The sequence below is a fragment of the Mycobacterium sp. DBP42 genome, from assembly GCF_005924235.1.
In the GTDB taxonomy this organism is placed as follows: Bacteria; Actinomycetota; Actinomycetes; order Mycobacteriales; family Mycobacteriaceae; genus Mycobacterium; species Mycobacterium syngnathidarum.
In genome coordinates, this window is the sequence record NZ_VCMY01000034.1 from 1 (window position 1) to 57,671 (window position 57,671).

General features: G+C 65.3%; 53 protein-coding genes and 3 pseudogenes (1 of these 56 running past the window's edge). 16 read left to right on the plus strand and 40 right to left on the minus strand.

Going from position 1 to position 57,671, the window contains the following annotated elements:
• Positions 1 to 36 precede the first annotated feature (36 nt).
• Entirely contained in the window at positions 37 to 1,197 is a 1,161-nt protein-coding gene (locus E0T84_RS23845; protein ID WP_371726292.1) for a MinD/ParA family protein, read from the plus strand.
• A gap of 12 nt (positions 1,198 to 1,209) precedes the next feature.
• Here E0T84_RS23845 and E0T84_RS23850 read toward each other — a convergent pair whose 3' ends face one another.
• Entirely contained in the window at positions 1,210 to 1,992 is a 783-nt protein-coding gene (locus E0T84_RS23850; RefSeq protein ID WP_138745732.1) for a helix-turn-helix transcriptional regulator, read from the minus strand.
• A 384-nt stretch (positions 1,993 to 2,376) separates the two neighbouring features.
• Between E0T84_RS23850 and E0T84_RS23855 the strand changes: the two genes are divergently transcribed.
• On the plus strand, positions 2,377 to 2,670 hold the full coding sequence (locus tag E0T84_RS23855) for a WhiB family transcriptional regulator (RefSeq protein WP_138745733.1): 294 nt from the start codon (positions 2,377 to 2,379) through the stop codon (positions 2,668 to 2,670).
• A gap of 233 nt (positions 2,671 to 2,903) precedes the next feature.
• Here E0T84_RS23855 and E0T84_RS23860 read toward each other — a convergent pair whose 3' ends face one another.
• Positions 2,904 to 3,170: a DivIVA domain-containing protein gene (locus E0T84_RS23860; protein ID WP_070185340.1), complete on the minus strand. Its 267-nt coding sequence runs from the start codon at positions 3,168 to 3,170 to the stop codon at positions 2,904 to 2,906.
• A gap of 51 nt (positions 3,171 to 3,221) precedes the next feature.
• Between E0T84_RS23860 and E0T84_RS23865 the strand changes: the two genes are divergently transcribed.
• Positions 3,222 to 4,190, plus strand: a complete 969-nt coding sequence (locus E0T84_RS23865) for a pirin family protein (protein WP_070185341.1) — start codon at positions 3,222 to 3,224, stop codon at positions 4,188 to 4,190.
• Here E0T84_RS23865 and E0T84_RS23870 read toward each other — a convergent pair.
• Genes E0T84_RS23870 through E0T84_RS23885 form a run of 4 tightly spaced genes read right to left on the minus strand, consistent with a single transcriptional unit; the run spans position 4,187 to position 10,279 of the window.
• Entirely contained in the window at positions 4,187 to 4,690 is a 504-nt protein-coding gene (locus E0T84_RS23870; RefSeq protein ID WP_070185342.1) for a pyridoxamine 5'-phosphate oxidase family protein, read from the minus strand. The two genes, E0T84_RS23865 and E0T84_RS23870, sit on opposite strands and share 4 nt — an antisense overlap.
• Before the next feature lie 42 nt (positions 4,691 to 4,732).
• The gene (locus E0T84_RS23875) at positions 4,733 to 5,890 is read right to left on the minus strand and encodes a hypothetical protein (RefSeq protein WP_138745734.1); all 1,158 of its coding nucleotides are present in this window, start codon (positions 5,888 to 5,890) and stop codon (positions 4,733 to 4,735) included.
• Between the two features lies 1 nt (position 5,891).
• On the minus strand, positions 5,892 to 8,351 hold the full coding sequence (locus E0T84_RS23880; protein ID WP_138745735.1) for a hypothetical protein: 2,460 nt from the start codon (positions 8,349 to 8,351) through the stop codon (positions 5,892 to 5,894).
• Positions 8,348 to 10,279 carry a hypothetical protein gene (locus E0T84_RS23885; protein ID WP_138745742.1) on the minus strand — a complete coding sequence of 644 codons (1,932 nt, stop codon included), beginning with the start codon at positions 10,277 to 10,279 and terminating at the stop codon, positions 8,348 to 8,350. Before E0T84_RS23885 ends, E0T84_RS23880 begins: the two co-directional genes overlap by 4 nt.
• Before the next feature lie 228 nt (positions 10,280 to 10,507).
• Between E0T84_RS23885 and E0T84_RS23890 the strand changes: the two genes are divergently transcribed.
• Genes E0T84_RS23890 through E0T84_RS23905 form a run of 4 tightly spaced genes read left to right on the plus strand, consistent with a single transcriptional unit; the run spans position 10,508 to position 13,635 of the window.
• A complete protein-coding gene (locus E0T84_RS23890) occupies positions 10,508 to 11,149 on the plus strand; it encodes a nitroreductase family protein (protein ID WP_138745736.1) in 642 nt (213 codons plus the stop codon).
• Positions 11,150 to 11,179: 30 nt separating this feature from the next.
• Positions 11,180 to 11,944 carry a 4,5-DOPA dioxygenase extradiol gene (ygiD, locus tag E0T84_RS23895; protein ID WP_138745743.1) on the plus strand — a complete coding sequence of 255 codons (765 nt, stop codon included), beginning with the start codon at positions 11,180 to 11,182 and terminating at the stop codon, positions 11,942 to 11,944.
• 50 nt (positions 11,945 to 11,994) lie between these two features.
• Positions 11,995 to 12,861, plus strand: coding sequence for a glucose-1-phosphate thymidylyltransferase RfbA (gene rfbA, locus E0T84_RS23900; protein WP_070185347.1), 867 nt, complete (start codon positions 11,995 to 11,997; stop codon positions 12,859 to 12,861).
• A 27-nt stretch (positions 12,862 to 12,888) separates the two neighbouring features.
• Positions 12,889 to 13,635 (plus strand): hypothetical protein, encoded by a 747-nt coding sequence (locus E0T84_RS23905; RefSeq protein WP_138745737.1) that lies wholly within the window; start codon positions 12,889 to 12,891, stop codon positions 13,633 to 13,635.
• A gap of 3 nt (positions 13,636 to 13,638) precedes the next feature.
• On the opposite strand, the gene E0T84_RS23910 is transcribed toward E0T84_RS23905, so the two are convergent.
• The 4 genes from E0T84_RS23910 to E0T84_RS23925 form a co-directional block, all read right to left on the minus strand.
• Complete coding sequence (locus tag E0T84_RS23910) at positions 13,639 to 14,442, minus strand: alpha/beta fold hydrolase (RefSeq protein WP_138745738.1); 804 nt, start codon at positions 14,440 to 14,442, stop codon at positions 13,639 to 13,641.
• A gap of 401 nt (positions 14,443 to 14,843) precedes the next feature.
• On the minus strand, positions 14,844 to 16,628 hold the full coding sequence (locus E0T84_RS23915; RefSeq protein WP_070185350.1) for a hypothetical protein: 1,785 nt from the start codon (positions 16,626 to 16,628) through the stop codon (positions 14,844 to 14,846).
• Entirely contained in the window at positions 16,625 to 17,449 is an 825-nt protein-coding gene (locus E0T84_RS23920) for a hypothetical protein (protein ID WP_131823090.1), read from the minus strand. The genes E0T84_RS23915 and E0T84_RS23920 overlap by 4 nt, the downstream gene beginning before the upstream one ends.
• Before the next feature lie 445 nt (positions 17,450 to 17,894).
• Positions 17,895 to 18,131 (minus strand): hypothetical protein, encoded by a 237-nt coding sequence (locus E0T84_RS23925; RefSeq protein ID WP_138745739.1) that lies wholly within the window; start codon positions 18,129 to 18,131, stop codon positions 17,895 to 17,897.
• Positions 18,132 to 18,740: 609 nt separating this feature from the next.
• Between E0T84_RS23925 and E0T84_RS23930 the strand changes: the two are divergent.
• The 4 genes and pseudogenes from E0T84_RS23930 to E0T84_RS23945 all read left to right on the plus strand — a co-directional run bounded on the left by E0T84_RS23930 (position 18,741) and on the right by E0T84_RS23945 (position 22,611).
• Positions 18,741 to 19,014 (plus strand): annotated as a pseudogene (locus E0T84_RS23930) (helix-turn-helix domain-containing protein).
• Positions 19,015 to 19,541: 527 nt separating this feature from the next.
• Positions 19,542 to 19,889: a helix-turn-helix domain-containing protein gene (locus tag E0T84_RS32770; RefSeq protein ID WP_110764916.1), complete on the plus strand. Its 348-nt coding sequence runs from the start codon at positions 19,542 to 19,544 to the stop codon at positions 19,887 to 19,889.
• 567 nt (positions 19,890 to 20,456) lie between these two features.
• Positions 20,457 to 22,097, plus strand: a complete 1,641-nt coding sequence (locus E0T84_RS23940; protein ID WP_070185353.1) for a Shedu anti-phage system protein SduA domain-containing protein — start codon at positions 20,457 to 20,459, stop codon at positions 22,095 to 22,097.
• Between the two features lie 184 nt (positions 22,098 to 22,281).
• Positions 22,282 to 22,611, plus strand: coding sequence for a hypothetical protein (locus E0T84_RS23945; RefSeq protein ID WP_234998185.1), 330 nt, complete (start codon positions 22,282 to 22,284; stop codon positions 22,609 to 22,611).
• Positions 22,612 to 23,019: 408 nt separating this feature from the next.
• Here the strand turns inward: E0T84_RS23945 and E0T84_RS23950 are convergent, their stop codons facing one another.
• Positions 23,020 to 24,753, minus strand: coding sequence for a hypothetical protein (locus tag E0T84_RS23950; RefSeq protein ID WP_234998186.1), 1,734 nt, complete (start codon positions 24,751 to 24,753; stop codon positions 23,020 to 23,022).
• A 146-nt stretch (positions 24,754 to 24,899) separates the two neighbouring features.
• Between E0T84_RS23950 and E0T84_RS23955 the strand changes: the two are divergent.
• Positions 24,900 to 25,241: pseudogene (locus E0T84_RS23955) on the plus strand (alpha/beta hydrolase); the annotation flags it as partial.
• A 2,062-nt stretch (positions 25,242 to 27,303) separates the two neighbouring features.
• On the opposite strand, the gene E0T84_RS23960 reads toward E0T84_RS23955, so the two are convergent.
• The 11 genes and pseudogenes from E0T84_RS23960 to E0T84_RS24010 all read right to left on the minus strand — a co-directional run bounded on the left by E0T84_RS23960 (position 27,304) and on the right by E0T84_RS24010 (position 41,158).
• Entirely contained in the window at positions 27,304 to 27,537 is a 234-nt protein-coding gene (locus E0T84_RS23960) for a cold shock domain-containing protein (RefSeq protein ID WP_200806082.1), read from the minus strand.
• A gap of 286 nt (positions 27,538 to 27,823) precedes the next feature.
• Positions 27,824 to 28,093: pseudogene (locus tag E0T84_RS32420) on the minus strand (ATP-binding protein); the annotation flags it as partial.
• Positions 28,094 to 28,183: 90 nt separating this feature from the next.
• Positions 28,184 to 28,519 carry a PASTA domain-containing protein gene (locus E0T84_RS23970; RefSeq protein WP_159437512.1) on the minus strand — a complete coding sequence of 112 codons (336 nt, stop codon included), beginning with the start codon at positions 28,517 to 28,519 and terminating at the stop codon, positions 28,184 to 28,186.
• A 104-nt stretch (positions 28,520 to 28,623) separates the two neighbouring features.
• Positions 28,624 to 30,093, minus strand: coding sequence for an NAD(P)/FAD-dependent oxidoreductase (locus E0T84_RS23975; RefSeq protein WP_070185356.1), 1,470 nt, complete (start codon positions 30,091 to 30,093; stop codon positions 28,624 to 28,626).
• Between the two features lie 69 nt (positions 30,094 to 30,162).
• Positions 30,163 to 31,467 carry a cytochrome P450 gene (locus E0T84_RS23980; protein ID WP_138745744.1) on the minus strand — a complete coding sequence of 435 codons (1,305 nt, stop codon included), beginning with the start codon at positions 31,465 to 31,467 and terminating at the stop codon, positions 30,163 to 30,165.
• A gap of 245 nt (positions 31,468 to 31,712) precedes the next feature.
• Complete coding sequence (locus tag E0T84_RS23985) at positions 31,713 to 34,586, minus strand: RND family transporter (RefSeq protein ID WP_070185357.1); 2,874 nt, start codon at positions 34,584 to 34,586, stop codon at positions 31,713 to 31,715.
• A 145-nt stretch (positions 34,587 to 34,731) separates the two neighbouring features.
• Complete coding sequence (locus tag E0T84_RS23990) at positions 34,732 to 35,805, minus strand: cytochrome P450 (protein ID WP_159437513.1); 1,074 nt, start codon at positions 35,803 to 35,805, stop codon at positions 34,732 to 34,734.
• Entirely contained in the window at positions 35,802 to 37,190 is a 1,389-nt protein-coding gene (locus E0T84_RS23995; RefSeq protein WP_070185359.1) for an AarF/ABC1/UbiB kinase family protein, read from the minus strand. The genes E0T84_RS23990 and E0T84_RS23995 overlap by 4 nt, the downstream gene beginning before the upstream one ends.
• 77 nt (positions 37,191 to 37,267) lie before the next feature.
• Complete coding sequence (locus E0T84_RS24000; protein ID WP_070185360.1) at positions 37,268 to 38,161, minus strand: SDR family NAD(P)-dependent oxidoreductase; 894 nt, start codon at positions 38,159 to 38,161, stop codon at positions 37,268 to 37,270.
• Entirely contained in the window at positions 38,158 to 40,320 is a 2,163-nt protein-coding gene (locus tag E0T84_RS24005; protein ID WP_070185361.1) for a molybdopterin-dependent oxidoreductase, read from the minus strand. Before E0T84_RS24005 ends, E0T84_RS24000 begins: the two co-directional genes overlap by 4 nt.
• Position 40,321: 1 nt before the next feature.
• On the minus strand, positions 40,322 to 41,158 hold the full coding sequence (locus tag E0T84_RS24010) for a methyltransferase (protein ID WP_070185362.1): 837 nt from the start codon (positions 41,156 to 41,158) through the stop codon (positions 40,322 to 40,324).
• Positions 41,159 to 41,415: 257 nt separating this feature from the next.
• Here E0T84_RS24010 and E0T84_RS24015 point away from each other — a divergent pair, with 257 nt between their 5' ends.
• Entirely contained in the window at positions 41,416 to 41,658 is a 243-nt protein-coding gene (locus E0T84_RS24015; protein WP_131823093.1) for a hypothetical protein, read from the plus strand.
• Positions 41,659 to 42,359: 701 nt separating this feature from the next.
• Here E0T84_RS24015 and E0T84_RS32425 read toward each other — a convergent pair.
• Both E0T84_RS32425 and E0T84_RS32430 read right to left on the minus strand, forming a co-directional pair.
• A complete protein-coding gene (locus E0T84_RS32425; RefSeq protein WP_234998189.1) occupies positions 42,360 to 42,704 on the minus strand; it encodes an amidase family protein in 345 nt (114 codons plus the stop codon).
• A 58-nt stretch (positions 42,705 to 42,762) separates the two neighbouring features.
• Positions 42,763 to 43,680: an amidase gene (locus E0T84_RS32430; RefSeq protein ID WP_234998190.1), complete on the minus strand. Its 918-nt coding sequence runs from the start codon at positions 43,678 to 43,680 to the stop codon at positions 42,763 to 42,765.
• A 974-nt stretch (positions 43,681 to 44,654) separates the two neighbouring features.
• Here E0T84_RS32430 and E0T84_RS24025 point away from each other — a divergent pair.
• The 3 genes from E0T84_RS24025 to E0T84_RS24035 all read left to right on the plus strand — a co-directional run bounded on the left by E0T84_RS24025 (position 44,655) and on the right by E0T84_RS24035 (position 46,622).
• Positions 44,655 to 44,972, plus strand: coding sequence for a hypothetical protein (locus E0T84_RS24025; protein ID WP_070185364.1), 318 nt, complete (start codon positions 44,655 to 44,657; stop codon positions 44,970 to 44,972).
• A gap of 75 nt (positions 44,973 to 45,047) precedes the next feature.
• The gene (locus tag E0T84_RS24030; protein WP_070185365.1) at positions 45,048 to 45,746 is read left to right on the plus strand and encodes a DNA-binding protein; all 699 of its coding nucleotides are present in this window, start codon (positions 45,048 to 45,050) and stop codon (positions 45,744 to 45,746) included.
• 387 nt (positions 45,747 to 46,133) lie between these two features.
• Positions 46,134 to 46,622 carry a hypothetical protein gene (locus E0T84_RS24035; RefSeq protein ID WP_234998191.1) on the plus strand — a complete coding sequence of 163 codons (489 nt, stop codon included), beginning with the start codon at positions 46,134 to 46,136 and terminating at the stop codon, positions 46,620 to 46,622.
• Between the two features lie 561 nt (positions 46,623 to 47,183).
• On the opposite strand, the gene E0T84_RS24040 is transcribed toward E0T84_RS24035, so the two are convergent.
• The 16 genes from E0T84_RS24040 to E0T84_RS24105 all read right to left on the minus strand — a co-directional run.
• A complete protein-coding gene (locus E0T84_RS24040) occupies positions 47,184 to 47,585 on the minus strand; it encodes a hypothetical protein (protein ID WP_070185366.1) in 402 nt (133 codons plus the stop codon).
• 197 nt (positions 47,586 to 47,782) lie between these two features.
• Positions 47,783 to 48,388, minus strand: coding sequence for a hypothetical protein (locus E0T84_RS24045; RefSeq protein WP_070185368.1), 606 nt, complete (start codon positions 48,386 to 48,388; stop codon positions 47,783 to 47,785).
• A 191-nt stretch (positions 48,389 to 48,579) separates the two neighbouring features.
• A complete protein-coding gene (locus tag E0T84_RS24050; protein ID WP_131823094.1) occupies positions 48,580 to 49,545 on the minus strand; it encodes a hypothetical protein in 966 nt (321 codons plus the stop codon).
• Positions 49,546 to 50,271: 726 nt separating this feature from the next.
• Positions 50,272 to 50,553 (minus strand): hypothetical protein, encoded by a 282-nt coding sequence (locus tag E0T84_RS24055; RefSeq protein ID WP_131823095.1) that lies wholly within the window; start codon positions 50,551 to 50,553, stop codon positions 50,272 to 50,274.
• A 98-nt stretch (positions 50,554 to 50,651) separates the two neighbouring features.
• Positions 50,652 to 51,059 (minus strand): DUF2510 domain-containing protein, encoded by a 408-nt coding sequence (locus E0T84_RS24060; protein WP_070185370.1) that lies wholly within the window; start codon positions 51,057 to 51,059, stop codon positions 50,652 to 50,654.
• Positions 51,056 to 51,307, minus strand: a complete 252-nt coding sequence (locus tag E0T84_RS32775; protein WP_371726287.1) for a zeta toxin family protein — start codon at positions 51,305 to 51,307, stop codon at positions 51,056 to 51,058. The genes E0T84_RS24060 and E0T84_RS32775 overlap by 4 nt, the downstream gene beginning before the upstream one ends.
• On the minus strand, positions 51,295 to 51,471 hold the full coding sequence (locus tag E0T84_RS31925; protein WP_212757730.1) for a hypothetical protein: 177 nt from the start codon (positions 51,469 to 51,471) through the stop codon (positions 51,295 to 51,297). The genes E0T84_RS32775 and E0T84_RS31925 overlap by 13 nt, the downstream gene beginning before the upstream one ends.
• A gap of 29 nt (positions 51,472 to 51,500) precedes the next feature.
• Positions 51,501 to 51,989 carry a helix-turn-helix domain-containing protein gene (locus E0T84_RS24065; RefSeq protein WP_110764917.1) on the minus strand — a complete coding sequence of 163 codons (489 nt, stop codon included), beginning with the start codon at positions 51,987 to 51,989 and terminating at the stop codon, positions 51,501 to 51,503.
• 764 nt (positions 51,990 to 52,753) lie between these two features.
• Positions 52,754 to 53,047 carry a hypothetical protein gene (locus E0T84_RS24070; protein WP_083283972.1) on the minus strand — a complete coding sequence of 98 codons (294 nt, stop codon included), beginning with the start codon at positions 53,045 to 53,047 and terminating at the stop codon, positions 52,754 to 52,756.
• A gap of 54 nt (positions 53,048 to 53,101) precedes the next feature.
• Positions 53,102 to 53,347 carry a hypothetical protein gene (locus E0T84_RS24075; RefSeq protein WP_070185371.1) on the minus strand — a complete coding sequence of 82 codons (246 nt, stop codon included), beginning with the start codon at positions 53,345 to 53,347 and terminating at the stop codon, positions 53,102 to 53,104.
• Between the two features lie 71 nt (positions 53,348 to 53,418).
• Entirely contained in the window at positions 53,419 to 53,643 is a 225-nt protein-coding gene (locus E0T84_RS24080; RefSeq protein WP_070185372.1) for a DUF2188 domain-containing protein, read from the minus strand.
• 461 nt (positions 53,644 to 54,104) lie between these two features.
• Positions 54,105 to 54,308: a hypothetical protein gene (locus E0T84_RS24085; RefSeq protein ID WP_070185373.1), complete on the minus strand. Its 204-nt coding sequence runs from the start codon at positions 54,306 to 54,308 to the stop codon at positions 54,105 to 54,107.
• A gap of 226 nt (positions 54,309 to 54,534) precedes the next feature.
• Positions 54,535 to 55,344: an RNA polymerase sigma factor gene (locus E0T84_RS24090; RefSeq protein ID WP_070185374.1), complete on the minus strand. Its 810-nt coding sequence runs from the start codon at positions 55,342 to 55,344 to the stop codon at positions 54,535 to 54,537.
• 290 nt (positions 55,345 to 55,634) lie between these two features.
• Positions 55,635 to 56,354, minus strand: coding sequence for a DUF3800 domain-containing protein (locus tag E0T84_RS24095; protein ID WP_110764918.1), 720 nt, complete (start codon positions 56,352 to 56,354; stop codon positions 55,635 to 55,637).
• Between the two features lie 526 nt (positions 56,355 to 56,880).
• On the minus strand, positions 56,881 to 57,093 hold the full coding sequence (locus E0T84_RS24100; RefSeq protein WP_234998192.1) for a hypothetical protein: 213 nt from the start codon (positions 57,091 to 57,093) through the stop codon (positions 56,881 to 56,883).
• Positions 57,093 to 57,671, minus strand: the 3' portion of a protein-coding gene (locus tag E0T84_RS24105; RefSeq protein ID WP_070185375.1) for a winged helix-turn-helix domain-containing protein. 9 nt of this gene lie beyond the right edge of the window; the window shows 579 of its 588 coding nt (coding positions 10-588); its start codon lies beyond the right edge, outside the window; its stop codon occupies positions 57,093 to 57,095. The genes E0T84_RS24100 and E0T84_RS24105 overlap by 1 nt, the downstream gene beginning before the upstream one ends.

The window sequence follows — 57,671 nt, forward strand, 5'->3', positions numbered from 1 at the left end:
CCTCCGGCGCAGGCGCCTCCGCACGATGCCCACCCGATGCCGCCGCACCAGCCACCGCCTACCCAGGGCCATCCGGAACGCCGGCCCGATCCGTGGGAGCAGCATCCCCCGGGCTGGCAGCTTCCGTCTCAGCGACCACCGGGATCCGGTGGCCCGCCGCCGCAGCCCTACGGCCCGCCGCCCGGCCAACCCTGGCCTGCCGAAGGCGGGTTCGCGCCGGATCCAAATATCTCGCCGGGTGTACCGCCACTGCCCACCGGTTCCTATGCCGACCGCATCCGGGTCAATGAGCTGCTGCCGCCGAAGCGTCAGCCACCGGGCAGTGGTTGGCGACTGTTCGTGTACCGCGCCACGTTCGGCCTGATCAACCCCGGCCCTTCGCCCGAGGACCTTCGTCAGGCCGAGTTGGAGAGCACGATCAAGGGTGTCCTGCGCGGCCACTACAAGGTCGGGGTGATGGGCAAGGGCGGCGTCGGCAAGACCACGGTCTCGGCCAGCGTCGGCTCGATCTTCGCCCAGCTGCGTCAGGACGATCGCGTGGTGGCCATCGACGCCGATACGTCCTTCGGCAAGCTCGGCAGCCGCGTCGATCCGCACGCACAGAGCTCGTACTGGGAACTGGCCAACGACAAGCACCTGGACTCGTTCGCCGATGTGCGCAGTCGCGTCGGCAACAACGCTGCCGGCCTGTTCGTCCTGGCCGGCGAGGGCACCCCGGCCCGTCGCCGGGTGCTCGACGCGGCCATCTACCGCGAGGCCACCACGCGGCTCGACAAACACTTCTCGATCTCGGTGGTGGACTGCAGTTCCACCATGGACTCGCCCGTCACCCAGGAGGTGCTGCGCGATCTCGACGGCTTGATCGTGGTCTCCTCACCGTGGGTCGACGGCGCCGCCACCGCCGGTCAGACGCTGGACTGGTTGGCCGCGCACGAGATGACGGGCCTGTTGCAGCGGACGGTCGTGGTGCTCAACGATTCCGACGGCCACGCCGACAAACGCATGCGCTCCGTCTTGGCCGGACAGTTCTCGGGTCAGGGTCAGCGCGTCATCGAGGTGCCCTACGACGGGCATCTGCGGCCCGGCGGGGTCGTGGATCCGCGGGAGATGTCGACCGCGACCCGGCGCAAGTTCCTGGAGATCGCCGCGGCGCTGGCCGAGCATTTCCCGGCCCAGGACGAGCGCCGGGACAACTAGCGGGGCAACCGATCAGCGCATCGCGCCGATCAGGGCCTCCAAGGCGTGCACGGCCGGGGCGTCTACCGGGTATTCGGCCTCGGCGCGGGCCACGGTGTCCTCGGAAACTCCTGCCGCCGTTGCGGTTTCACTGAGCGTCAGGTTGGCCTGGCGACGCGCGGCATACAGGCGCTGTCCGAGGGTGGCTCCGGGCGCGGTGGCGGCGCGGGTGGTCAGTTCATCGATTTGGCGCCGGACCGCGCTGAGCGCCTTGATCAGGGCGGGCGTCACCATGCTCAGCCGCGCGGCGCGGGCGGCCACCGCCTCGAGCTGTCGCAGGTCGGCGAGCACGGACGTGACCCGCGGCGTGAACTCGGGTTCTCCGACTGCCGGCAGCGTGGCGATCGTCGACTCCAGCGTGTTCACCGCCGTCAGGACCGCCTGTGCGATCAGCGGTACCTCGTCATTGGCAGGCGGTGTGGTGGCCAAGGCCGGCTGCGCGGTGACGACGGTGGGAGGTTCAACGGCCGCCGGTGCAGGCGTCGCCGGATCCGGTGCCGGCCCGCCCTGGCGCAGCCGGGCGATGGTGCCAGGCGGCCAGCGCAACACCTCTTCGAGCTTGAGCCGGGTGCGCTCGCGGGGCCAGCTGCGGCCCTTCTCGAACGCGATGAGTGCCCCGGCGTTGATGATCCCGTCGGCGGCGAGACTGCGTTGGCTGATGTCGAGTTCGCGGCGTCTGGCCGCGGCTGCAGCACCAGCGCGAATGAGTCCGACATCGAACTCGCCCGTGGCGAGGTCGTACTCAGCGTCGGTCATACGGGGCTGTTTCCTCGCCAATGTGCTCAGCCTCAGCCATGTGCTGAAGCGGTTGCCGGAACGCCTCAATCCTAACCCCAGACCGCAGCACCGCTACGCATTGGGTTTTTCGCATTCGTAGCAAACAACCATGACGCTACGGCTTCCCTCGCGGTCAAACCGCACTCACGCTACGGGTACACCGAGGTACCCACCAGCGTTCTGACGTGCGGTTTTAGATCCAAAGACCCTTTTCGCTGGTGATCGAGCATCGTTAACTTTGCAAATTTCCGTAGCGTTGCACCGCTGCGGTTTGGATCAAACTGTTGCAACGCTACGGTTCTTGCTATAGCGTTCCTCCCAACGCGGGACACACCGCAACAAAAGTCCTAACAGGAGCAGAGCATGAACGCACTGATGGCCAATGGCATCCCGCTCGGCGTGTGCACCAGTGACCCGGAGCGGTGGACCTCCACGCCCGACGATCAGGCGAAGGTCGTCTGCCGGGAATGCCCGCGGCGCTGGCTCTGTGCCCGCGAGGCCTGCGAGCTTCCCCGCGCCGAGGGACTTTGGGCCGGCATCATGGTTCCCGAGGCGGGCCGCGGCCGTACCTTCGCGCTCAAGCAGCTCCGCTCACTGGCCGAGCGCAACGGCTACCCGGTGCGCAAGCTGGGCCTGGTCTTTCCCGAAGCCGCCTGAGCCCAAGCCGGCGCAACACACCAGTATTTTTGTCTGGCCCTTGCGCTGCCGATTCGAGGGGACGGCAGGGCAAGGGCACATTTCCACTGGGGGAGGAATAGGGGCCCGGGGTATGTCGTTACACCCGCGGACGGTGTCGGGCATTGCCCCGGGCCCCACACCAGAATCGTCGCTTCGAGCGACCACTCGCCGCGAGGCGCAGTGACGGCACCGTCCCCCAACTTCTCCTTCGACTACCGCTCGAGCGTGGCGACCACCGCATCGAGCAGAGCGTCCACATCGTCCTCGTTGTAGCCGCGCTGAAGAAGCGGCGGCTTGGGGAACGCGATGTTTCGGACATCGTCGGCATCGAGGTGGCCACGTCCGTCGAGCCTCCGGGCCACCAGTGCGAGAAAATCATCCACCGACTTCTTGTCATAACCGCGCTTGCCCATCGGCGGCTTCGAAAATTCGGTGTTGCGAACGTCTTCGGCTGTCAATCCCCCGGTCATGCGGGTCATGTTAACCGCCTATCGCGTCCAGCTCGCCTGAACGCGGTTACCGTGAGATTCATGAGCAACACCGACACGGCGCCTGCCGAAGTCACGTGCGCCAACTCGGAGTTCACCGGGGTTCTGCACCCGCGGGAGGTACCGCTGGGCGGGCCCCGGGCGATGCTGGTCAGGCGCACCCTGCCGCAGCGGGACCGGTCCATGATCGGTGCGTGGTGTTTCGCCGACCACTACGGACCCCACGACGTCCGGGCCGCCGGCCGGGGCATGGACGTGGCGCCCCACCCCCACACCGGATTACAAACAGTGAGTTGGCTTTTCGAAGGCCTGATCGAACACCGCGACAGCGCCGGAGTGCATGCCATGGTTCGCCCGGGCGAACTCAACCTGATGACCGCGGGTGCCGGGATATGCCACTCGGAGGTCTCGACGCCCGAGACGACACTGCTGCACGGCGTGCAGCTGTGGGTGGCCCTGCCGGACTCCGCTCGCGACACCGGGCGCGACTTCGCCCACTACGCGCCGCCCCCACAAACCGTCGACGACGCCACCATCCGCGTTTTTCTCGGTGAGCTGGCGGACTCGGCCTCCCCGGTACACACCTTCACGCCACTGTTGGGCGCGCAGCTCGACCTGGATCCGGGTGCGGTGCTGACGCTGGATGTCGACCCGGCCTTCGAGCACGGCGTCCTGTTGGACCAGGGCGAGATCGAGGTGTGCGGCACCACGCTGGCCGTCGCCGATCTGGGCTATCAGGCGCCCGGGCGCGCGCAGCTGCAGTTGACCAACCGCGGCGACGGCCCGGCCCGGGCGATCCTGTTGGGCGGGCCGCCGTTCACCGAAGAGCTGGTGATGTGGTGGAACTTCGTCGGCCGCAGCCACGACGACATCGTGACCTACCGCGAACTGTGGCAGGCCGGCGACGCACGCTTCGGAGACGTGCACGGCTACCAAGGCCACATCGCGCGGCTACCCGCACCGCCGCTACCCAACGGGCGGCTCAAACCGCGTCCGCGGCCGTCGGGTTAGGCGTTCAGATACTGGGCCGTGTTGCCGCCGACCGGCATCTCCGGCAGCCCGAGCTTGCGGTGGTCCCAGCTGCGCTGCCGGTTGGGCACCACCCGCACGGCGATACGGTTGTTCATCATCTGGTCGACGAACGGGCGCATCTCCTCGGTGTAGGGACCGGTGTAGCGCTCCCACACACTGATCCCCACGCGCAGCAGGGTTTCCGGATCGTCGACGATCTCGGCGGTGCCGTCGATCGACACCCCCCGCAGGGTGTTGTAGGTGTCGCCGTCCTCGATCATCACCGTGATCGTCGGGTCGCGACGCAGGTTGACCGCCTTCTGCGACTTGGCCTTGGTCTCGAACCAGATCTCACCATCGAGCACCGCGTACCACATGGCGACCAGGTGAGGTCGGCCGTTGGGCAACACCGTGGCCATCGTGGCGGTGCGGCTGCGTTCGATGAATTCGGCGATCTCGTCATCGCTCATGACGATCTTCGTGCGCTCGTTCTTGCCCACCTGTCACCTCTCTGCTCACCTCAGCCCACCATAGCCACGGGCCTAGAGCACACCGAACTGCGAGGTCACCCAACGCACCGGATCCACACACCGGAACGGGGCAATACCCCTGGCGTGCAGACGGTTTCCGGTGGGTGCATGGCCGAGTGCCGACACCGCGAAATACCGGCTGGCCAACCGCGGACCCGAGGACGGATTTTCGACGCCGGCCACGATCGAGCCGCCGTGCAGCCGGACCAAAAGGCTGCGCACCTCTTGGTCGAGCAGTTGACCGTCGACGTCGTCGTAGCGCTTGCCGTCGGAGGTGTCGCGCAGGAACGCCGCTCCCCCGTTCGACATGACCAGGGCCCATTCCGAACCCTGCACGTCACGCAGCGCCCGCAGCACATCGAATTTGGACAAGATCACCGCGAGCTTGGGTTGGCCCGGGTTGACCGCCATCAGCAGATTGGCCAACACCGATCGCGGCTCACCGCCGCTGAACGGCTGGGGCGGTAGTAGGTCCTGCAGCTGATCGCGAATGGCTTTGACCCGCAGCGGGTCGAACATGAAGAACACCGCGTCGGCGTGGGCGAAGAACTGGAAGGGCGGGGCCCGCAGATCACCGTTCTCCAGGTCCTCGCCCGCCACATCCCGCAGCACCAGGAAGCGACGCACACCGTGCCAGACACCGATCGAGAACACCAGTGGCTCACGCTGATTCGGGGCCTGGGTGTGCACCGTCGGAGTGGGCGGCAGCAGGCCCCGCTGTACGTACAGCGGTCCCTCGTAGTTGGTGACGTAGTTTTGCGCGGTGGCCCGGGTGACCGGTTCCATCAACACACCGAAGCGCTCGCACAACAGCTCGAGCTGCTTGACCAGCACCGCGATATAGAGGCTCTTGCCGGTCGCCCGTGCGCCGGCGAGTGCGATGCAGATGGCATGCCCCTCCCGAAAGCCGTCGGGAAGCGTGAAGTGGCAGGTCGGGCAGATCTCCACCGCGTGCCCCTGCAACGCGCGGCTGGCCTCCGACACCGGCGGCGGCGGGCCGTTGTAGCCCGGCGCGCGGGTCCAGGTGTAGAGCGGACCGCAGTCGGCGGGCGCACCGACATATGCAGAGGCGACGTCGTCGCGATAGCGCGTGCCACCGGCCTGGGCCGGCAGCGTCCACAGGTGATTGTTCGGGCTCAGCAGAGTGAAGCACCGCGGGCATTTGCTCATGTCAGCCCCGGCTCCCCCTCAGTCGCTCCGCCAGCGACGGGTGCTCGCCCCGGCGCGTCAGCAGTCTGTTCACCATTTTGCGGTATCCGCGCATCGTCCCCTCAGAGGCATCACCCGACAACTGCGCCATCAACCCCACCACGGATTCCGCGTCGGTGCCGCCCATGGTGGCCGCCACCTGGGCGGCCAGCGTTCCGGCGAGCTCATCGACGGGGTCGAGCACATAGGCGCCGGACTCGGCCGCGGCGCTTCTCAGCAGGCTGATCGCCACCACCGTCACCGGCGCCAGCCGGCCGCCGTCGACCAGCGGCAGCACCCGGGCCACCGCCTGTGCGCCGCAACCGTTTTCGGTGACCAGATCGTTGCAGGCCTGCGGATACGGCTGACCGGTGAGCACACCCAGCAGCGCGAACGCCAGCAGCCGCACCGAGAAATCCGGGTGCACGGACGCCGGTTCCAATCCGGCCAGCACGTGATCCCACAGCGGCACATAGGAGCTCTGATGCGTGTGCAGATAGCCCTTGTGCAGCCATTCCTGCGGCTCGACGTGGCGTACCGCGGCGCACGCCACCGCCACGTTGTCACCGTTGTCCTCGATCACCTTGCCGGCCAGCCGGCGCAACGCGACCGAATCCGCCGCCCCCACCAGGGTTCGCAGTGCGGCCATCCTGGGCAGCGGCTCTGCTCCGATGGCCAGCAGCAGATCCGACGGGCTCCAGACCGAGGCCGCAGCCGCGGCAGCGAAGTGCTCGGGCTCGGTGATCCGCAGCCACCACAGCTGCGCACCGAGATCGCCGGCCAGTTGCGGCCCGTGCCGCCGCGACCGCAGCCCACGCAGCGCGGCGCGGATCCACACCGGATCCCACGGCTGCGCTTCGGCGAGCTCTGCGGGCTCGGGCACAGCGGCCGCCTCGGCCAGCCAGTCCAGCACGTCGTCAGCGATGGCGTTGCCCCCGGTGTCACCGTCGCGCAGCAACCACACCGCCAGCGACAGCCGGTCCGCGGCACCGATCCGCGCACGCACCCCCGGATCCGCCAGAGCCGGCAGCACGCCCTCGGTCAACGCCGTCACCAACCGGTCGTCGGCGACTCCGGCCCGCAACAACAGGTCGACAACCCGCAGCAATCGATCGGGCCCGTGCGTCCTGCTATCCTCTATGGCCGGCCCGATCGCCTTCCGCAATGCCGAAGGTGTTGGTTTCCCGTGAAACATTCTCGGCCCCAACGGAATTGGGCCGTCTTGGGTCAACCACGCGTCATCGGCAATCGCCCTGGCGAAGTAGGTGGCATCGGCGAAGGCCGCACCCGCTCCGTCCGGCAACTCGTGCACGGCCCGCCACGCGTCGCCCGTCGTAGCGCCCACCATGGCCGAGAGCACGTCGGCGATGGTGTGCGCGGCCTCGGACCCGACCAGCGCACCCGGCGGCGAATGCGCGCCGATCACCTCATGGGCCTCCGCCTGCGCGTCGGCGAACTCCGGGTGCCGGGCCACCGCCATCGCCATCGGCCACGCCGGATGCAACCCGTCATCACGCACCTGGGTGGAGAACGTGTCGATGTCGTCGAGCACGCGGCGGGCCGACGCCGCATCGAGCAGCACCACCTGCGCCATCACCGACCACCGCGTCACCTCGATGCGGTGCCCACCGGCGGTACGGTGCGGATCACCGCCGAGCTCACCCAGCGACACCGTCTCGGACTCGCTGATCACCACCATGCCCGGCTCGATAGCGGCCACATCCCCCACCGGCACCGCGCTCAGCACCTGCCCGTTGTGCGGCGCGACCTGCTCGGCGCGATCGAACGTGGAAAAGCTCAAGCCCGCAGCGGTGCCCGGGGACATCAGGAAACTCACCAGGCCGATCCACTGCGCTGCCGCGTCCGGGGACTGCACGCCCAGCACCACCGGAGGCCCGCCGGCCAGCGCCGCGGCCACCGCATCCAACAACGCGAACAGCGTCGCCAACCGCCACGTGGCGGTATCCAACGCGAACGCCACCACGCTGTCCTTCGTCACCGCGCCGCCCACCTCCGGCAGCACCCCGGGAAGCACGGCCCGGGCCACCGCGGCGGCACCGTAAGGCTGCAGCCAGTGCGCAGACCGCCACCGTTGGATGGCCCGGCAACGCGGGTGGGTATCAGGCGCCCGATCCAACAGCACGTGGGCGAATACGTTGCCCGGCCGGCCCATACTGTCCGACCCGGCAGGGAAGGTGTGCCAGTAGCCGGCGCCTTCGGCCAGATGGCGGTAGGCCAGCCGGCGAGGGCCCTGCTCAAGCTGCTCAGGGGTGGGGAAATCCGGTATCTGCCCCACCGGACGGAACACCGTGCGAACCCCGGCGATCAAGGCCTGCGTCTCCTCCGGCGTCAGATCGCCGCTGGTTTCCTTGACCTGCCAACCACCGACATTCCCGACGGCATCGAACGACGTGTAGGCGAGCTGGCCGTAGCGCGAGGTCATAAGACTGTCGCGGTGAGCTGCAGGGTCTGCACCGGCGGATCCAGCAGCGCAACGGTCCGCAGCTGTACGGGATCCGGGATGTCGAGGAACAGCCGAATCCAGCCCTGCAGGCCACTGACATTGGCGGCCCACAGCTCGCCACTGCCCGATGCGGTCAGCGCCGTCCAGCGCAACTGCTTGGACGGCTGGTCGGCCAACTGTCCCTGCGAATCCAGCGGCGCCACATCCACCGGCTGGCCGTCGTGCACACTCAACGGCATCCGCTGAGGATTGTTGACCAACACGAACGAGGGCGAGCCCGGAAGGTCGTGTTCGGAACGCACCGCGACGGTGGCGGTGGTGGGGAAACCATTGGGGTCGCGGCCAATTCGCACCGCGTACTGCAGCCGCAGCATGCCGGGATACTCGATGCTGGCCACCGGACCGGTCACTCGCCGGCCGCCGGAGAACGCCACCGGCGCCAGGTGCAACGAGCAGCCACCCACCGGGAGCGCACCGGTCAGGTGCATACCGCCGTACTTCTCGTAATCCTCGAGCGAGATCTCGAAAGACCGGCCGGTCAGGCCGGCGCGGGGGTCGTGGCCCTTGGCCGCCAGGGTCACCACCACACCGGCGGCGCCGTCGGGCCACTCGAAGGTCAGCACCTGCTTGTTGCAGTACTCGACGAGCTCGATGTCACGGATCGTGCCGGTGCGCACCGCCGACACCGTCCGGCCCAGCACCGCGTGTCCGGCCAGGATCGTCACCGGTGTGAGGTAGGCCCGGCTCCAGCCCTGGGGCCAGGCCACCCCGGCCATCAGGGAGCGGTGGGAGCCGTCGGTTTGCGGCTGATCCGTCACCGGCCCGCGCAGCCGCAGGTCCGGGGTGAGCCCAACCTGATCGAGTGCTTTCTCCGGAAGCTCGGTGGCCGCCCCACCGGCGCTCGGACCGGTCTGGCTGAGGTAGACCGCCACCTCAGCTCCCGGGGCAGCCCACGACACGTCGAACGTTTCGCCGTCGAATCCGGTATCGACCGTGATGTCGGTGACCGCCGACAGCACCGCCGACACCTCGACGTCGGCGTCGACGGGCTCGGAGAGCTTCACGCCTGTGTCGAGGTCGACGGCGCAGCGCACCCGATAGCGGTATCGGGCCCCCCGCGTCACTGCGGAATCGACGAAACCTGTCCGGTGCTCGCCATCGGCCAGGATGCGGTACTGCGCCTCGTCGATCCCGGATACATCGGCCGCGTCGTCCATCGGGATGCGGTACACGTGAACCGAACTCGACGTCGGAGGCGCCGTCCACTTTCCGATGACCAGGCCGTTGTCCTCGCGAACGGCTACGTCGCTGACCGGTGGAACCATGACCGCACTGGCGTACAGCACCGGCCGGGTGCTCAGGGCGTCGGACCGAGACGTCCCGGTGATGACCCACACCTGGTAGTAGCGCACCGGGCCGGTCAACGGCCGGTCGTCACTGGCAGCCGACAACGGTGTGGCCGCGACCAGATCAGCGTTTTCCGGGGATTTGGGCTCCCGGTCGTCGCCGCTGACCACCCGGTACAGCACCACTCCCCCGTTGGCCTGGTAGTCGGGCCAGCTGAGATCGACGACGCCGGGGCGGGCCGGATCGTGGCGGAATGCGATGGCGCGCACCTCACCGGCCGCGGGTTCCCGAGGCTCGGGCGCATTGACCGGGGCCCCGGATTCGAGCTCGGCGAGCAGCCTGGCCATTTCGTCGGCATGCTCGGCGACCGATCCGGGCAGCATCTCCCGGATCTGCTCGACATCGGTGCGCCCGGACCGGAGCACAAGCCGCAGATGGGCCTCTTTGAAACTGCGCGCCGCCACCGCGCCGGAGTCGACCAGTTGCTGACGCCAGGCCAGCAGTGGTGCCAGCCTGGGATCCGCGTCGTCGGCATCGTCGACGGGATACAGATCGGGCATCAGAACACCAAATCCCCGCCGGACGTGATCGCTGCGCGTCACGTGCTCCGGCAGCTCGAACAGCGCGAACTCCTGAGGTGCACAGGCCGACACTGGCCTGCACACCCAGAAACGCTACCGCAGCAGCGGCCTGGTCACCGCCACATGGTGGGCCACGCCGACGCGAGGGGTCGTGCACCACCACATATGGTCGGCACATCCGCAGCGTTCGCGATCTCCAGGAGGGACATGTCCCCTACCCGCTCCACCAGCAACGACGTGTGGGAAGTGATGTCGACAGCACGGACCATCCGGCGGTTCACCAGCGAACCGGTGGACGACGCGACGCTGACCCGCTGCCTGCAGGCCGCGGCGTGGGCGCCATCAGGAGCCAACGCACAAGCCTGGCGCTTCGTGGTGCTGCGCTCGGCCGAGCAACGCGCGGTGGTGGCCAAGGCAGCCGCCCAGGCGCTCGCCGTCATCGAACCCGTCTACGGCATGACCCGGCCCGCCGCCGACGACACCAGTCGGCGGGCCAGAAACAACCGCGCCACCTACGAATTGCACGACCGGGCAGGCGAGTTCACCTCGGTACTGTTCACTCAGCAGCGCTTCCCCACCGCCTCGGAACTGCTGCTCGGCGGGTCGATCTTCCCGGCCATGCAGAACTTCCTGCTGGCCGCCCGGGCCCAGGGGCTGGGCGCCTGCCTGACCAGCTGGGCGTCCTACGCCGGTGAACCGTTACTGCGGGAGGCCGTCGGGGTGCCCGAGGACTGGATGCTGGCCGGCCATGTCGTGGTGGGCTGGCCGCGTGGTTCCCACGGACCGGTGCGCCGCCGCCCGGTCACCGAGCTGGTCTGCATGGACCATTGGGATGGTCCGGCGCTTTAGGCTGAATTCATGGGTCCAGCATCTGCCCTGATGCCCGCGGCGTTCATCGGCCACGGCAGCCCGATGAATGCGCTCGCATCCAACCGCTTCACCACGGCCTGGCGCGGTTTCGGGCAGGCAGTGCCCCGGCCCCGCGCGATCCTGGTGATCAGCGCGCACTGGTACATCAACGCCACTGCGGTGACCGCGATGCCGCGCCCCCGCACCATTCACGACTTCTACGGATTCCCACCCGAGCTGTTCGCCGTTCAGTACCCCGCGCCGGGCCTGCCGGAGTTGGCCGAGGAGGTCAGCGACGTGGTGCATCCCACCTGGGTGGGTGCCGACGTGGACAGCTGGGGTATCGATCACGGCACCTGGTCGGTGTTGCGACACGCCTTTCCCGACGCGTCCATACCTGTTGTGCAACTGGCGATCAACGCCAACGAACCGGCCGAATACCACCTGCAGCTCGGTGCGAAGCTGGCTCCGCTGCGCGAGCGCGACGTCCTGGTCCTCGGCAGCGGCAACATCGTGCACAACCTCGGCGGCATGGATGCGAGCCGGCCTGACGACGGCTTCGCCTGGGCCAGACGCTTCGACGACGCGGCCCGCGAGCAGCTCTTGCACTCCCCCGCCGATGTCCTCGCCCTGGAAAGCCATCCCGACTACGCGGCTGCGGTCCCCACCCCGGACCACTTCATCCCGATGCTGTACTTCGCCGGGCTCGCCGGTGCCGCAGCGGGTTCGGTCGAGACTCTGGTCACCGGCTACACCTACGGGTCGTTGTCGATGACGTCCTACCTGCTGCGTTGAGTTGATTGCCGCCGGGAGGCCGGACCCGGCGCGATAGGGTGACGGGCGTCATGCGCGGAATCCTTCTCGCCGGCGGGTCCGGCACCCGGCTGCATCCGATCACCACGGGTGTCAGCAAGCAGTTGCTGCCCGTGTACGACAAGCCACTCGTCTACTACCCGTTGTCCACGCTGATCATGGCGGGCATCCGCGACATCCTGGTGATCACCACGCCTACCGACGCACCGGCGTTCCACCGCCTGTTGGGTGACGGCTCGGCATTCGGTGTGAACCTGAGCTACGCCGCGCAGCCGCAGCCCGAGGGGCTGGCCCAGGCGTTCATGATCGGCGCCGAGCACATCGGCACCGATTCGGTGGCACTTGTGTTGGGCGACAACGTTTTCTACGGACCGAGCTTGGGTACCAGCCTGCGCCGGTTCCAGAATGTCAGCGGCGGAGCGATTTTCGCGTACTGGGTGGCCAATCCGACGGCCTACGGCGTGGTCGAGTTCGGCACCGACGGAACCGCCCTGTCCCTCGAGGAAAAACCGGTTGTACCCAAATCCCAGTATGCCGTGCCGGGGCTGTACTTCTACGACAACGACGTCATCGAGATAGCGCGCTCACTGCGGAAATCTGCCCGCGGTGAGTACGAGATCACCGAGATCAACCAGACCTATCTCAACCAGGGCCGGCTCTCGGTCGAGGTGCTGGCCCGCGGGACGGCGTGGCTGGACACCGGCACCTTCGACTCCCTGCTCGACGCCAGTGACTTCGTCCGGACCATCGAACGCCGCCAGGGCCTGAAAATCGGTGTCCCCGAAGAGATCGCGTGGCGGGCCGGTTACATCGACGACGATCAACTGGTCGCACGCGCCAAGGAACTGCCCAAATCTGGGTACGGGGATTATCTGCTGAAGCTGTTGGAGCGCAAGTAGGCATTACCCGGTACAAGGGGGATCCGGTTGTTTGAAACATACTTCGCCAATGACGGCGCCGCCGACGCAGCAGAATTCAACCGGACCCGCGAATTGATCGACCAGATGCTCGATGCGCTGGCCGGGATAGAGAATCCGGCTCCCCGCTCGCTCATCGCAGGTCTCGACGCGAGAGCAACATTGCCGATGCTCCCCTCCGCGATCCTGCGAAGTTACTTGAACCATTCCTTGTTCAACCTCAAGCACGTCACCGAAACCGTGACCCCGGGTCGGACGGTCTCGGTGCCAGTCGTCATGTCCGCATTACGCGTATCGCTTTTGGCCAGCTCTCGCCTGTCCTACGTCGTGGCAGCTCCGGACGCAGCGGTCGGTAGCGAGAGAATGGACACCATCCTGGCGCTGGAAGCCAGGTCCGTGAAGCAGTACATACGCAAGTTTCAGGCTCAATCAGAGCTGCCGGGCATGCATCCGGCACCGGGCACGAGCGTCACCGCGTTCGCCTCGATGCCCTTCCCCCGTGTCGAAATGACAGAGGGGCGTCTGCTGGGCAACTTGAAAGCAGAGACGCTGGCCGAGATAGTCGCCCAGACCGGGCACCCGGTCGGGGTGATCGACGTACTGACCGATCACCTGTTCCAGACGACGAGCGGTGCCGCCCACGGTTATATGTGGGTCGATCTGGAGGGCGTCGTCGCGCACTTCGTCCCCCAACTAGGTTGGACAGCCACGATCGCCAATATCGTGTTGACCAAGTTCATGAAGGCGCTGAGTTGACAGTCACACCGTGGCGAAGAAGCGCCCCAGAGCCTCGGCCACGCGTCCCGGCGCCGTGTCGGTCGCGAAATGGGACTGGTCGGGCCAGGTGACACGCTGCGCGTGCGGGAGCGCCTCGGCCAGGCGGTCCATACCTTCTGGAAGTGGTGCCCAGCTCAAGCCGCCTTGCATCAACAGCACCGGCAGCTCGATGGCAGCCCACCGGTCGATGTCTTGTCCGTCATGGGCCATCGCTTCCAGATCGGCCCCCGCAGATGTCGTCACGGTGCGGCCGAACTCTTCACTCGGCATCTCCATCGGCGTCGCCGAGATGACCTCGTCGGGAACGCGTGCGACCTCACGCGCGAAAATCTCGAGGGCATCTATATAGCGGCTGTCCGCACAGAACCGCCGGAACCGTTCGAGGACCGGCAGCAGATGGGCGCCCGACAACAGCAGAGGCGGCTCGAACAGCGCCAGTGACGCGATCCGGTCGGCATCGGCCAACGCGGCATAAAGGGCCACCGTCGCGCCGTAGGACCCGCCGACGACGTGTGCCTTCTCCCCCGCGACGTCACACCCGGAATTCAGCACGCACCGCAGATCGTCGGCCTCGGTGGCGAAACTGTTGGGTGACCTGCCTGCCGCACTCGGCCGGTGGTTGCGCCGGGCGTAGCGCACGATCCGGAAGCCCGAAAGATGCTCACTGACCGCGGCCCACGTGTCCAGGCCACCGTTGGATCCGTGAACGAAGACGACCGGTGGCCCGTCGCCGGTCACGTCCCAAACCAGTTCGGTGCCGTCCGACGCTCTCAGTTGTGAAGCCACGACGTCAGTATCTATCTGGCCCGCCAAACAAGAAGGCCGCGAACTCGGTTGAGTCCGCGGCCTTCGTCGCAGTTCGTAGAACCGCTTCTGTGTGTGGATCTCAAGCGCACTTCAGGGCATCGTGCGTCTAGTCGATTCCACCGTGCTTTTGCCTTGTTTCCACCGACTTTTCTGTGGTGCATGGGCGGGGCTCGGGTGGTTTGAAAGGTGGTCGGCTTTCCGCTCAGGGCTCACTGCGATGATTCTCGCAGCAATGCGACATCCTCCATTTCGTAGGGGTCACAGGCGATGGTGCGGCTCATTGGCAAATATGTGGCGGCTCACTCCACCGACTTTGGTGCACGAGAACAGTCGCCGGTGGACCGGGCTCGGTTCGGCCCGGTCCATCTCTGGTGAGGAGGCTAGGTTCTTGGCGGTGTTCGCGCGGGTTCGTGGCCGAGGTCGTCGGCGAGCTGGCGCATGCGGATGTCGATGGATTCCGCTCGCAGCTTGAGTGGGTCAAAGTTCATCTGGCTGTGACGGTTGGAGGCGACCGCGGCCATGGCCAGAATCAGCTTGATCATGGGGTCACGCCGTGGTCCGTAGTTCAACTGATTGAGACCGGTGACGTGTGCTGATTTGAGGTGGCTGAACCTCTGTTCGGTGAGTGCACGAGCGGCTTCGAAATAGAGGGAGTGTTCCCAACTGCCGGGTACTAGGTCCCATTGCGCCCGCTTGAACTGTTCGGGGGTCAGGGTAATCATCACGCTTGCGTTGGCGCAGCATGCTCGCTCGTGGGCTTGCCACGTTGGTTCTGCGAGGGGGACCCCGACGGGATTGTGGCGCATCGATTCGGGTTTGAGTGGGCACTTGACGGTTCCCATGGCTGCCGGGCAGACAAATTTCATCTTCACCACTTGCTTGCGGATGCGTCCTAGCCGTGGGCGGCCGTAGCCGTCTGGTGCGTAGAAGGGGCGAGAGTTGTAACCCATCAGGTAAGGGAGGATGCGCCGAAGTCGCTTATCGTGGGCACGGAACTTGTCGTTGTCCAGGAGATGTTCCATCTTGGGGGTGCGGTGACCGCGGATCTTGGAGAGCACGGCGGGGCAGTAGAAGGCTCCGGCCCATTGCAGTACACCGGGGTCGGTGTCGGTCGTGGGTGACCAGGCCGGGGTCGTGGACGGACACTCGATGCCCCATTTGTCCGGGAATCGGCCGACGGGGCTGTATCGATGTTTGAGCAGGATGTCGGCGCATCCGTCTTTTGAGTTGTAGGCCATGTCGAAGGTCATGAACGGCCAGCGGGCCCGGGGCCCGGGGGGCCGTCCGGTTAGGCCGTTGGCCTCGGCTTGTTCGAGCGCCTCGGCCATTCCCTGCGGGCTGCCCGAGGTCGCGTAGTGAATCGCTATGCCGACAAAGACTGGGGCTACGGCGTGCATCGCTGAGGGTTTGCCGATGCGGGTTAGCGCGGTCATTTCCATGCTCATGGCGGCGTAGGTAATTTGTCGGGTGGTGCTTTCACCGTTGCGGCCCACTGATTTCTTGTCGCGAACGTGGAAGTTCGCTCCCAGCACTGCCCCGCGCAGTTTGTCGGCGGCACTGCCGATTGTGCCGTCCTGTTTGGCTACCGAGTAGAGCGTGCCATCGACGACAAGGTCGCCGCGACAATGCTCGGGGTTCGCGTCTTCGACCGATGCGGCGACCAGACGATTGATGGCAAGGTGAAGCAGGCGTGCGGCCTGCCGGGCGTGTTCACGTTGTTCTTCGGTGCGCTTGTCCAGGCGGGTGCGGTACTCGGCGTTGGTCATGCGGCGCGCAGGCAGGTCTGCCCACGAGTCGAATGCTGTTAATCTGCGCGCCCACCAGCTGGTAAAGCGCTTGTACTCGGTTCGGTGCTCTTGCCAGTTCGTAGTGGAGTTGTGGCCAGCCATCCCGACCGCTGCAAGCTGGGCGGGGCGGAATTCGGCAATCGTCTGCACAATGCCGGTCAGGGTGGGAGGCCGTGTCATCAGTACTCTGACCAGCAGGGCAACCAGAACTGCGGTGGTGGAATAGGCGACGCCGGTGGTTGGCCGGCCGCCTTCGCCGGCGCGGAGCTGGTATTGGTCATCGATGAGTTCAGCGACGCCCGATTCCCACACAACTTGGTGTGCGTACCGGAAGAGGTCAGCCGCGATGGTGCAGTCAGGCTTGCGGTCGATGATCATCGAAGGCTCTCCTGCTGGATGGTGATGATGTGTCGAACCTTGTAGTGGGGTAGCTCATTTCGAAGGTCAGCGAGTACCCGGACATCTCGGACGTCTGCAAGCTGCAGTAGCAGTGCGGTGGGTATACACCGTTCGGCCATGTCGAGGATCCAGCGGTTGCGCAGCGGTTGACACCGCACCGGGGGATACCCTTTCGATGTCAGCTTCTCGCTGATGCGGTTGACGATATTGCGTTCGGCGAACTCGGAGTTCGGCGCCAACACCAGTCCGTCTCCGACCCGTGCGGCGAGCTCGAGGAGCCGGCAGTTGATCCCTTGGTCGAGCACTGGCACTTGTCGTACACCGCCGGCAACGTTGGGTAGCGTGACCACGCAGATCGCGCGTCCATGGGCACGTATGGTGCTAATCGACGTTCCGCGAAGCACTTTGAAATCTGCCGGGCGGGCTCCGACACCGTAGCTGAGATCGGCGAGCGCCAGCGCTCGCATCCCCAGTGGACTTGGCAGTTCCCACAGAATCCTGTAGAGCGCACGGATTTCTTGGTAGCTAGCGGCTTTCTGTTTGGTGCGCGGTGCGGGCAGCACGCGTGCGGGAGGGTACTCGGTGGGATGGAGTAGTCGCCCGGCGTTGTAGAGGATGTTTCGAATTTCCCGGTGACCGCGCGGGCGAAAGTCAGCTGTGAAGGCGAGTCGCTCATCGACCGGACCACGTTTGAGTGCCTTGTTTGCGTCGACAACACCATCGACCGCGGCCCATGCGAGGTGCCTGGCGATCTCAGCGCAGGTTCTCATATCAGTAGATAGACGTGTGAACTCGGTCATGCACCGTACTTGGGCGGCTTGGGCCACCGCCTCCCGCGCGACTTCAGGATCGGGATGCCGGATCGTGATCTCAGTCAATGTCGCCGTGCGCTGCGACTGCTCGGGACCTGGGTCAGGCAGCGGGGTCTGTGCAGCGCGGAGCATGAACGCCGATGCCGCCTCCAACGCGGGCTCAGGATGCTCCTGAGGGCCGATCACCTTTGTCGTGCCGGCTCGTTTGCTTCCTGTGAATCGGGCCATCATCGACCACCGCCGCTCACACGGCGTGGGCCGTTGACATCCGTGCATGAGCACGCTGAAATGGACATGGTCCTCCTTTGGAGGGTTCGAAGAGCCGCGAGACTCTTTGGTGAGCTGAAAGCCGGGGTGCTACCCGGCTTTCGGCGTTTAGAGGTACATGCTGCCGATATCTGTATTCGGCTGTGCTCATTGATGTCTGCTGGTTCTACCTCCTTTCGGTGTGCCGGTGACCACTGGCGGTGTCGGTCGCATGCCTGTCGGCCTCGTTGGTGACGACACCGGCGATATGGGTGAGTGCGTGGTTCAGGAGCCGGTTGCCCGCCGCCGATAGCGACAGGCCACTCGATTTGGCATAGGCGTAGACGGCTTCAGCGATGTCCGGTGTGAGACCGAACTCCACCCGCACACGGTCCCGATGTCCCATCGTGGGCCTGGGCGGCATCGCTGTCTCCGTTTCTTTCCGGGACATCCCGGCATCCGCCAGAACGCGCCGTCGGATGTGACGCTAGCCCCGCTAGTAGGGTGATCGACGGTTGTCGGTAGCGCGTCGGGCGCCAATGCCCCATTTGTTACCGCTCGTGGTGACAACGACCACCCCGCACACCGCACGAGGCGGACCAGCCGTGGCTCAGCGACCGAGCGCAATCTGCCTGTACGACAGCGCTTTGCGGTGCCCGTGCACGCGGGTGACATGCACGTCCGCGTCCGGCACGCTCGGTCTGGATCTGCAAATTGCACCACGGGACGACAATCGGCAATTGGTCAGACCCTGCTCGGCGTGTCGCCTCGGGCGAGGCTACTTCACGGCACCGACAGGCTAGTCGGCCCGCCGCCGACGCGCAGTCGATCGGTCTGCGAGAAGCGCCCGTTGCCCGACCGCAATGGCCCGTGTGGCACCACGCTGATGTCGAGCGCATGAAAATCTCCTCGCAAATGCGCCAGCCGATTTCATCGGTCTGGGGGTGCACCTTCACCGTATGAGGGGATGCCCACACATCAATGCACTACTAGTAGGGCTGACTATTTGCCTGCGCACCTCCGTACTGATGTCGTGCCCACTCGACCTACGCAAACCGATCCCCGCCGGGCCACTCAGTGGGCGCAGTACCGCGTTGCCGTCGGCCTTCGAATCCGAGAATTGCGCAAAGCGCGAGGCCTGACCCAAGAATCCCTTGCACTGGAGTCCGGAGTCACACGCAACGTTCTGCTGGATGTGGAGCATGGAGCATGGCCGAAGAGGGCTTCTCTATGAACGCTTATTCGACATCGCCCATGCCCTAGACGTTCCAGCCAGGGAACTTCTAGATATTCCCGATGTTGAGTGATCAGATAATGTCACAGAACCGTGACGCCGCCCGTCAGTGTATGCGGAATAGAAAAATCAACCAATTAGGACGTATCGAGGCATGCCGGGGTTTTCGATCAGCATGAAATAATATCGCCCGCGAGGACAGTTTGAACGCTTCTCTGACATCACACGCAATAATCCTGGGTCATCCTTCTGGAGCCGCGCTTCACCCCTCCTGGGAAATCTCCGTAAGGGAAGATGCCCTGTTTGCCAGCGCGTCATTACTGGCTATATGTCACGGCAATTCTCGCGGTGTCCTACGGCAACGCATTCGTTGCACATATTTGCATTGCTCACACGAACCTACGCGATCGTTACGTTCCGGGTCCTGCGCGGCATGGGGCATCGACCTGCAGCAATGCGTCGCTACGGGGAGCCGTGATGCCCAGCTGGTGAGGCAATTGCGATCGCGCATGCCGGGTTGATGATCGCCACTCCTTGCGCACTAAGGATCAGTTCGTGTGTAGTGTGCACTACTAGTAGGGGCACAGGTGGTGTTTGCCGATGGGAGGACAGGAGCGCGTGAGCAGCGACTTTGAACCCGGAGACAACGCGGGAGTCCGTCAGGTTTTGCATCCGGCAGTCACATATTTCCGGGAGAGACTGGCCGAATTGACGAACAGCCACCGGTACCGGCCAGCAGGTACCGGAAGCAAGCTGCGCAAGGTGACCCCTCTGGCGGTTCAGAAGAGTCTTCAGCACGTAGCGCCCGACTTCGCGCCATCCCAAACTCAGATCTATCGCTATTACAACGGTGAGGCCATACCGGATATCGCCGTAATTTTTGAACTCGCTGACCTTTTCGGAGTGTCTCCGCGGTTCTTTTTGCCTAGCACCACTGAGAGGTCATAACGCCGCGGGAGAATCTCCGGGTTAGCGCTGAAGGGGGCGCATCGCCGTGCCGCGTTACCGTATGCCTTGATACCGGCGCGTCCCGATGGAGCCGCTACGACTGCATGCGGATCGCTTCGGATCCAGCCGGTTGTCTGTCAGCCACGCCGGATACCCTCCAACCCGCTACAGCAAGATCCCCGGCAGAAACACCCGTGCAAGCCCGACGCAGCACCGTCCAACCCGCCCACTGTGGCGTGGGAACCTTGTCCACCCGCGACAAGCGCCGGATGGGGTGGCCGATGCGATTTCTGTGACTGCCCCGGCGTTCGGCGGTGTGCGATCTGTCGCATCGCACCAAACGGCAACGGTTCATGTGTGGGCATCCCCTACGAGGCGCGGCCGGGCGAAAGACTCTACTGATCACGGCAGTACACGAAAGCAAGGTTGGTGAACGTGACGGCTCATTGGCTACTACCGGTCGATACATCCAGCTTGCACAGCCTCGACCAGCATCACGCTCATGGCGTGGCGCCGAGGTGTGGGTATCCCACGTACCTGCCGCTAGAGGCCAACGTGGGAGACCAAGTGCTGTTTTGGCGCTCAGCCTTCGGCAGCGGCATCGTCGCTCAGGGTGTCATCGTCGATCACGTTCCGATCGAGACGCACACGAGCGCTCTTCGCCATGTGCTCGATCACGACGATTCTCCCCCTGAGTACAGCCACATATGCGCTGCCATCGCACACCACACTTTCAACCTAAGCAACCCTCTTTCGGCCGGTTACCTGCGGGCCGGCGGCCTCAACACAGTGGTCACCCAATCGAAGAAGCTTCCTCGCCACACCAGCGGCCGGCTTAACGCGTTGCAGCTCAGCTTGACCGCCGAGGAATCGGATCGTCTGAGGAATTTGGCCACATCCGCCCCATCCGCCGATAAGTGGCCCACAGCGTGGGATCTCGTTCCAGGAGATGAAATCGGGCGCCGCAAGCAGGTACATGATGTGTTCGGCGGCAGCCGACAGCGCGTGGCCGTGAGCGGTCAGACGCCAAACATCTTGGTATTCAATCCTTCCCAAGCCGAATCGAAACTCAACGGCCTGGGTTGGCGCGGCGAACACCTTCTGATTGCAGGCAACGCCGAGTCCGGTCGCCGCCTGACCCATCACAATCTCGCCATGCTCGGCCACGTAAACCGCGGCATGGCGTTACGGGTGTTCAATGTCGAAGGCGACCGGTGCCGCTACCTCGGGGAATTCACTGTTGCGCCACACGATCCCGTCGACCACTGGGAAAACACCGGCCAACGCGCGCGGTGGACACCAAATCGCATCTCCAAGATGACTGGCCCACCTCCGGACACAAAAATGGTCCCGGTCATTCGCCTGCGTCCGCTCGACCGCGGACGAGCACTGTCGGCTGACCAACCGGCCACGTCGACGCGACGCGTACACCTCTCGCTGCGTCACACGGTTACCGATACCAATCAAGCCGCCACCAAGGCCGAGAACATGGCCGGCGGATCTCACGACAATGCCGTAATGCTCCGCACATTGCGCACTCTTGCCGAGCAAGACCCGTCCGCGATTGCCCAGCTTGGCATACTCGACGACGCGCGAATCGTGTCTGCGCTCATCGCGCATGCACAGCGTCGATCAGATCTGGACAAGCTGCGTTCCATTGTTGAAACTCCCGCCAATCCAGAACACAAGATTCAGGAGCAGCTGCAAGGCATGCCGTGGGTCTTTGGAGGCGAGTTCATACACGAGACGGCCCGCAGAACCCTCACCGCCACAGACCAACTCGACATGTCGCTCATCCGCTTTGACGGATCCCTGCATGGTGTGGAACTGAAGCGAGCGCACATCGAGGAGTTGGTCACCGGTAAGCCCAAGCGCCTTGTTGTCGGCGGGCAGGTGAATCGAGCTGTCGGGCAGGCAATGAATTACCTGCGAGTCCTGGATGAGAACCGTGACCACATCCTGAATGAACTCGATTTGGATTGTCGACGGGCCTCGATCACCGTGGTGATCGGGCACACGTCATTCGTGTCCGCGAATTACGATCGGCGCGACATACTTGAGGCCATCCGCACCTACAACAGTCATCTCACGCGGATCACCGTGGTCACCTACGACGCTCTCATCGAGAGCGCCGAACGAGCCCTGTTAACGGTGTCCCCACCAACGGACCATCGCGAGAACCGGCATTCTGCGCTACCTCCCAGGTGAGACCGAACCATCCTGTATCCGGCATCAAACCCGGACGTGGAACGCCGTTGTGGGTGCTTTTTGGTGGGTTTTACGTACGATTTATGGTGCACACCGTGCACGCGTGCCGCCTCAGCGGCCAGGAGAAGACGGGGAGGAAGTAATCGTGGCTGTGGCGAATGGATCAGCAATGCACGCTCAGGCGATGCGTGTGCCTGCCGCTGACCTGGTGCGCGAGCTGGTAGAGCACCTGGGGCCGACAGTGGTGGCAGCCCTGGCGGGGGTTCGTGATCGCAAGCAACCGTACAAATGGGCAGCCGGCGGTTCGCAGCCGCGACACGAGTCGCTGGCGCGTCTGCAGGTCGCCTACCGGGTGTGGTCAACGATCGCAGACGCCGAGGGGCCGAATGTGGCACGGGCCTGGTTCATTGGGGCCAACCCGCGTTTCGAGGAGCGTCCCCCGTATTTGGCGATCCGCGAGGGCCTGTTCGGTGAGGTCGTGGCGGCGGCCGAGGAGTTCATCGACCACCGTTAGAAATCCGGTTTTCCGCCATGCCTGTGGCGCTACCGTCAAGTCCTATTAGGGCAGCTCGGGACACGGGTTTATGCGGCGCCGAACCTGAGCCCCGGTCCGCTCGACGTGGGAACTATCCGCTGTATCGGGTCGAGGCAGGCACAACGGATCAACGCCGAACAGCCTTTGCGTTCGATTGTGCGTATGAGCATCTAGCGGATTCGGTCGTGCTCGCCGAGTCTCTCCCGCCCGCCAAGCGCGCCATACCAAAGATCGTCGACGGCGGCGAGACCCAGGTGCGTCGAGCACGGTTTCGTTTGGCGTCCGGAACAAGAACCTGAAATGGGGTTGGCACCTTCGCAGTACGTCTTTCAAAGTGTGGTGACTTGCACATACCACCGTGGTGACGATCCCTGCCAAGGAGCTTGATCAGCGCGCCAAGTCAGCGGCCAGGTAAGGCGCGGTGGCGCTGGTCGGGCACTGCGCGATCTCGGCAGGGGTGCCCGCGGCGACGATCCGGCCGCCGGCCGTGCCGGCACCAGGGCCCATGTCGATGACGTAGTCAGCCTGTGCAACCACGCGCATATCCAGTTCGGCCGCAACCACGGTGTTGCCCGCATCGACGAGCCGGTGCAGGTGTGCGAGCAGCCGGTCGGTGTCGGCGGGGTGCAGTCCTGCGGTGGGCTCGTCGAGCAGATAGAGAGTGTCGCCACGGTGCGCACGCTGCAGTTCACCGGCGAGCTTGACGCGCTGCGCCTCGCCGCCAGACAGTTCGGTGGCCGGATGTCCGAGGCGTAGATAGCCGAGCCCGACATCGCACAGTGCCTCGATAGCGCGAAGTATCTCCGCCTCGCCGTCGAAGAACCCTCGGGCCGACGAAACGCTGAGTTCGAGCACCTCGGCGATGTTGTGTTCGTGCCAACGGATTTCGAGAGTCTCTGCGTTGTACCGTGTTCCATGGCAGTCGGGGCACGGGCTGTAAACACTTGGGAGGAAGAGCAGTTCGACCATCACCCACCCCTCGCCTTCGCAGGTCGGGCAGCGTACGCCGGCGACGTTGAAGGAGAACCGCCCGGGCTTGTAGCCCCGAGCCTGTGCCTGCGGAGTCTCGGCGAACCTTCGGCGGATGTGGTCGAACACCCCGGTGTAGGTGGCGACATTGGATCGCGGCGTACGTCCGATCGGTTTCTGGTCGATGCACACGACTCTGCGGATGCCGTGGGTGTGGCCGACCACCTGGCCCGAGGCGGGAGGCGCGGCCTCGGCGAGCAGGTCATCGTCACCCGCGTCGTCGAAGCGGACAGGGCGGCCCAGGTGGTCGCCGACGATTTCGGCGAGCGCGTGCGCGACAAGGCTTGACTTGCCCGATCCGGACACTCCCGTAACTGCGGTGAGACACCGGAGAGGAACCGACACACACAGGTCGTGCAGATTGTTGCGCCGTACGTCTGCGAGCTCCAGCCAGTCGACACGATCCCGTGGCGTGCGTGGAGCGGTCTGTGCGCCCTTACCGAACAAGTAACGGCGCGTGACGGATTCAGTCACTTCTGCCAGACCCTCCGGCGGCCCGCTATAGAGGATCTCACCGCCATCCACGCCTGCACCCGGCCCGATATCGACCAGCCAGTCCGCGGCGGCGATGATGTCGAGTGAGTGCTCGACCACGAAGATACTGTTGCCGCCGTCCTTGAGTCCCTGCAAGATGTCGCGCAACGCGTCGCGGTCGCGAGGGTGCAGACCGGCCGATGGTTCATCCAGCACGTACACGACTCCGAACAACTGAGACGACAACTGCGTTGCCAGTCGGACGCGCTGCAGCTCACCTCCCGAGAGCGTTGGCGTGCTGCGCGCGAGAGACAGATATCCCAGCCCCAGACTGATCAGCGGTTGCAGTCGCTCCTGTAGGTCGGCCACCAAACGCTGGGCGGCGGCACGTTTCTCGGCCGACATGTTGAGTGTCTGCCGAACATCTGGCGCTCCGGCATGCGCGGACCCGCCAGCTTCCACCCGGGCCTTGACCGCCGACCGTCGTGTTTTCTTGTCGAGTACCTCGCCCGACACGTCGGGCGCCCAGTCCGGGCTGAGCACGGTGCTGCAAAGCGCCTCGAGGTGGTCCAACGTGACCCGTGACAGCGCGGCGATGTCGAGACCTTCGAATGTCACCGAGAGAGCTTCAGGTTTCAATCGTTTTCCGTGGCATGGGCCGCTTCCGACGAACTGCGAGACGCGCTTCTTGACGCCGGCGCTCTTGGTGGTGGCGAAGGTATCCAGAACGTAGCGACGAGCACCGATGAAGGTGCCCTGGTAGCTTGTCTGGCAAGTACATCGTCGAAGAGTTCGTCAAAGGCATCGGCCTGAAGGACGGCTATGAGAAGTTCGACGCCGCCGTCCACGAGCGCACCGGGTTCCATCTGGCCGAGCAGTCACCGCTTCAGCACGTCACAGCCATCACGGTGCCTACCCTGGTCGCACAGGTCCACGACGACACGATGACCCGGCCGCAAGACGTTCAAGACATTTTCGACGCCATCCCGGTGGAGGAGAAGCGACTGTACTGGATCGAAGGTACCGACCGGCGATTCGACGGCTACAACTTCTTCGGTGTCCATCCCGAACTACCGATTGAGTGGTTCGACAAGCACGTCGGCTGACACCGCTGGACCGTCGCCCAGGTTGTGAACCTCGTCAACCCGGCCGGCGTCGGCGCGAACGGTGGCGTCGTGGCTGCGGTCAACAGGCTAAAGGCCGAGCGCGTTGCGGGAAGCCTGCGCGGATCGCCAACGGTAAGGCCGATTGCCAAAAGGCCGACGGGCTTTTGCCTTAACCCCAGAAGGACGGGCGGGAATTGAGCCCTCACTGCTGAAGTGGTGGTGAGCGCCGGACTGGCCACCAGAGCTAACCTGGCCAGACCCCCTGGTGGCCAGAGCGATCCGCTCCGGCACGCCGGCTTGCGTCTTCTGTGCACAATCACCGGCAACTCTGCTGAGCTCAGCACGCCTTGGCGCCCCAACACGGTCCGTACCGGCATTGAAGGGTGGGCACCTTGCGGCCGGTGTGGGAGTCGTCGAGCGACAACGCCGCGCGGTAGTCGACATGGTTGGCGGCGCTGGACTCCGTGACGTGAAGCCCCCCCGTGATGTCGGCCCCTGTCCTGAAGCCGGCACCTGCCGGGCCAAGATTTGCTCGGCAATTCTGGACGCCCACAGCGCCCTCACCCCTACACTTCAGAGACACGGGGCTCGCCTCCAACCGCTTTGGGGGCGAGCACCCGTATCACCACCGGGTCGGTTCAACCCACATCGAACAGAATCCGCGCGGCGCGGTGTCAGACAGTCCTGCATATCACGCGCCGGGCGGCCCGCTCGCCGCGCTCGGCTGCTCTCGGTGTGGTCGCCAACGTCAGACGAAATGTGCCCAGCTGCAACTCATCTCCGCTGCGAGGTGGCATCCACGTCGGTCAACTGCGGCCGTTCACCGCCACTCATCTCAGACATCACGATGCTCCCTGCTGGCCAGCCACAACAAGCCGGCGGGTTTGGCACCGCATGTGTACCAGCCATTTCCCTCGTATTCAGACGCCCCGTTGTTGCCGAGAAGTTAATCAGTTCCGCGCTGGGCACGAGAAGATGGTCAACGTCAGGTGGCGCGCAAACCTCCGGGTTCAGCCGGCTCAGGAAGCGTCGCCTCGTCGTTCTCTGGTGCGCCGCGACCGGGGTTCGAGGGTGCCCAGATGTCGGGCCGGTTCGCAAACCGTGAACAGCACGCTTGCGAGATCTGCGCAAGCGGCCGACGCGGCAAAGCCGATGTGCACGAGGGATTCTCGGTGCCACTCGTTACCGAATCGGAAGGCATTGACTCCCACGACGCCTGCGTCGGTGTCCTCGCCGCGTCGGTGCCCGCAACTTGCTGGGCTTGCTGTCGTCTGCGTCGACCTATGAGGCCGCGCCAATAGATGGATTAGCTGGTTGGTACCGGAGGTCCACTATCAGCGTTTGCCATCGATGACGGAGCCGGTATTCGTTTCGTGCCAGCGCCGAAAGCGACACTGCGGGGGGACATTTGGTCGAGCGACGTGGCACCGTGGTGACCAAGAGTGTCGTGAAGCCGACAACGTACAGTCGACATGGTGGCGCAAAGTCGGTGCGCAGTGTGGGTGATACCCATGGTGGTTGTGTCGCTCCTAGTCTCGGGGTGTTCGACTGGGCTCCCGATAACGACTAGCACTGAGGCGTCGCCCCTGCGGGTGCGGCCACCGGCGGTTTCGGGTACAGATGGCACCGTGTTTTGACTCTGGACTGGCGGATTCGTTCGATGTGCTGCCGAGCGGCAGGTGTGCTGGCCGGCCTGACAACCGTGGGATGAGTGGTGGTGCGCGGATACAGCTTCGGGGCGACACTTCTGGAGGGTCTGTTTGGTCGGTTGCTTCGGCCCAGCTTGCGCATCGCTCGCCGCCGATGCGCGACGATACACCGTTGTACGCCGACGACGGGCTCTACTACTGCGTGGTCAAGGCGGTGTTTGTTCCGACGGACCGGGTCCAAAGAGCAGCTATTCCATCAAGTTTGTCGGTGATTGGCGAAGCTCCATTACGGTGGGGCGCGCACCGTTTGGCCAGGCAGACCGGCCTGGGTACGGCTCGGCGAGCGTCATTATCAGGACATGCGGGAGTCCGCCCGATCCACCAGAAAAAGTTTGCCCCGAGCGGGGCGACCGTTAACTGTGATCTCCGCCCCGTCGGACCACAAGGGCGCGAAAATTGTAGTCATCTTGACTGCCCGCTTCCCATTCAAATTGAACAGCCTCGCCAGCCTGCAACTCACGGAATCCAGTTTGGTTGACTATGTGCGTAAAATGGACGAAGCATCCGCCGGGAGTATCTGGTGAGTTGATGACGCCCCAGCCCTCGCTCTTGTGCCATTCACTGACAGTCCCTGTTGAAATGGCCATGCTCGCAATTTCAGCCTTTCAATAGTTGAATTTGCATCTTCGAGCGGCCATTGAAGCCGGATCGGATACTTCTGTGCAACAACAGACCAACCAGTCGTGCTCGTTATCTGTAGGTCGGTCCGGGGTGTACTCCACTGTTGCCGCCGGTGTGTGGAGCACCCCGAGTTGCATACATCAGCATGGGCCAGGCACCCGCCCTCACCGCCAACCGCACAACGTCAACATCCCACCCAAGGGGTGTCGACCTACGACGCGCCCCACCCCGCTTGACTCGACCTACAACCCGGGCAAGGGCTGCAGCCCTTGCCAATCCGACTGACAGGTGGTCTTTCCTATCCCAGGCCCGATAAGCACGATGAGAGTCGCTGACTCCAGATAGTGGCAGGTGCCTAGTTCGCCGATCGTGGCGCGGTCAATACCGTTGGCGGCGTCGACATCGATATCAGTCAGTTCGGCGGGGGTGGGCCTGCTGGCGAAGCCAGCAGCCCCGGCCAGGCGGCGCGGTGCTGGCATCGACCTCGACGGCCAGCAGTCGGTCCAGGGCCGCTGTCAGTGATCCTCTGAGGCCCTGCATGTGCAACCGCGCGACAGACTGCATTGCTTAATACACACCTACGAGGACGTGAGTTCCCGATGCCGGTCGACGTTAGGGCGCTCCAAACTGCAGGGTGATAACCACGTCGCGAGGTACGTGCTCGCCCCCGCCTGGACGTTGAACAACGATGCGCTCCCGGTCTTTCGGCTCCACTGCGGCATCGGGCATCTTCTCAATGGCCCCTGTCCATCCAACGTCCAGCAGCTGCTTGGATGCGTCTTTCCAGTACAGGCCGACCAAGTTGGGTAGGACGATTTCATCCGGCGGCGCCGTATCTTCAGACGCGCAGGACGTCGCACCACACGTCGCCATTAACAGGCCCGCCACCGCTGCAACAGCGGCCCACCAGCCTGCGCGGCCTGGTTTGCCGCGAAGTTTCTCCAGCACTGCCCGCCTCCAGATCTTGCGGATCCCACGGCGCCCTGCCGGGGTCCACAGGTCCCCAGCGTGCATCAGCCCCGAACACCGCTTGACGGCCAGAGCATCGCACCTCAGCATTCCTGCGATCCGTCGGTGCATGTGTCACCCAGGACACGCGGCGGTGCGATAATCCTTGCGCGTTGAAGTGCCGACAGCGCCGCGAGGTGTCCACACATGCCGTGGACTCCCGCACCTGGCGGTGTCGAGGAGGAACACAAGTAGTGCCCCGGTATGCCGGTCCAGTACGGATCGGGTGTCAGCCGGGGCCGGGCGATGTACTGCCGGAGGTCCATCGCGCCGCCGTTGATGTCGCCGTCGACGATATTGGCGTTGTCGCGGTACAAATCCTGGGGCCCGCGCCGCGCCACGCAGGCAATCCGGTCGCGGAATCCGGGCGCGAATCGTTCGATCTGGTCCAACATGGACTCGGTAGGGTCTGCCGAATAGCCCTGCGGGACATGGGCATAGGCGTAGATGGGGTGTAGGTCGCGATGCGCGCGGGTGGGGTCGGCTACCGACTGCTGGCCCACGATCATGAACGGTCGGGAGGGCATCCTGCCGTGGTAGGTGTCGTGTTCAGCGGCGACGATTTCCTCGTAGCTTCCGCAGACGTGGACGGTGCCCGCCGAACGCGCAAAACTGTTGGTCCACGGGATGCCGCCGTGCACCGCGAGGTCAAGCTTGAAGGCGGCGGCCCCGTAGCGGTAGCGCGCGTAGGCGCGGCGGGTGCGGGCCGGTAGCCGGTCGCCGAGCAGGCGTAGCACCAGCGCGGGGCTGGTGTCGAACAACACCAGATCGAAATCGGCGATTTGTTCGCGGGAGCGGATGGGGGTCGCGGTCTCGATGCGCCCACCCAGGGATCGAAGCAGTCGTGCGAACGCCTCGGCGAGTTGCGCGGTGCCGCCCACGACGCACGGCCATCCGTATCTGTGAGCGATGGTGCCAAACATGAGCGCAACACCCGCCGATGGGGGACGGCTCAGTGGGGTCCAGCTGTGCGCGGCGTTGCCAGCGAACAGTGCGCGAGCCTCCGGTGTGCGGAACGCCTGCACGAGCAGCGTCGCGGGCAGCATCGCGGGCAGCCCGAATCGCGCGAGTTTCAGTGGGCGGCGCGGAACCGCGACCATCGGGCTGAGCAGGTCGGCGGCGAAGTGGTCGTAGTTGGCGACCAGCCAGTCGAACATGCGGCGGTAGGCGCCGGCGTCGGCGTCGAGGTACTGCGCGGTGGTGTCCAGCGAACGGAACACCGCCGCGGCGCGTCCGCCGTCGAGCGGATGCGCGAGTTCGACGTCCGGCCAGGCCCACTGCACACCGTGCTGTTCGAGGTTCAGCGTCTTGATGAACGGTGAGGCCACCGCCGTGGGGACAATGGCTGCACAGTGGTCGTGGATCAGACCGGGCAGCGTGAGTTCCCCGGAACGAAGCCCACCCCCGATCGAGTTCTGCGCTTCGGCAACCACCACGTCGACGCCGGCGCGCGCCAAAGTGATGGCGGCGGTCAGCCCGTTGGGGCCTGACCCCACGATCAGGGCGGTTGGCATGATGCTCCCTTCTCCACCATTGTGGCGGACTCCGAATCCTGCGTCGCCGGTTCGCCGCTGCGCCAGGGCTCAGTCGGTGTCGGCCGGGTCTGCGGGGCGAAACGTCACCGCTGCCCCGCGACGGGGCACCAAGACGATCGACCGACGCACGACGGTATCGGGTCGGTTCCGCACGGGGGTGAAGGTGCCCGCCCGGAGCAGTTCATGAAGCACTACCGTGAGCTCACGGTGCGCGAAATTAGCTCCCAGGCAGCGTTTCACGCCCCCGCCGAATGGGATCCACGCATACGGCGGCGGATCGCGATCCAGAAAGCGTTCAGGCTGAAACAGCTGTGGTGCGGGATAGATGGCCGGATCGTGGTTCACCCCATTGATGTGCACCATGACCCGGCACCCGGCCGCGATAGTGTAAGCGCCGATGTCGCAGTCACCGGCGGTGACCCGCGCGGTGAAGGGCAGCGGCGGGCGTAGGCGAAGCGTTTCGTTGATCACCGCCGATGTGTAGGCGTCCCCGCCGTGGTGGACTTCGTCGGTCACCCGGGCGAGGATGCGGGGGTGGTGGACCAGCAGGTCGATGATGTTCGCCAAGGTGATGGCGGTCGTCTCGTGCCCCGCCATCATCAGGGTGACCAGGTCGTCACGAATCTCTCTGTCGGACACCGCGGCTGCGCTGTTGCCGATGGCGCCCAAGAATGCTGCGAGCACATCGTTGCCGCCCGCAGCAGCCGGGCTACGGCGCCGGCGTGCAATCAGCGGATAGAGGGCCCCGTCGATAGCCTGATTGGCGGCGGTCAAGCGGCGCCAGCGGCGCAGGGCCCCCGCGCGGCGCAGAGCGTAACGCACGACGATCTGCTCCGAGACTGCCAACTCGAGGAGCTGCCCGAACAGTCTGCGCAGGACATTGTTGTCCATGGCTGCATCTGGGCCGGCCACGACCCTGACGATGATGTTCAGACTGAGATTACGGGCGAAGTCCAGCATCTTCATCGGTCGGCCCGGCGGCCACGCGCGCAGTGCCTCGCGGGCGGCGGCGGCCATCACCTCGGCGTAGCCGTCAAGCAGTGCTGCCCCGCTGAATGCCGGCGTGAGCAATTTCCGGCGCAGCAGGTGGTCGGGTTCCTCCTGCACGAACATCGATCCGGTACCGCAGATCGCCGCAGCGGGCCCCACCCCTTCGCCGCCGAGCATCGAATGCGGCGAGGTGGTGAACACCTGTTTGGCGTGCGCGGCGTCGGAGACGATCACCAAAGTGCCGTAGCCGAGGAGGGGCAGGGAGACGACCGGGCCGTACCGGGTGACCAGGGCGGAGACCATCCGCTCCCCGAGCAGGAAGTATGCGCAGGCCGCCAACGCTGCACATGGAAATTCCAACATCTTGGGGACGTGAATCCCGGGCGGGCGCTGGTCGCCGCGCTGCGACCCGCCAGCGGCTTGCAGCGCGTCGGCGGTTCCGGCGCGATGCTGTCCGATCAGGGCAGGACCGGTGTCAGATCTGTTCGCGCCGAAGGACTCTCGGTCGACGATGCGTCGCCAGAACCATGGTCGGCGCCGCGGTGGGGCAGCTGCCGGGCCGGCGTGGACCGACACCGGGCACCGGCGCTCGGGCGCGGAGTCCGACGTCACGGTGCCACCGTGCGGTTCATGCTCTGCCGGACTGCGCGGTACAGGGCGCCGACCGCACTGCCGGGCCGCCGGCCGCCCGGGATGGAGAAGCTCAGCGGCCACCAGAATCGGCGCCGCAAACTGGCCGCCAGGGCCGGCAGCAGCAGCGCGCGCACGACGAGAGTGTCGATGAGCAGGCCGATCCCGATCGTCGAGCCCACCTGGCCGATGCTCGACACCGAACTGCCGAGCATCGCGAACATGGTGACACCGAAAACAATGCCCGCGGTGGTGACGACTCCCCCGGTGCTGCCGAACGTGCGGATCGTGCCGGTTCCGAATCCCGCGGAGCTGATCTCCTGGCGCAACCGGGCGGCATACATGAGGTTGTAGTCCGCGCCGACGCCGACCAGCGACAGGAACGTGATCGACAGCATCGTCCAGTGAATCTCGACACCGAAGATGTGCTGCCAGATCAGGACACTGAGTCCCAGTGCCGCGCCGTAGGACAACACGACCGTTGCGACGACGACGGCACCCGCTGCGGGGCTGCGCAGCGTAAACGCAACGATCAAGAAGACCATGCCCAGCGTCGTGAGCACCATCAGGGACAAATCCCCCCACATCAGGTCGCGGAGGTCTTGAACCGCGGCCCCCGCTCCGCCCACTGAGACGGTGCTGCCGGCCAGTGTGCCCCCTTTGACGGCGCTGCTGACCGCCGCGCGCATCTTGTCGACCAACTGCATGCCCTCGTCGCCGAAGGCGTCGCCGCGGCCATAGACGATCAGCCTGGTGGAATGTCCATCCGGTGAGATCAGCAGATCCACCGCGCGCTGAAACCGAGCGTCGGAGAAGACCTCCGGCGGCATGTAGAACCCGGCGGCAGGGTCGTTGCCGAAGCTCTCGCTCATTTGCCCGAAGTAGTCCGCCAGTTGCGTGCTCTGGCTGGTCAGGTCCTTCAAGGACCCGTTGACGGTGCCGACGAGCGCTGGAATCTGCGCCAGCGAGCGCCTGAGCTGATCCAATGCTTGCCGGGAGGCGCCGGCGTTGCCGTCCACCGATGCGGTGCCCACTCGCAGTCGGTCCAAGCCGGCCGAGACGGCGCCGACAATGTCGGTCAGGCTGTCGACGGGGCGCAACGCCTGCGCGGCCATGGCGCAGACCGCATCCGACGGGCAGTCCGGACGGGTGTCGACAAAATTTCGCAGCGGCTCAAGGCCGGCCTTCACCGTGTCGAGTTGCGTTGTCGCAGTCCGGGTCGCGTCGTCGAAGGAGGACAAACCCGTCCCCGCTTCGCGCAGATTCTGCTCCAGCTTCGCCGCCGTCGCGGTCAGGGCCGCAGTCGCAGCGTTGGCGCTGTGCACCGTCGATGCGAGCTGATCGAACACGGCGCGCTGGTCGCTGATCTGCCCCGCACCGTCGGCCAACCGCTGGCCGATGACCGACGCCTGGTAGGTCAGCGTCGACTCCCGCAACGGCTCTCCAGCCGGGCGCGTGATCGACTGAACCGTCGAGGTCTCCGGTATCGCGAATAAGGCGCGGGTCACCTTCTCGATGGCGATGAGGTCGCCGGACGTGCGCAGGTCGTGATCGGCCTCGATGAGGACCAGGTTCGGGGCCAGCCGGTTCTGGCCGAACTTCTCGGCCACCACGTCATAGGCCCGGTTTGTCGGTGTGTCGGCCGGCTGCGCGTCGAACTCGCTGAAGCCCAACCGCATTGACGGCAGCGAACACATACACGCCACGAGCAATCCCACCGTCACCGCGATGATCGGCGCCGGTCGCCGCGCCACCAGTGCGCCCAGCCTGCGCCAGAACACCTCGCTCACCCGCCGACTGCGGGGTTCCATGAACCCCCACCTGGCGCCGACCCAGATCAGTGCCGGTGTCAACGTCAAGGCCGCCACCATCGCCGTCAGCACGCCGATCGCACATGGGATGCCGGCGCTGCGCAGGATGCCGATGCGGGCAAACGTGAGTGCCGATGTCGCGACGGCGATGGTCAGCGCGGACGCCACGATGACCGGGGCCACCTGGCGCACCGCCGTGCCCAGCGCGTGGTGGGCTGGCAGACCAGTTCGGCGTCCCTCGTGGTAGCGGCCGAGCAGAAAGATCGAGTAGTCCGTACCGGCGCCCAACACCATGGCCGACATCAGGGCTGCCGAAAAGGTCGATAGTTCGATGAGGTCGTGCTCCCCCAGAACCGCGGTTGTCGCCCGCGCGGTAGCCAGCGCCAGGCCGATGGTCGCCAGCGGAACCAGCACGGTGACCGGCGACCGGTACACCACCAGCAGCAGCAGGGCGATCACGAGAACCGTCACCACGGTCACGATGATCATGTCCCGATCGATCGCCGCGAGTTCATCGGTCACGGCACTGCCCGGGCCCGCGACGAACACGTTCAAGCCTGGCGGCGGGTCAGATGACGCCACCAACGCTCGTGCTGCGTCGACAGATTCGGTTGCCGTGCTCGTCCCCACGTTGCCGTTGAGCGCCAACAGCGCGAACACCGCACTGCGGTCCGCACTGAGATTCATCCCGGCGGTGAGCGGATCGGACCATAGGTCGGCGATGTCACCGACGTGGGCGTCGTCGGCTCGCAGCGCGGCGATGATCCGACCGTAATACGCCCGATCGACGTCCGACAGCGGGCCTTGCCTCTGCAGGATCAGGTAGTTGACGTTGTTGGTGCCGCCGCGCTGAAACTTTTCGGCGATCTTGTCCGCCATGACGCTCGACGGCGTGCCTGCCGGGATGAACGACTTGCCATGCGTCTTTATCACCTGTTCAAGGTGGGGAAGCGCCACGGTGCCCGCGCCAGCCACCAGCAGCCAGCAGAAGGCGACCGCGATCGCCAGCGCTGTGCGCGTCCCCGCGGTGCGCGGCTGCATCACAGACCCGCCTGTCGCCGCAGCTGCCGTGGTGTGATCATGGTGCCTGGTTGGTTCACTGCGGGTATCCAAATCTGTTCGTGTGCTGGCAGAAACGATGTGGTGGTCGGCGGTGACGGGCTGGGCCGTCGGGCCGCGCCATGCGCTAGCACAGCGATACGGTCAAGTGCTCCAGCGCATGGGTGGATCGTGAGGCCCGCCACTGAGGCGTAGTGTCTTTCAGCATCAGGCCCGGGTAGCGCTCGAACAGCGAGCACACCGCTTCGGTGACTTCCACCTTCGCCAACGCGGTCCCGAGGCAAAAGTGTGCTCCCGAACTGAAAGCCAGGTGTCCCTTGGCCTTACGCCCCAAATCGAGACGTTCAGGGTCGGTAAAACGGCTTGGATCCCAATTGGCCGAGCGCAGATCGCAGAGCACCGAGTCCCCGGCCCGGATCCGGTGGCCGCCCACCGTGTGATCCCGGTCGGCAACCCGGCGGATGAGCTTGACCGGCCCGCTGTGGCGCACCAGTTCCTCGACCGCGGACACCGGGTCGTTGAGGAGTTGAGGGATTTGATCCGGGTTCTGAAGCAACGCCAGGGTGGCGTTGGCGATGGCGTTGGACACCGATTCCAGCCCGGCGGCGAGCACGATGATGCACGTCGCCAGCACCTCCTGCGCGGTGATGCCGGGCTGGCGGACCAGTGCGCTGAGCGCATCGTCACCGGGATGGCGCCGGCGCGCCGCGATCAGCGGGGTCAGGAAGGTGCTGAGCTCGAAGGCCGCATCGATGCTCGCGGCCAGTTGCCGGTCGTCGGCGTCGACCTGCAGCATCCCGACGAGGGCGGGAATGTGTTCGTCGACCAGGCGCGCGCCGTCCACCCCGAGATCGAACATCTCACTGACCACCGCCAGCGGAACGATCCTCGCGAACTCTGCGATGAGGTCGAAATCCCCTCCGATGGTGCTCAATTCATCCAGTGCGGCATCGATGATCGCCGCGATCCGCGGCGCCAGCGTATCGATCGACAGCGCCGTGAAGGGCGGGCGAACCAGCTTCCGCAGCCGGGCATGGTCGGGAGGGTCCATGAACAGCAACACGGTCGACGGAACGTGGTGCACCTCCGGCGAGGCGTTGGCGTTGCGCCGGGGGTCGCTGCTCCAGCCGTCCGAGCGCAGAACCGCGGCGACGTCGTCATAGCGACGCAGCAACAGTTCACCGCCCGACGCCGATATCACACCGCTCCCTTGCGCCACAGGTGCTGTTCGCTGCGGCCCATCACCGTGATCGGCGCCTCGTGGTGGTCCCATTCCCGGCGGATCGCCTCCCACATCCCGCGGGCACGCAGACCGGCCAGGATCGAGTACATGCCCAGCTCGATCCGCATGATGGTCAGCGCGTCCGGCGGCAGGCGCAGCTGGCGCAGGACATGGCCATGCGGTCCGGTCATCGAGAACTTCTCCCGCACTGCCACATCCACCTCGTCGGGCGCGAACTGGTAGGGCTGCGGGGCAGTCAGCAACTGCAGTCCCGAACAGAACCATCGCAGTGCCGCGCTGTGGTCGATCTGGGCGGGATGGTCGACCGACCCGCTGCGATGCAGTCCCTGTAGCAGCGCGTGGCCGTCGCCGGCGACGGCCGCCGACATGACGTCCTGCATCGCCCCGACGAGGTCGGGGGTGAACGATTTCACGCACCCAAAGTCCAGGAACGTGACGCCACCGTCGTCGTGAAAGAGGTAGTTGCCTGGATGCGGGTCGGCATTGAACAGGCCGAATCTACGCACCGACCCGATCGAGAAGCGATAGATGGCTTCGCCCCACGCGTCGCGCAGCGGCTGCGCCGCCTGTTGCGCCGAGCGCCAGTCTCGCCCCCGCACGAAGTCCTGGGTCAGCACCCGCTGTGAGCACAGGTCTTCAACCACCGCGGGGATACGAATGAACGGATGGCCCTCATACGCATCGAGGAACGCCTGCTGATTGGCCCTCTCGATGCGGTAATCGAGTTCTTCGGTCACCCGCTGGGCCACCTCGTCGGTGAGCGCGCTGACGTCGGTATTGACCAGCCCGGGAACGGCACTGGAAGCGATGTCGAGGAACGTGGCTAGGAGGTCGGTGTTTTCCAGATCACTGCGGATCGCCTCGTCGACCCCGGGATACTGAACTTTGACGGCCACCTCGCGCCCGTCGGCCGTCACCGCGCGGTGGACCTGCCCGATCGACGCGGCGCCGACGGGGGTGGCGTCGAACTCTGTAAACAGTTCGTACAGCGGTGCACCCAACTCGAGTTCGATGATGCTGATCGCGGTCGCAGTGGGCATCGGCGGTGCATCGCTTTGCAATCTGGTCAGAGCGCGCTGGTAGGCGCCGTTGCCATCGCCGAGGGCACCGCCGAGCATCGTGTAGGACAGGATCTGCCCGACCTTCATCAACAAGCCTTTGGACTGGCCCAGGTAGTCTGCGTAGCGCTGCGCGGCCTTGTCGTGGACGTCGGTCTCCGACGCCACGCCCAGCTTCCTGCGCAGGGAGGACACCACCACTTCGCCCGCGGTGCGACTCGACATCGCCACCAGCGGTGCTGCGCGGACGATGCGTCCTCGCCGACCTACTCCGGCCTTCTTCATGTGGTGTACCCCCGATCGTGCGTGTGCGTGTGGTTGCGATGGCGCTCATGTTGTGCGGCAGTGGTATTCACGATGTCTCATGCCCTACGGTTTTTGGCCCCCGAGGTCCGGGCCCGAACCGGCGCGGTTGGTCGGCGTGGCGCCCTGTCGCCGGCGTCGGCGGCGAGGGCGGCCTGAACCGCCGGGTCTCGAGCGACCGCGGTGTCGAGGACTGGATTGATCAGCCCGCGCGACCACAGATAGGGCATCCACCGCTTGGGCAGCACCACCCGCGGTGTTCGCCGATGTACGGCATCTACCAGAGACTCTGCGGCGCAAGCGGCGCTGATCGGGTGGCGGAGCATCCGCGGGACGCGTTTCGCGAGAAGCTGACCGCGTCGGTCGTCATCGAGGCTGCGTGCCATCTCGGTGTCGACCATTCCCAGATACACCAGGGTGGTGGACGCCGCCGTGCCGCCGAGTTCCATCCGCAACGTACGTCCCAGTTGCTCAATGGCTGCCTTCGACGCCATATAAGCCGCCGATCCGGGGCCCGGCAGCGCCGCCGCCACCGAGGACACGACGGTGATGTGGCCCTGGGAGGCAAGCACATACGGCAGGGTGGTGGCGATCGTGTTGTAGACGCCGAGTACGTTGGTCTCGATGATGTCCTCGAAGTCACTGGCCGGCAGATCCCACAGCGCTGCCACGGCGGGCGCGATACCGGCGTTGGCCACCACGATGTCGATGGCCCCGTAGCGATGCCGGATCCGCTGCAGGCAGGCGCGCAACGCGCGCCGGTCCCGCACGTCGGCGACGAACTGCTGACCGTGGGGGCGGCCACTCCCGTAGTCCAGATCGATCGTCGCCACGGTGGCGCCGCGGCGTTCCAGTGCTGCTGCCGTCGCCGCCCCGATGCCTCGGGCTCCGCCCGTCACCACCGCGACAGTGCCCGCGATCCACGATCCGCGCGCTCGTCTAGTCTCGATCATCGGTGCAGCCGCCCAGGCGAGGTGGACGTCGACCGTCTCGGCGTCGCGCCGGTGCTGCTCGGCGACGCCTCGGAAGCGGGCGCGGCCGACACCGACCGAATCTCGACGTGCACGCCGTTGAGGTGCGCCATCCCGGCGAGCGGCTCGAGAGACCCCACGTCTGACGGTGTGAGGTCGTTGACATTGACCGCACTGCCCAGGGCGCCCCAGCCGTGGGGCAGGGACACGACCCCCGGCAGCAGCCGCGGGGTCGCTTCGATGACCGCGACGACAGAGCCTGTCGCCGAAGTGATCTGGACTTCCTCTCCGTCGGTGAACCCTTCGCGGCGCACGTCTGACTGGGCCATCATGGCGCGCGGCTTGCGTGCGCCCTTTAGGTGCAGCCAGCTGTTCAGCGTCCCGAACTCCCGGCGCCCGATGAGCAAATACCCGGTGCGCGGTGGCCGGTAGCGTTCGGAGGAGCCCAGAATCCGTTGCAGCTCACCGAGGATGGGCGGTGCGGACAGGGTGATCTCGGGCACCTTTCTGCTGGCGTCTTGTTGTCGGCGACTGACGCGACGCGTCGGGTCGGCGGCGGTGCCCGAGAATCCGAAGGGTCGGATCCGGTAGGTGCCGACGACGGTGATCAGCCGCAGCAGAATCTTCATGGCGATGGTGAGGTCCATGCGCAGGACGGCTCCGGCGGCTTTGCGGCATGCGGTGCGCCACAACGAGGTTGCTGGCATCCCTGTGAGCAGGTCGCCGAGAATCAGTCGCTCCTCACGGGCATCGCCGCGGGGCGCGAGGACCGCGCCGGTCCGCTGCACGGTTGGTTCCAGCATCAGCGGCAGGAATTGCACCTGGGTGTCCGATCGTTCCAGCCACGTGGTGGCGGGCAGCACGTAGTCGGCGTGCCGGTTGGTGTCATTGACGATCAGATCCAGCGACACCAGCAGGTCAAGACTGGCCAGTTTGGCGCCCAGCTTCGACCCGCCCGGGACGCTGAGCACCGGGTTGCCTCCGGAGACGAACAGCGCCCGCAGCCCCCGGTCGGCGCCCCGGTCGAGTTGGTGGTTGAGTCCGACCGCAGGAAGGAACCCCATGACCTCCGGGATGCCGCACAGGTGCCAGCGCCGGTAGCCGGAGAAGCCGGCCAACCGGGCGACGAGCTTGAGGACCCAGGGCGTGGGGTTGCACACGGTGGCGCCGGCGCGGTTCAAATTGCCTGTTAGGTAAAGGAATATATCGACAAGGGCCGCCAGGACCGTCCCGTCCCGGCCCGTGCATGCGCCGGTTCGGGTGTAGATGGCGGCCCGCGGGGAGGCCAACCGTAACGCCAGGGCGCGGATCTGGTCGGCGCCAATTCCGGTGTACTGCGCGGCGACCTCGGGGGTTGCCGGGGCTATCACCGCCGCGAGCGACGCCAAGCTCGCGGCGGTGTCCTTCGCGATGGGGTCGACCGCGCCGGCGGCGAGCACGGTGTTCACCATCGCCATCAGCAGCCAGATATCTGTTCCCGGGCGGATCGCGATGTGCTCGAATGCGCGCGCGGTTTCGGTTCCCCGTGGGTCGACCACGACGACGTGGCCGCCACGGGCAGTGATGTCACGCAGACGCTGCGCGATGCGCGGTGCTACGACCAGTGAGCCGTTGGAGACGAACGGGTTCGCCCCGAGGACGAGCAGGGTCTCGACCGTATCCAGGTCGGGCACCGGTATGACTGTCGGGTCGCCGTAGAGCAGCGCGGACGCGGCGAAACGATTGCCGCCGTCCTGCGACACCGCCGAGAACAGTTGCCTGCTGCCGAGGGCACGCATGAACAGCGTGGCAGCCACGGTGTGTGTCCCGCTGAACGCCGCGGGGTTGCCCAGGTACAGCCCGACACTGTGCGGGCCGTACTGTTCCACGATGCGGGCCAGTCGCGTGCTGATGTCCCGGTTGGCCTGCGCCCAGCTGACTTCGCTGAAAGTGCCGTCGGGCCCGCGGCGCAGGGGGCGTACGACCCGCGCCGGATTATTTTGCACCTCAACCATGTTCACGCCCTTGGCGCAGGCGTAGCCACGCGACGCGGGATGATCGCGGTCGGGCCGCAGGGCCACCAGCTGCCCGTGTTCGACATTGGCCACCAACCCGCAGAGCGCCTCACAGTTGCGGCAGTAGGTCCGAATCAGATCGTCCACGTCACCGCCCGCGTGCCGATTTCACCGTCGCCGGCACCGGGAGGAATCGGCGCACCCCCGACATGTAGGTGTCGTTGGCAGACCCGAACACGCGCCGGAGCCGGTGATCTTCCAGTAGCCCGTACGGAACGAGCATCGCCAGGTTGACCAGCCACAGGGTCAGGGCCAGGCCGCCGTGCAACGCCGCCGCGGCCGGCATAATCATGCCGCCCACGGCGATCGGATGGCGGATGTAGCGGTAGATACCGCCAACGGTGTGCGGCGGCGGGCAGGTGCGGTACTCCTCGGCGAAAGCGGCCGCCGGCAGCCCGATGGTGCGTATGGCTACGACGATGACCCCGGCACCGGCTGCGGCGATCACGGCGGCGAGCAGGAAGCTGCCGATGGAGAACACGCCGAAGGACGACCATTGTCCGGTGCGCAGAAATGCGACCGCTCCGGCGTGCGCCGGGGCGGTGTTGATGGTGGTGATGGCGGCGAACAGGAACAGGATGTGACCGCGAAGGGCCCGCCGATACGCCGTGTCAGGGTTGTGGTGCATATACCGCCGCCGGCTGCGGGGAAAAATCCAGCCCAGCCACAGCAGCCAGACGATCCAGAAACCTAGCTGGACGACAACCGCATCGATACCCCACCAGTTAACGAGTGCCAGCCGCAACCCGACCAGTCCCAGGATGGCGAGAAGTGGGGCAAAAAGGAAGCAGACGCGTGTCTGGAAACTGCACTCGCGGCCGGCCGCGGTCAAGACTCCCGCGATGCCGCGCAGGCGGTCCTCATTATGCCGATCCCGCGCGTCCAGTCCCAGCTCACCGGAGCCGAGTCCTCCCTCCGTTGACAAGGAACCCCTGACAGCACATGGCATTGCCACTTCAGCATCGGTACTTCGACTGCGTCGAATCACTGGCCCCCCTAGACAGTGTGAAGCACGCATTCAACCCCCGTTGTGTGTTGTGGCGCACATTAGATACCGCCGGACACATGTCCAGCAAGTCCGGAAGTACCCACTGTGATTTGGATCTCAGGTGCTCCTGGTCTCCCAGCTGCCCGACACCGGGCTCGCACCACGCTCAGCGGCAGAGCAAACGCTCGGCGACAATGGCGCAGGCGCTCCGCCCAAAAGTGGTGTTCCACCTGCGCCGTATCGCTCGACTGACGACGTCCTACCCACGACTTCGTTCAGAAGCCGCCATGGAGGCGCGCCTCGACGAGTTGGCCAACCTGGTGCGCCGGCGCCTGCATGTGTCAGGCGATTCCCAGATTCGAGAAGAGGAAGCCCCCGACCACCCATTCACGACCTTCGTCGAAGGTCAACACGGGCAGGAGTTCTCGGTCGGGTGATCGATATCACAGCCGCAACAGCGCTCTACATTCACGACGTACAACCTCCGTCCCCCAATGGCACCGCGCGGGTAGCAGTCCACGGGTAGGTAATCGGTGCGACGGAACCAAGCGCGGCGGCTGTTGTCGCGCGCGACCCGCACGAAACCTTCCCCGGCGCTAGGACGGAGCACACCGGAACTGTGCCCAGCCCGCCACCCACACAACGGCGCCATAGACGCCCAGCCACGGGGGAGCGGCTCGCAAGGGCAAATCGGCCTGACGTATGCCGCTGCCGCTGCTGCGGCCGCGGGCGCCGGATCGTCGTGCGGGACTGTCAGTCGGAAGCTGGATTAAGCGTCTCTGCAACAGGTTTCTCGTAGCGTTGCCGAAATCTCGATCGCAGGCCAGATCACTCTAGCCAATTCGGGGGACCGGTCTCATCTGGGGTTGGATTCTGTTGCGTATTGATGTTCCCGCATAAGTGACGCGACAGCGCTATTCCGTTGTGGGAACAGTTCCGATCGGGAGTGTTCCCGCTAAGGGGCTGGCTAGCGCAGTGCGAATGTTGCCGTAAACGGATGCAGGAAAGCGCTCCGACTTCGGATGGCGTAATAACTTGTCGGGCGCCCCTCGATTGCGCGTTGCCATTTGGGGAACGCGCAACTTGGCGCCGGCACCGTCTGGATGGCAAGAGATTTGATCGTTTGGTGCGCTGTGTCTCAGTCTATTGGATGATGTTGGTGCCAGTCGGTGGCGTGTTGATAGGCGTTGCCGGTGCGGACAAGGGTTGCTTCGTCGAGGTGCCGGGCGACGAGTTGGAACGTCAGTGGTAGACCATCGTGGGTGAATCCGCCCGGCAAGGTGATTGTGGGATTGCCCGACATGTTGAAGGGTTCGGTGAACCGCCACATCAAGGCGGTGCCTTGCGGGGTGGCCCACAGTTGGTTGATCCGTTCGATGGTGAGATTGTCGGGTGGTTGCGACGGTGTCAGCAACACGTCGATGTCGTTGAACAAGGTGGCGAGCCCGCCAGTGAACGCGCGCCGTGCCTGTTGGGCCTTCATCACATCTACGCCGGTGGTGGCGCGGCCGACGTCCAGCAGCGCTGCCAGGGGACCGTACTCACGGCGTCTGGATGGGTATGTCGCCTCGTGGGCGATCGCGGCTTCGGCCGCGCAGGAGGCTAAAGCTGGTAATCAACAGGTGTGGGCTCGGTACGTGGACTTCCTTGATGTTTGCACCGAGTGTTTCGAACACTCGTCGGGCCGCTTGGACCATGTCGATGGTTTGCGGGTCGGCTCCGGTGTTGTTGTAGGCCGGGTCGATTCCTATTCGTAGATTGTCCAGCCGCGCATCGAGATTGGCCAAGTAGTCCGGTACCGGTGCGCTCACACTGGTGGGATCGTTGGGGTCGTGGCCGGCGATCACCGATAGGATCGCGCCCGCGTCGGCGGCCGTGCGTGTGATAGGGCCTACGTGGTCGAGGCTTTCGGCCAATGGGAACACCCCGTAGCGGCTGACCCGGCCCCACGTGGGTTTGAGGCCGGTGACACCGTTGGCCGCCGCCGGATATCGGATCGATCCGGTGGTATCAGTGCCCAGGGAGCCAAAGCACAGACCCGCGGCGGTGGCCACCGCTGAACCGCTCGACGAGGATCCGGCCCAGTGCGCGCGGTGCCACGGGTTGACCGGGGGTGTCACGGTTGGGTGATAGTCGCCGGAGGCGCCTTCGGTTAACGCCAGTTTGCCCAGCAGGATAGCCCCGGCGTCGCGAAGGCGTTGCACCACGGTGGCGTCGTAGTCGGGGCGGTACTGCGCGTAGATCGACATTCCCGCGGTCGTCGGAATTCCCTTGGTGCGGCACACATCTTTGACGGCAATCGGGATTCCGTGCAGCGGGCCGCGGTAGTTCCCGCTGGTGATCTCACGTTCGGCCCGCTTGGCTTGTTCGATGGCAAGCGGGCCGGTCACCGTGGCATAGGCGTGCAGGCTCGGCTGCAAGTGGTTGACCCTCTCGAGCAGAGCGCGGGTCAGTTCCACTGGGGAAACTGACCAGACTTGAGCGCGGCCGCGGTGTCGAGAAGTGAAGAGTAGTGCGGTTTCGCTGCGCCAGTAGAAACCGCGGCGGGGGTGGTGGTGGTGTCGGCTGCCGGCGTTGCGCACGCGGCGCCGGCTGTGGCCGTGGCGGACACGACCAGCGCCGCGGTCAAAAACCTTCGACGCTCTATCCCTACATTTCGCGGCGAATCCCCCATACCGGCCAGTCAAACTCGACGCTTGGCGTGCGCCGGGGACCAACACGCATGAACATCGATTGACTCGTGGGTGGTGCAACCCGCGAACGGTTTGTCGATTACCGTCCGGGATCTCGGATTCGCCACCTGGATGGCAAGACCGTGGCCGCCGGCTCCGTGCCAACGCGAGAGACTGCACAGCTAAGGCCGCTGTCGTCCACTATCGAGAAGGGCAACTGTCTCGATTGTCTAGGAACGAGACAGTTCCGGGATGCCAACTTTGTTGTCGGGCGCCGACGTTAGGGTGAATTGGCATGCGGTCGGGACTCGGGCCTGGTCAGCGTGATCGCTTTCGAATTGATCGTCAGCATCCCCGTCCAGCTATTGGCGCCAAATATCGTCAGCCGCTTCGGACACCGCACGGTGATGGCGACGGGCTCACTCACGCTGGCTCCGGCACTGCCGCGGCTTCACATCTGGTGCTGTCGAACCTGCTGGGCCAAGTACGGGCCGACCGCGCTGTAACCGATCAACGAAATCTGCCCGACCAGCGCAGCCGCGCTGATCTACGCGTGGCGGCCAGATCCTGGAGGGCCGTGGTCGACGGGGTCGACGAATTCGGTACGGTAACGCGCCGGAGCTGGCCGGGGGCCGGGGCCGTGAATCGGGTTCCGGTGTGGCCCTACGGTTTATCAAGAAGAGGGGAAAGTGATGTCCGCTGCTGGACCAGTATTGGTGTGCGACGTATGTGAACGTCGTGTCGAGGGATCTGATGGATATGTGACAGTCGATGAGATCGCTGCCCGCGATCGCGGCCCCGAGATCGAGGCGTGGAAGGCGCGAGGTGGCAGCCGCAGTCCGCGTGAGCTGCTGGAGGCGCCAGCACCGATCGCCTGGCATATCTACCACCAGGAGTGCGATCCCGCCCCTGAGCACGAGGGTTACAGCCTCCTGGCGTCGCAATGCTCGACATGGCCCCAGCTTGTCGCCTGGACGGCTCACGTCCTCGAGAAGCCTTGGCTGCAGTACACGACTTGGGGGTCGCTGCTGCGAACGATTCTGACCAGCAGCGGTGAGAGCGCGGCCGTCGGCCGCTAGAATCGGCGGGGCCGCGCTTCAATCCGTTAAGCTGCGGTTGTTGCGTAAACAGGTCGTTCGGGCGACCATTTATGTATGCGGGATATGCCGACCTCCGTCGCCGCCGAGTATCTGCGAGTCTCGCAGCGGCAGGTCGAACGCCTGGCGCAGGCCGGCGAGTTGACCGTGACGCGCACCGTTGCCGGTGCGCTGCTGATCGACGCGGCATCGGTGCACCGGCTGGCCCAGGCGGACCGCCACGGTGGCCGGCCGGCGTCGGCGGCAACGGCGTGGGCAGCGCTCACGCTGCTGTCGGGCGAGCGGGTCGGCTGGCTGGACCGTTCGGCGCTGTCGCGGCTGCGGCACCGACTGCGCAGGGCCGACGCAAACAGCCTGTGCTGGCTGACGCGGCGCCGCGCCACAGTTCACCGGATGCAGGGCTGGGGCCAGGACGACGGTCTGCTGCACACCGGGGTGAGCGCGCTGCGCGACCCGGCCACGTCCGCGCTGTTCGACCTAACGCCGGTCGGGCGCGGCGCCGACGGTTACGTGCGCGCGCGCGACTTCGATGACCTGATCGTCGCGTTGGGACTTTTTGACAATGTCGAAGGCTCGGTGACGGTGCGCGTGGTCCCCGACGAGGTGGGCTACGCCGTCGATCACGTGCTGGTCGCGGCGGTCGCGGCGGACCTGGCCGAGTCGCTGGACGCGCGTGAGTCCGCGGCCGGCACGCGCGTCCTCAACAGCCTGCTGGATGACTTCCGGTCCAGCGACGGACACCTGAACCGGACGTGACCGTGCGGCACAATGGTGATCGGCCGGCCGGCGGAACGGTGTAACCAGCCGCGCGGCCCGCTCGGTCGATGCGCGGGCGGTTCGGCTGGCCAGGCACAATCGGCTTGGTGAACACCGAAGCTGACGCCATCCGACCGATCTGGGAGATTGCCGCGCCACCGGGCGGGTGGACGCCGCCCCGGCCGTGGGTCGTGGAGATCGTTCGGCTGATACCGCACACCCAGTGGACGCTGGTCGGCGGAATCATGGTGCAGCTGCACGCCGTTCACGCGGGGATGCAGATCACGCGCTCTACGCGTGACGTGGATATGGTCCTGCACATCGAGACCGGCGCCGTGTCGTACTCCGGGGTACGCGCGAAATTGGAGCAGCTCGCATACGTGCTGCGTGAGCCGAATGGGGGAAGGGCCGGAACACCGATTCGTCCGAGGGGACCACGACGACGAGCAGGTCGACGTGATGGTCGCCGACCACCTCCCGCCCAGCCTGGAACAGAAGGCATTGAGGCGCAAGGTGTTCGAGGTGCCCGGAGGTACTTCGGCGCTGCGCAAGACTGTGAACTGTCACGTGGTCGTCGGCTCCGAGGCCATTGTGCTCAGCATCCCGGACGCTGTGGGGGCAGTGGTGCTCAAGGGGGCCGCCTACCTCGAAGATGCGCGGGATCGCCGCCGGCATCTCGACGACGCCGTGGTGCTCGCCTGCACGGTCAGCAATCCGATGGCCGACCGCAAACGGATGATCGGCAGCGATTCCAAGCGCGTCCGGGCGCTATGGAGCGTCCTGCAGGACCGCGATCACCCGTCGCGGATCGCGGTAGGGGAACGGCCAGCGCTAAGCGGTCACAACGCCTTACGGATCCTCGCAGAGACGAAATGACCAGAATTGACCCGCGCTGAAGACCGCCGATACCCTCAACGTGCACGCCCGGTCGGATCGTCGCTACCTCGGTAGAACCCGCCGGGCCTTCTTCCTTTTAAGGGGCGCTGCGGAGTCTTTGGTTCATCGGGACATCCCGTTTCGGTGAGCGTCCACCGTATTTGGGTCAATCCGCGCGTGCCTGCGTGGTGGTGCCGTGGCGGCGGCCCGAGGACTTTCGTCGACTCCCGCCCGTGTCCCCGATGTCGTCCTGCCTTGCGGGGGTGTACGGCATAAGAGTTGAGCCCCGGTCCGAATCCGGAACCGGGGCTCAACTGAGATTCTCCGCTGTCTCCGGGTGAGGGCGAACCAACATGTGCCCAGAGCAAGTGCTCGTCATTGTAAACGCCGACAGCGTCGAAGGGCAGCGATGCTGTCGCGCGGATGTCCGCGACGTCGGTGTGCTGACACGGAATCACCTTCGACCGCCTCCTGTGCGCGGGGACGGTGTCGGCCACGCCGTGTTTCGGTAGCGCTGTAGAGGCTGTTGGGGGTTGACGCGAACACTGCTGAAGGCTGGCTTCATCGAGACAGCGGCGTGTACCCCAGCATCTCGGCGCACGGTGTGCACAGGGTTTTGATCCGGTGTCGCGCTACATGCACCGTTGCTAGTCGGCTGCAGCGTTCGCATGTGGTTGCCGAGACATGTTCGGCCTCATCGGTGATGGCGTCGAACGCCTCCAGCAGTTCGGGGGCGGGGTCATCGCCGCTGGGTGCGCAGTAATACCGCAGGGCGCCGAATTTCTCCTTGATCTGATGCACGACGTAGTCCGCGTCGAGCGTAGCGAGGCGAGCATCGGTGGCGATGACCAGTGGATACCAGCCGAGGTCAACACCGAGCGAGCGAGTCCACCCATCCGGGATCCGGCGCAGGATCGTCTCGATCGCTGCGGCGTGCGGGTCAGCGTTGGGCGGGATCTGCACGCTTAGCGCTCCGTGTCGGTGAATCCGTCGCTGCCAACGGATCTTTGCATGATGGCGACTGCCGGCCGGCCCCGCACAAAGCCGCCCGACAGCCGTGTGGTCCTGCGCGGCCTCTGCGTGAGGCAACCGTCGCACGGCACGGCGTCGGCCGTTTCGCATTCGCCCGCCTTCTCGGCCAACATTGAGACCACATGACGTTATTGAGCGCGGTGCGCCGCAACGTGGTTCACCGCGTCCCTGCCCGCTGGCGTAAGAGCAAAGAACTTTTTGCGGCCTTGGTCCCCCGAGGTGATGTGCGCCCATCCCTTCTCCAGCAATGCGCTGAAGGCGCGCGACAGCTCGTCACGGCGAACACCTGACCCGTCGCTCAAGGTTGACGACAACAGATCAGACGGCGACACCACCTGCGACCGCGCCAAGGCATTCGAGACCAGCTGCGCTACTTGCTCTTTGCGCGTGTCGCAGCGACTGGCGGCGCGTTGGGCGTCGATCGAATCAATGCGCCGATCCAGCACTTCCGACAGTGCCCACATCGCGCCGGCGAGGAACACCTGGCTGTCGACGCTCTCCAGGTACTTCGTTGGCGTGCTCTGAACGTGTTCGCTGCCGCGCAGACGATCCCGCAGGGCCCCGACCGCGCGTTGAGTGGTGCGCACGTCGTGTTCATCGCCGCTGATGGCGATTCGTCCGATGTCGCTGACCAGGCCGACGGCGGGCCCCAGATCCGGCTTTTCAGCCGACAGCGCCCGCTCACCCAGACCGGTGAGCAGATCTGCGAGTCGGTCGGTCGCGAACTGCGCCATACCACACAGTCTACAACAGTTGTCAACTGTTGTGGGCGATGTTTGCAGCGTACTCGCACTTGGCAGCGTCCGGTCGGGTTTCGTCAGGTGGTTGGGCGGTCTGTCGGCCAGGTGTTCGGCGACACCGGATGTCGCGATAGGTGGGTGCCACGACATCACGGTTGTCACTCACCTTCGGGTCGCATCTGGCATCACTGCCGCCGGCTTACCGTTGATCGCGGCCGCCGCACGTAGGCGTGCTGTCCGGGAACCCAGCGGAAGCGGATTTGCAGGTGCCACGACGCCGGGCCAGTAGTGGGTGCCAGTGTGTGGTAACACGCCGTGCCGTATCCAAAGGGTTGGGTGCAGATGCAGTGAACATTGTCGATGCGCAGGGGTACCCCTAGGTGTTCGTCGAGGAGCAACGCGAGGAACTCATCGTGTCGTCGTGCAAGCTGCGGCGAGCACGACGAGATGTCGTCAGTGGTGAGTTCCAAGATCCAGGTATCGGCATTCTCCCAGCCATCGACGATGTACGGCGTTCCCATCTGGTGAAAGATTGCCAGTCTTCTCAGCAGCGCTGATCCCAGCGAGGCCAAGTCAGTCAGCAGCCACATCTCGTAGTCCTCATAGGCCCCGACCGGTTTCTTAGGATCCCACCGCGGAATCGCGCCTGCGCCTTCGGCCTCGTCGCGCCGCAGCTGCAGCACCTCGCGCCAGCTGCAGGCAGCACGGACCGTCAGTGTCGCCGCGGTACCCGCAAGCCCAACAATCAAGTCACCCCTTGAGCTTGCGAGGACCCGCAGTCCTGGCACTCCGCTTTGGGTCTCACCGTCAGGGCCGCCACATGGCAACAGCTCCTCGCACCACCGCAGCGCTACCGATGTTGCAACGCTTCGACGTTCGTCGAGGTGGATGATCGGCGTTCGGTGCTCCGGTATCCGGATACGAACGGCGCCGAGTGGACGTGCGTCGGCTCCCATCCATGCGCGTTGCAGTCGATGCATGACCCACGCTTCGAGTAATGCCTGATCGCCCACAGCCGAGGGAATGCGAGCATGCGGATAAGGCGGCTGCCCGGTGGACCGGTTCAGCAACTCGCGCCGTGATTCGCCGGTCAGCAGACGGCGCTTTTGCAAAAACTCATCAAAGTACGACACAGCGATCCCTTCAGGCACCTGCCACCGAAAGCGCCGCTGGGTTGCCGGCCAAGAATCAACGATCAAGCATCGTGACGAATGGTTCAGGCCTGACCTGATTGATCCCCTCATGGCGCCGCGAAAGCGGTGGCCCCGGCACCGGGGATAGGCCTCCAATCCGGCCGTCGCGAACGATCATGGCGCGAGGCCGTCACATTCGCAAGCCACCCCGGGGTGCGGGCCACCGTGCGATTCGACAGCACCGGATCGCCCGGTCGCAGTCTGGTTCCAGTTGGTCTGACGCAGACTCCGAAGCAGACCAACGAGCCATGATTCGACGAGTCCTACGTGAGAAGGCGGCGCTTTGGTAACCGTCACTGAGTGCAACCGCAACAAGGTTGCGGCGGTGGACGCCCAGGGCGCCCTACACCGGTGAGAGCACTCCGTTGGCCCATGTGCTCGTCGGGGCGCCCACGCCCACGGATGGTTCGCGGTCCTTTGCCTCGGCGGCATCTACATGGCTGCCCGACTCGTGAAGACGCCGCCGAAGCGTTTGCCTGAGCGCTGAAGGCCTAAATCGCTAGCGGCACAGCGAAACCAGGAGCCGACCGGTGTGTTCTCGGCACGGCAGATAGAGATCCGGCCCGCTCCCAGTTACCTGGTGCGGGCCGAACGATTGCTACCAGCATAGAACCGGTCCGGTTCACATCCGCCGTCCAGCCCCAGAGCTCTATGCATCAGGCCCGGCAACGCAGGCGCAGGCCCCTACGGCGTTGAACAATTCCTGATGACACGCCCAGAACTGTTTGGGGTGATCCAGTCGGCGTGATTGTTCAGCAGCGAGGTAGCAGTCGCGAACGTGCCGGCATCAAGCGTGGCGGCAATCGCCACGCCAACAGACCCTCCCTTCGATATCGACGACGCCGACCAGGCGGGCGAGATGGTTACCGTCAGGATGCAGCCCCCAACCGCCCATTGCGCGGTGTTTCCGTCCGCGGCCCGTCCCCACTGCTGATGTGCCGTGATGTTGCGCATCAGCCCCAGCACCGACTCGACGCCACCCGTGCACGGCAGAGGCCAGGCGATGCTCGGTCGATCGCGATGAGCTGGTCGAGCCATCGAGTAGGCAACCGATTCCGTGCTCGTTAGCGAGGCTGGGTGTCGGTGGTCCAGTTTGCGCCGTCCCACCAGCGCCAGTACCGCGGGTCTGCGGGGTCGACGTACCAGCCCGCTGCCGCAAGATCCGGAGCGGGCTCGATATCGGCGGTGAACGCGGTCAACGGCCGATTCGGTGCACCGTCGGCACGAATGGGGTCGCGTCGGTCAACCGCACGGTACAGATCCGCAGCTGCAGTCGCGGCGAACCTGGTCGCCCGCCCGATGTCGGGTGTCGTCACCAGATGGAACACCGGCATGGGTTCACCCGTGACGGGATGAGTACCGACCCTGCTCGGGTCGTACTCGACGATGTACTGCCCATCGAAATCGGTCGGCGTACCGTCGGCCAGACCGACGATCCGAATGACGCAGGCCTCCCTGTGACCAGAACTCATGTGTCCCACCGTGCCTCACTGGTACGACAAAGACCGGGATGGCGCGCGACGGTTCCTGTTTCATCGACCGGAACATGCCTCTGTATAGCCAATGCGGCTGCGCCGGTCGGCCCGGAGGCCAGATGGAGGATGTAGTCCTTGGCAATGTCAGCGTCCAGCCGCCGATAACCGGTCCCGCTGGCACCAAGAACCGCATCGAGCGCCCGCGACTTGCCTGCGCCCGGGGCGCCAGCCGTTATGACGGCCACACCGCCGTGGCCAGGGTCCCGGCCGGGGCCAGGTAATCGGTCACGATCCGCTTGCGCACCTGCGCACGCCGCGGATCATTCTCAAACACCCTCTGCGTGGCGCGAGGACTGTCCGGCGCCAGCAGTCCACCCGCGGCGGTGAGACGCACAAGCTTCGCAGCCACCGCATCACGCAGAGAATCAGTCGAGGCGCTCACCCGGGAGCGACTGTGTCCTCGCGGGCACGACGGGCCCGGAACAGCTGCTCATACTCCTCGTAGGTCAGTTTGTCTTGCTGGTAGCCGAATTCGATGTCGTCCCAGGTGCCCCGTACGTAGGCGTCGGTGGGAACGCCGGCGATCTCGGGGACGTATCCCTCGGTGTAGTCGAGCTCGCTGAGCATTTTCAGCATCGTGTCGGTGTCGATCTCGCCGGCGTCGCGCTCATCGACGATATCGAGAACCGACAACGGTGCCACGCGCAGAGCACCATGGTTTTCGCGTTTCACCGCGGCAAGCGTGCGGCTGACGTGCGGCTGCGATACACCAAGCAACTCGGCGATCGCCGTTTGCGGGCGGCCAGCCAGTGCGGCTGCCACGATCACGCTCCGCTCGCGCTGTGCCGCCAGCCGGCGCTGTGCGCCGACTTTACGCAGGACAGCGTCAGTGATTGGTGTCTGCTGTCTCGAACCAGAACGTCCCATGAACTGTCACCGCCTCGTTATGCAATCAGTATAATTGCATGTCATGAGCGTATCCACCCCGTTTTCCGGGGTGGATACGCCCTTGGAGCTCGTGCTGACGATCGTGTCGCGGCAGAGGAACGCAGGCCTGCCGGGGCTGCCCGTTACGTAGCTCGTCGGCCGGCGAACAGCGACGTGACCATCCAGAACACGGTGAATGCGGTGTCCCAGTCTGTGGTTGCGGCCGCCACCCCGAAAAACGAAGTGGCGACCGCGAGCACCAACCAAGGATTCGGTGCCTCAGCGGGGATATGTGCGGGGTGTCGGTCCTCTACCCTCATATCTGTCCTCTACCTTTCACTCTGTACCAGCGGATATGGAAAAAGCGGACATTCAGCCGCCTCCGGGGCAACCCTGGCAGGGGTTGCTCTGGAGCGGTTCCCATCATCACGGCGATCTCTCGTGGTGTCTCAAACCACGGGTCGTGCCGCGGTCCTTTCTCCGCCACGGCCCTTGCGCACGGACTAATTCTGGATCCTCGGCCCGATGTGCACCGCGCCACGCCGGAGCCAATTTCGCAACCCGCTGTCGCGCACGGTACTGAGCGATGCGCTGAAAATTCCGGGGCCCGCGTCGTATTCGCTTCAAACCTTTTTTCCACCGCCCCATACTTGGGCCGACCGAGCTCCCCCCTCACACCCCAAAATTCTTCCGGGCACGACGAAACCGCCACCGCAGGCGGCGGGCAACGAATCGCGATTGCGGTTCCAGGGAACTGGTGAGCGTCAGCGGCGCCGGCGGCGTTCCTCTGCCAAGTCGACTACCCCGACTGCGGCCGCGCGGTGCTCCTCGACCGCCGCGGCGATGCGGTCAGCGTGCCCGGCGATCACCTCATCGGTGATGTATCGCTGGGCAGCGTGGCGGTCGATACCCATCAACTCAGCCATATGGTCGAGGTGGTCAGAGATGTCCTGGCGGGCGCTGTCTTCGGTCAGCTCAAGGCCGTGGCGGTCCCGCAAAATGTCGACCAGCAGGGTTGCCCGCCCGTTCAGCCAAGGGGAGCGGCGTGCCTTCGTCACAGCGCCGACCGTACCTTGGCCAGCCTTCCATCGACCGCTGGTCCGGCGCCTTCCTCACGGCCGGTGGCGCGTGGCTACGGCTCCGGGGCCGGTTCCACCCGTCGACACGTCGAAAGTGAACGGCCACAACACCTGTGTGCCGTCCTCGCCGCCCACGGGTCGGCCGGTCTCTAGTTCGAGGTTGTCGACCCACTGGCCCTCGCCCACCATGCTCTGCGCCTCGGCGTCGGCCGCCACCTTCACGATCTCGATGGGCGTGCCCTCGGTCACCACGACCTCGCCGCGCTGCTGCTCGTTCACGAGCGTCCATGCTGCCCGGCGCGGCGGGTGCTTGGGGGCGGCAATCAGTTCGCTGGTGCGAACGGGGAGTCTTAGCCTTTCGGCGGGTGCGGATCGTGACCGTAGGAATTCTTCTCAGCAATGGTGCCGTCGACGTTGCGAATCGTGTGCTCGACCTTGCGGGCCTTGGCCATGTCACGGCCGATCGCCTGCTGTTGGGCCTTCGTTCCGCCGGCATGCGCGGCCCGACTGCTACCTTCCACTTTCGACTTCCAGACGCCGCCCTCGTTGTAGGTGCTGATATCGCCCTTCGCCATCGCCGTCTCCTCACCAAGATCCGATCAGTGCTGAAGCTCAGATACCCCAGCAGCGGCGTTTACATTCATCAGACGGTCACCGGCATGGGAAAAGCTGCGCTCCACAGGTGCAGGGGAACGCAGCTTTTCACCCCGAGCCTAACCTGGCCATACCTGGGGAGGAACGCACATCTTCGGGCCGCCGGCTCCGGCCAGAAACGAGGCAGCCCCCGGCTGTGCCGTAGCGAAGCCGAGGGCCATCCTCATCCAGAATGCACTGAGGGGCGCGGGCCGCACACCGCAGTCCGGGCCCGTCATCGTCTAGATCCTCATGGTGTGGCCGCAGTTGCCGCAGTTGATCAGGCCGTGCCTGGTGACAACCACGTTCACGAACGTGAAACGGCAGTAGGGACAGGTGATCGTTGGCACCGATACTGATCTGGCCATTGTCGTTCTCCTTCAAGCGTGGAATCGGTTCTGCGTCAGCCGCGTTCGGTGACCGTGGTGTTGGGATGCCGACCGGCGGTGGAAGCCTTCACGAACCGGCCGGTGACGGCACTGCGGTGATGAGATCCACTGCTGCGGTTGGCCCCGCGCTCGGTGACGGTGGTCCGGGGGTTACGCGCCGCGGTCGATGCTTTGACGTAGCGGCCGGTAGCGGCACTGCGGTGATGTCCCTTAGCCATTGCGGTTGTTCCTTTCGGGTTTTCCGGATCCGTGTTGAACCGGATACCGGTGTATAAGTGCGCTCACCGCCCCGACCCCTGAATCCGTCGTGATCTTGTTCGCGCCCCGATGCGCGGCGGGCGAGCATCTCGCCTTCGGCAGCGGTCACCGATCGACGAGCCGCGCGCGCCGGCCGGGCGCCCAACGAGCTGGCCTCGATCAACTTGGTGATGTTCTTGATGGTGGTCAGGATGTCCTCCTTCGATTGCGGCGGATACGGGAACACTGGTAGCCGATGAGGTTTTCGACGCTCTTGGCATCGGACAAGCTCAGTTCGTCGGCGATCTCGCGATGGCTGAACCCCATCTCCTTCAAAAACACCGCACGGCGGGCCCGTTCGGTGCTGAGCTGGGCCAGGGCTTCGGCGACCGAATCGCGGGCCACGATGGTCTCCTCGATGCCCCGGATGATGTCGAAGGCCTCTTCGGGCAGTTCGGCCATCGGTGTGCAAGCCTGTTCGATCCGGTCGAGCTCGTCGCGCAGTGCAGTGCGGTAGATGTTGGCGAACTGGTAGAGGCATTGGCCGATGAAAAATGTGCTCAGCGACGCCCCGCCCGAGGATTGCCACCGGTGTGGTTTGAGCACTTTGTCTCGGAAGTACCCCAGCGCGGCGACCACGGTGTCATTGGCCAGGTTGTGCGCGATTTCTCGGTCGGGCCAGCCCTCGATGCGTCCCAGTCCGTACCCGGTGAGCGCTTTGACCTTGCCGTAGATGGTGCCCCGGTGGATCCAGGCACGCAGCACACCCACGCCGTAGCGGGCGAGCTCGCGACTAAACCGATCCCACGGCCGGCCCGCGAAGTCGTGCAGCTGCAGCGCCAGCAGGAGTTCCTCATCGGCTTCCAGACGACGCAGGCGTTCGCGTTCATCACCGAGTTCGAGCGCATCGTCATCGAGCCAACCGTTGACCAGGCCCTGGTCAACGCCCTCGCGGTTGTCTGGTTGTAAGCACGCGGAATCAACGGGCGGGCCGAGTCGGCGGTCCGGTCGATCCATGGGCTACATCTCCAGGAGGCGAGAAAGAGACACCCGATCCATACGGCTGTCGCTTCCTCTTAAGTCCACGCCTGGTCGCTACCCCTGAAAATTCCCGAAACCTTTTCCAGGTGTCGTTGAGCAGGTGAAACAGCACCGTTTCCATTGTGCTCCGTGTCTCTGACACCGCGCAGGTGCAAGCGCCCTGCGAAGGTGCCGACGACCCGCTCTCTCGGCCTCTTTGGGCCATACGCCGGAATCCGGTGTATGGTGGTCAGCGCAGACCCCCCCACTCCTGTGGATAAGGGGGTCTAGCTGTTTCTAGCGGCAATTTCGCGCGGCAGTCGGCGGCGGTCCCGCTCTGCCAGGTATTTCTCGTACCACCCGTGGGCGAACTCGTTGCGGGCGTGCCGGTCCACTGACGCATAGGCGCTCCACGCCACCAGGTCAGCCATCTGCACGAGCTGAGAGGACTTCGAATCGAGATGGATAGCGTCCTCGATGATGCGCCGTTCATCCAGCTTGAGGTTGCGGTGAGTGGTTCGGTAGGTGCTGTCGCTGCCGTCGCCGTCCATCACCACCACCCCGAGTGAATCGGTGGTGGCCAGCTCGTTCTCAAACTGCACGATCAGATCGCGGTAGAGCTCGGTCTTCGTCTTGGCGAGCTGTGCGGGATCGCCCTTGCGGTAGACCGCGCCGACAGAGAGTCCTTCCGCGGAGCGCATCGTGTCCAGGCACGTCACCGCGACTTCGCGGCCGAAGTCTTTCCAGTACTCGGAACCGTTGTGGACATGGCGGTCCGGGACGCTCTTGGAGATCCGGCCGCGGCCGTTCACATACTCGGTGGTGTGCAGCTCCTGGTGGACGGCCACCCGGTACTCACGCCACAGCATTTTTCGGGAATCAAGCCAGTTACGCAGCACCGATCCCCAGTGATCGGGACGGAACTCGATCCAGCCGTAGACCACGACCCCCGACTGAGGATGCCCAGAGTCGTCGATGTCGATCATGCGATCGAGGTGCCTTGCCACCTGTCGATCATCGCTCACTACCAGCTGCGACCCGCGCGCACCCGAGAAATCCGGGGTGGGCCAGCTAGTAGTTGAGCGAGACGAGCACGACGACCAATGACGCCTGCGGTCCTACTAGGACTCCAAACTGTCAGCGCTGTGCCCGCTACGAATCTTGGCTATCAACGAGTCGAGGTCCGTCACCCTTGATCGCACTTTGGGGCAAGTGACGGATATGAGGTTCCCCCAAAATGGGCTCAAAATGCGCTGCGCAAGACTGGGAGGTAGAAGCCCGGGGCTAAGGCTCGGTCACCTCGAAGAGATGCACCGGGCCGGCTTTCGCTCCGATATGTGTTCATACCGCCCGTCCCCGGAAAGGGGCGGGTTTTCACTTTCTGGGCCAAGCGGGCACGTCAGCGGAAGAGAGTTCGCCCGCCGGAGACGTGGAACATCAGCAGACCGCCCGGGGGCGCTGGTACGGATTCAGCGAGCGATCGCAGCTCGGCGCCTCGGCCTTGCAGGTCCCCGGCGAGGGCCAGCGCGTGGGTTAGGGATCGACCGAGGCGATCAGTCCGTCGTAGGCCAGGGCGAATGCGCCGGCTGGGTCGGCCTGCAGGGCGGCGTGTGCGCCGCAGAGTCGTTGTGCGGCTTGCTGTAGCAGGTATGTGCCGTTGGCGGCGTCGCCGCTGATGCGTTCGAGATGGCGCTGGCTGATGAGGTTGGCGATGACCGCTCGCCCAGGTTTCCATGCTCCGGCCATTACAGGGTCTGCTGTTCGTAGACGGTGAGGTAGGGACGGGTCTTGATTTCTTTGATCAGTGCCCAGTCGGGGTCGGCCCACTGCTGCGGAGTGCAGCGTTCGGGGTTGACTTCGATGCCGAGGCGGCGGTGCGCGCGGTCGGCGGCGTCGAAGATGGCCATCTTGGTGGTGTCGCCGATGACCAGGACGTCGATGTCGGCCGGTGGTGGGCCGGGTTGGCCGGCGTATCGCGCTGCCCATGAGCCGAAGATCAAGACGCGCTCGGCGCCGGGGCTTGTGCTGAATTCTTCGGCGATGACGACGCGGGGTCCGAAGGCGATCAGTGCCAGTTGGGTGAGCGGTGCGATGGCTGGGTGTTCTGGGTTGGCTGAGATGAGGCGGTTTCGCCCCTGTCTGCGGTCGCGGAGGATGCCGGCCTCGACGAGTCGCTGAACTTCGGATTGCGCAGTCTGTTTAGGGATGGCCAGTTCGGTGGCGAGTTCGGTGAGGGTGAATTCGCGGACGGGGTCGGTCAGCAGCAGTGACAGCAGCAGGCCCTGGTGATGCGATCGGAAGATCGGCATGAGGGCCGGCGCTTC

Bases quoted from the DNA above. Each gene is read 5' to 3' on its own strand.
- E0T84_RS23845 (WP_371726292.1), top strand. From the start codon at position 37: ATGCCGCCGCACCAGCCACCGCCTACCCAGGGCCATCCGGAACGCCGG.
- E0T84_RS23850 (WP_138745732.1), bottom strand. From the start codon at position 1,992: ATGACCGACGCTGAGTACGACCTCGCCACGGGCGAGTTCGATGTCGGA.
- E0T84_RS23855 (WP_138745733.1), top strand. From the start codon at position 2,377: ATGAACGCACTGATGGCCAATGGCATCCCGCTCGGCGTGTGCACCAGT.
- E0T84_RS23860 (WP_070185340.1), bottom strand. From the start codon at position 3,170: ATGACCCGCATGACCGGGGGATTGACAGCCGAAGACGTTCGCAACACC.
- E0T84_RS23865 (WP_070185341.1), top strand. From the start codon at position 3,222: ATGAGCAACACCGACACGGCGCCTGCCGAAGTCACGTGCGCCAACTCG.
- E0T84_RS23875 (WP_138745734.1), bottom strand. From the start codon at position 5,890: ATGAGCAAATGCCCGCGGTGCTTCACTCTGCTGAGCCCGAACAATCAC.
- E0T84_RS23880 (WP_138745735.1), bottom strand. From the start codon at position 8,351: ATGACCTCGCGCTACGGCCAGCTCGCCTACACGTCGTTCGATGCCGTC.
- E0T84_RS23885 (WP_138745742.1), bottom strand. From the start codon at position 10,279: ATGCCCGATCTGTATCCCGTCGACGATGCCGACGACGCGGATCCCAGG.
- E0T84_RS23890 (WP_138745736.1), top strand. From the start codon at position 10,508: ATGTCCCCTACCCGCTCCACCAGCAACGACGTGTGGGAAGTGATGTCG.
- ygiD (WP_138745743.1), top strand. From the start codon at position 11,180: ATGCCCGCGGCGTTCATCGGCCACGGCAGCCCGATGAATGCGCTCGCA.
- rfbA (WP_070185347.1), top strand. From the start codon at position 11,995: ATGCGCGGAATCCTTCTCGCCGGCGGGTCCGGCACCCGGCTGCATCCG.
- E0T84_RS23915 (WP_070185350.1), bottom strand. From the start codon at position 16,628: ATGATCATCGACCGCAAGCCTGACTGCACCATCGCGGCTGACCTCTTC.
- E0T84_RS23920 (WP_131823090.1), bottom strand. From the start codon at position 17,449: ATGACCGAGTTCACACGTCTATCTACTGATATGAGAACCTGCGCTGAG.
- E0T84_RS23925 (WP_138745739.1), bottom strand. From the start codon at position 18,131: ATGCCGCCCAGGCCCACGATGGGACATCGGGACCGTGTGCGGGTGGAG.
- E0T84_RS32770 (WP_110764916.1), top strand. From the start codon at position 19,542: ATGGGAGGACAGGAGCGCGTGAGCAGCGACTTTGAACCCGGAGACAAC.
- E0T84_RS23945 (WP_234998185.1), top strand. From the start codon at position 22,282: ATGCGTGTGCCTGCCGCTGACCTGGTGCGCGAGCTGGTAGAGCACCTG.
- E0T84_RS23960 (WP_200806082.1), bottom strand. From the start codon at position 27,537: ATGGCCATTTCAACAGGGACTGTCAGTGAATGGCACAAGAGCGAGGGC.
- E0T84_RS23975 (WP_070185356.1), bottom strand. From the start codon at position 30,093: ATGCCAACCGCCCTGATCGTGGGGTCAGGCCCCAACGGGCTGACCGCC.
- E0T84_RS23980 (WP_138745744.1), bottom strand. From the start codon at position 31,467: ATGTTGGAATTTCCATGTGCAGCGTTGGCGGCCTGCGCATACTTCCTG.
- E0T84_RS23985 (WP_070185357.1), bottom strand. From the start codon at position 34,586: ATGCAGCCGCGCACCGCGGGGACGCGCACAGCGCTGGCGATCGCGGTC.
- E0T84_RS23995 (WP_070185359.1), bottom strand. From the start codon at position 37,190: ATGAAGAAGGCCGGAGTAGGTCGGCGAGGACGCATCGTCCGCGCAGCA.
- E0T84_RS24000 (WP_070185360.1), bottom strand. From the start codon at position 38,161: ATGATCGAGACTAGACGAGCGCGCGGATCGTGGATCGCGGGCACTGTC.
- E0T84_RS24015 (WP_131823093.1), top strand. From the start codon at position 41,416: ATGGCGCAGGCGCTCCGCCCAAAAGTGGTGTTCCACCTGCGCCGTATC.
- E0T84_RS32425 (WP_234998189.1), bottom strand. From the start codon at position 42,704: ATGAAGGCCCAACAGGCACGGCGCGCGTTCACTGGCGGGCTCGCCACC.
- E0T84_RS24030 (WP_070185365.1), top strand. From the start codon at position 45,048: ATGCGGGATATGCCGACCTCCGTCGCCGCCGAGTATCTGCGAGTCTCG.
- E0T84_RS24045 (WP_070185368.1), bottom strand. From the start codon at position 48,388: ATGGCGCAGTTCGCGACCGACCGACTCGCAGATCTGCTCACCGGTCTG.
- E0T84_RS24060 (WP_070185370.1), bottom strand. From the start codon at position 51,059: ATGAGTTCTGGTCACAGGGAGGCCTGCGTCATTCGGATCGTCGGTCTG.
- E0T84_RS24065 (WP_110764917.1), bottom strand. From the start codon at position 51,989: ATGGGACGTTCTGGTTCGAGACAGCAGACACCAATCACTGACGCTGTC.
- E0T84_RS24080 (WP_070185372.1), bottom strand. From the start codon at position 53,643: ATGGCGAAGGGCGATATCAGCACCTACAACGAGGGCGGCGTCTGGAAG.
- E0T84_RS24085 (WP_070185373.1), bottom strand. From the start codon at position 54,308: ATGGCTAAGGGACATCACCGCAGTGCCGCTACCGGCCGCTACGTCAAA.
- E0T84_RS24090 (WP_070185374.1), bottom strand. From the start codon at position 55,344: ATGGATCGACCGGACCGCCGACTCGGCCCGCCCGTTGATTCCGCGTGC.
- E0T84_RS24100 (WP_234998192.1), bottom strand. From the start codon at position 57,093: ATGGCCGGAGCATGGAAACCTGGGCGAGCGGTCATCGCCAACCTCATC.